The following is a 56680-nucleotide window of genomic DNA, read 5'->3' as shown; positions in this document are numbered from 1 at the left end:
GAAGGCCTCCGCGGTGTTCACCGCGTCCTGACCGATCATCGCGTCGACGACGAAGAGGATCTCGTCGGGGCTGACGGCGTCGCGGATGTCCGCGGCCTGCTGCATCAGCTCCTGGTCGATGCCGAGGCGTCCCGCGGTGTCGACGATGACGATGTCGTGGACCTTGGCCTTGGCGAACTCGATGGAGTCCTTGGCGACCTGGACCGGGTCGCCGACGCCGTTGCCCGGCTCGGGGGCGTACACCGCGACGCCGGCGCGCTCGGCGACGACGCTCAGCTGGTTGACGGCGTTGGGGCGCTGGAGGTCACAGGCGACGAGCAGCGGGGAGTGGCCCTGGCCCTTGAGCCAGAGGCCGAGCTTTCCGGCCAGCGTCGTCTTACCGGCACCCTGGAGACCGGCGAGCATGATGACGGTGGGGGCGGTCTTGGCGAACCGCAGCCGCCGGGTCTCGCCGCCGAGGATGGCGACGAGCTCCTCGTTGACGATCTTGACGACCTGCTGGGCGGGGTTCAGCGCCTGGGAGACTTCGACGCCGCGCGCCCGCTCCTTGATGTTGGCGATGAAGGCCCGGACCACGGGCAGGGCGACGTCGGCTTCCAGCAGGGCGATACGGATCTCGCGTGCCGTGGCGTCGATGTCGGCCTCGGACAAGCGGCCCTTGCCCCTGAGGTTCTTGAAAGTCGCGCTAAGGCGGTCGGAGAGAGTATCGAACACGGCGCTCGTCGGTCCTCAGGGTCGGGGGCGGGGCAGGTCAGTCGCCCTCCAGGGTATCCGTCCCCCGGAGAACACCAAGCCCTCGCCCGGATCCGGTGCCGGGCGAGGGCTGGACAAATGCGTCGTACGTGTCAGCCGAGGGCCTTCTCGACCTCCCGGGCGACCTCGGAGGCCCGGGCCGGGGTGAGGGGTTCGCCGTCGGTCCCGGTGACGTAGAAGGCGTCCACGGCGTTGGCGCCGAGAGTGGAGACATGGGCGCTCCGCACCCGTACGGCACTGCCTTCCAGGGCGTTGCCGATGCGGTGCAGCAGGCCCGGGGCGTCCTGTGCGCGGACCTCGATGACGGTGGCGCGCCGGGAGCCCGCGGCGGCCACGGTGACCCGGGGCGGCGGGGCTTTGACGCCTCGCCTGCGCGGATAGGCGGCTTCGCGCTCGGCGAGGCGGGCCCGGATGTCCAGGGAGCCGTCCAGGGCGCGTACGAGGTCGGCGCGGAGGCGGGCGGCCTGCGGGAGCGATCCGTACTCGGCGGCGACCCGCCAGCTGAGCAGCAGCAGGTCCGCCCGCTCCCCCACCTCGTTGGGCAGCTCCACCGCGCGCAGATCGGCGGCGCGCACGGTGAGGCGGTGCAGGGCGAGGACTCCGGCGGCGGCGGGCAGGACGCCGGGGCGGTCGGGCAGGGCGATGAGGAGTTCGACGCCGACGGGTTCCACTTCGCCGTTCCCGGCGGGCTCCTCGGGTTGGGTGTGCAGGGCGAGGACGGGTTCGCCGGTGCGCAGGGCCTCGATGGCGAGACGTTCGTGCTCGGCGCTGGGGGCCTCGTCGTCGGGTTCGTCGGGGAACTCCCCGGCGAGCACGGCTCCGACCCGTTTGACCAGGTCGGCGACGAGGGAGGCGCGCCAGGCGGACCAGGCGGCGGGGCCGGTGGCGAGCGCGTCGGCCTCCGTGAGGGCGTGCAGCAGCTCCAGGGTGGAGGCGCTGGAGACGGCTCCGGCGACGGCCTGGACGGTGGCGGGGTCGTCGAGGTCGCGCCGGGTGGCGGTGTCGACGAGCAGCAGGTGGTGGCGTACGAGGGTGGCGATGACGCCCACGTCGTGCTTGTCGAAGCCGATCCGGGTGGCCATGTCCCGGGCGATGACCTCGCCGGCCACGGAGTGGTCGCCGGGCCAGCCCTTGCCGATGTCGTGCAGGAGGGCCGCGACCAGGAGGAGGTCGGGGCGGTGGACGCGGCGGGTGAGGGAGGCGGCGCGGACGGCGGTCTCCACGAGGTGCCGGTCGACGGTCCAGGTGTGGACGGGGTTGCGCTGGGGACGGCAGTGGACGCGTTCCCAGTCGGGCAGCAGCCGGGTGACGATCCCTTCCGCTTCGAGCGCCTCCCAGACGCCGACGGTGGCCTCGCCCGCGCCGAGCAGGGTGACCAGTTCCTCGCGGGCCTCGGGGGGCCAGGGGACCGGCAGTGGCCGGGCGGTGGCCGCCAGATGGCGTACGAGGTGGCGGGAGAGCGGGAGTCCGGCCTCGGCGGCGGCCGCGGCGGCGCGCAGGGTGAGGGCGGGGTCGCGTTCGGGGCGGGCGGCGCGGGCGAGGACCACTTCGCCGTCCGCTTCCACCACGCCGTCGGCGAGCGGGGTGCGCTCGGGGGTGGGTTTGGCGCCGAGGCCGCCGCTGAGCAGGGCGCGGAGCTTGGGGCGGGCGGAGCGGGCGCGCAGGATCCGGTTGACCTCGCGCCAGGTGACGTCGGTGGCGTACGAGACCGTCCGCGCGGCCTCGTAGACCTGGCGCAGCAGGGTGTCGGCGTCGAGGAGGCCGAGGGCGGCGGCGACCTGGTCCTGTTCCTGGAGGGCGAGGCGGTCGGTGGCGCGCCCGGTGGTGAGGTGGAGGGCGTCGCGGGCGTCGAGGAGGGTGCGGCGGGCCTCGGCGAGTCCTTCACGGGGTGCGTCGGCGACCCAGGAGGCGGCGACCGCGCGCAGGGCGGTGGCGTCGCGGAGGCCGCCGCGGGCCTCCTTGAGGTCGGGTTCCAGGAGGAACTGGAGCTCGCCGGCCCGCTCCGCGCGTTCCTGGCAGAGCTCGTGGAGGGCGGGGAGGCGTTTGGGTGCCTGGTTGCGCCAGTCGGCGAGGATCGCGGTGCGCAGACCGGCGACGAGGCCGAGGTCTCCGGCGACCGGGCGGGCGTCCAGCAGGCCGAGCTGGACCTTGAGGTCCTCGCCCGCCGTCTTCCGGGCTTCGCCGGGGGTGCGGACGGAGTGGTCGAGGGCCAGGCCCAGGTCCCAGACCGGGTACCAGACGGCGTCGGCGAGGGCGGCGACGGCGGCCGGGTCGGCGCTGCCGTCGTGCAGGAGGAGCAGGTCGAGGTCGCTGCGCGGGGAGAGCTCACCGCGGCCGTAGCCGCCGACGGCGACGAGGGCGGCGCCGCGTACTCCGGCCCGGGTCGCGGCGGCGGTGAACAGGCCGGTGAGCCAGTCGTCGGTGAGGCGGGCGAGGGCCGCACGGCGCGGCGGCCCGGACCGCGCCTCCTGCTGGAGGAGGCGCAGCCGGGCCGCCGCGTAGCCGCTGGGTCCCGAGCCTTCGGTTTCGGTGGTCACTTCGGTACTCGTCACCCAGCTGCCTTCCGTTCGTGGGCCGTCGGTCAGAGGGCGTCCGGGCCGCGTTCGCCGGTCCGGACCCGGACGGCGGTGTCGACCGGAACGCTCCAGACCTTGCCGTCCCCGATCTTGCCGGTACGGGCGGCCTTGACGACGACCTCGATGAGCTGTTCGGCGTCCTCGTCCTCGACGAGGACCTCGATGCGGATCTTGGGGACCAGGTCGACGGTGTACTCGGCGCCCCGGTAGACCTCGGTGTGGCCGCGCTGCCGCCCGTAACCGCTGGCCTCGGTGACGGTGAGCCCCTGGACGCCGAAGGCCTGGAGGGCCTCCTTGATCTCGTCCAGCCGGTGGGGCTTCACGACCGCGGTGATGAGCTTCATGCGTCCACCTTCTTTGCCTTCGGTGCTGCCGTCGTGTCGGGGGCGGGAGCGGTGGTGCGGGAGACCGAGCCGCCGCCGGTGCCGCTGAAGTCGTACGCCGTCTCGGCGTGCTCGACCTGGTCGATGCCGGAGATCTCGTCGTCCTCGGAGACCCGCATCCCGATCGTCTTGTGGATCGCCAGGGCGATGACCGCGGAGACGACGAGAGAGTACGCGAGGACCGCGACGACGCCGACGACCTGCTTGCCGAGCTGCTCCACCCCGCCGCCGTAGAAGAGGCCCGCGGCGTCGGACTGGACGCCTCCGGTGGCGAAGAAGCCGACCAGGACGGAGCCGATGATGCCGCCGACGAGGTGGACGCCGACGACGTCCAGGGAGTCGTCGTAGCCGAACTTGTACTTCAGGCCGACCGCCATGGCGCACAGGACACCGGCGATGACGCCGATCGCGATGGCACCGAGCGGGGAGACGGAGCCGCCCGCCGGGGTGATGGCGACGAGGCCGGCGACCGCGCCGGAGGCGGCGCCGAGGGTGGTGAAGGAGCCGTGGCGCAGCTTCTCGTAGACCAGCCAGCCGAGGACCGCGGCGGCGGTGGCGACCTGGGTGTTCAGGAACATGACCGCGCCGACGCCGTCGTCGTTGCCGAGCCAGGATCCGGCGTTGAAGCCGAACCAGCCGAACCACAGGAGGGCCGCGCCGAGCATGACGAGCGGCAGGCTGTGCGGCCGCATCGGGTCCTTCTTGAAGCCGATGCGCTTGCCGATGACCAGGATGACGCCGAGGGCGGCGGCACCGGCGTTGATGTGGACTGCCGTACCACCGGCGAAGTCGATGACGCCCATCTCGAAGAGCCAGCCGCCGGAGCCCCAGACCCAGTGGGCGACAGGGAAGTAGACGACGGTGACCCAGAGGACGATGAACAGCGCCCACGCGGTGAACTTCACGCGGTCGGCGAGCGCACCGCTGATCAGAGCCGGGGTGAGGACGGCGAACATCAGCTGGAAGGCGGCGAAGACGTACACCGGGATGGTGTAGCCGTCCCAGAGTTCGGTGACGCCGATTCCGCTGAGGCCGACGTACTCGGAGCTCCAGCCGATGACCGAGCCGACGTCGGAGCCGAAGGCCAGGCTGAATCCGTAGAGCACCCACAGGACCGTGACGATCCCGAGGCTGATGAAGCTCATCATCAGCATGTTGAGGGTGCTCTTGACGCGGACCATGCCTCCGTAGAAGAAGGCCAGGCCGGGGGTCATGAGCATCACCAGGGCCGTGCAGATGAGCATGAACCCGGTGTTGGCGGCAGACAGCTCAGGGGCGTCTGCGGCAAGCGTCGTGATGCCTGGGGGCATCGGCGTCTCCTCGTCGTCGGTGCGGCCGCGGCGTGCGGGGGAATGCTGCGGGACCACTGGGGAACAGGTGCGGGCCGGTTATGAGCCACGAGGTTGACGGAGGGCCGTTTCACGGGATGCCGCACGATGTTTCGCGAGCGTGACGAAGAGGGATCGCGTGTTACGGCCGAATGAATCCGGGGTGGCGCGTCCGGTGCGCTGCCCAGGGTCTTTCGTTCGGGTCAGGCCGGATCAGGGAGCGGGGTCCGGTGCGGGCAGCTGCAAGGCGGAGGAGGGAGTCACTGCGGAGCATTGGCGACCGACGACAACGCCGCAGATGCGCGTGCCGGGCCGCGCGAGCCCGGCCTGACCCGAACGACAGGCCCCAGCATGCAGCGCACGCCGCATACGGTGCGGTTGAAACGCCCGGGGGGCCGCTCCTGGGCCCGGAAAGCACGAAACCGGCCACGGCGACCCTCCGTGTGACCAGGCGATGGGGGAGCCGAGTCGGGGTGTACGGAAGGGGCGCCGCGGCCGGGGCCTCGGGTGCCGGTCAGACCGCTTCGGCGGTCTCCGGCAGCTGCTCGTGGAGCAGCTCGGTCAGCCGGGCGACATCGGCGACATCGCCGAAGTCCCTGGCGGCGGTGTCGACGGTCTTGCGCAGACGGGTGTTGACGCGCTCGGAGCGGACCTTCCTGGCGATCTTCAGGGCCTGGCCGGCGAGCACGGTGGACTGCTCCGGTTCGCGCTGGAGGAGATGGACGGTGGCCATGCCGATGAGGTTGAGCGCGTAGGAGCGCTGGTGCTCGTCGTCCTCGCCGAACAGTTCGACGGCCTTCTCCATGACGGGCTCGGCGAGCGAGGCGTAGGTGGGGCTGCGGCCGGCGACGTAGGCCAGGTCACGGTAGGAGTGGGCGTTCTCGCCGTTCAGCTCGGCCTCGGAGAAGAAGCGGATCCAGTCGGGTTCGGGCTCGCCGTCGAGGCCGGCGTCCAGGAAGGTGTCCTCGGCCATCCGGACGGCCCGTTTGCACTTGCTGGGCTGGCCCATGTTGGCGTAGGCGCGGGCCTCCATCGCATACAGCATGGCCTGGGTCCGGGAGGTGGCGCAGTCGCGGCTGCCGTACTGCGCGAGGTGGATCAGCTCCAGGGCGTCGTCGGGGCGGCCCAGGTGGATCATCTGGCGGCTCATGCTGGAGAGGATGTAGCTGCCGAGCGGTTTGTCGCCGGCCTCCTTGGCGGCGTGCAGGGCGAGCACGAAGTACTTCTGGGCGGTGGGCTGGAGGCCGACGTCGTAGCTCATCCAGCCCGCCAGCTCGGCCAGTTCGGCGGCGCAGCGGAAGAGCCGCTGGGCGGTGGGGCCGGGCTGGGGCTCCTGGAGGAGGTCGGTGACCTCGTGCAGCTGTCCGACGACGGCCTTGCGTCGCAGTCCGCCGCCGCACTGGGCGTCCCACTGCCGGAACATCGCGGTGGTCGACTCCAGCAGGTCCAGCTCGGGCCGGGAGAGTCTGGAGGGGCGGTGGTCGGCGGCCGGGGCCTCCGGTTCACCGGTCCCCTGCACGGGAACGGGCACCAGCCAGCGCTGCATCGGCTCGATGAGCGCGGGCCCCGCGGCCAGCGCCAGCGAGCTGCCGAGGAAGCCGCGCCGGGCGAGCATCAGGTCGCTGCGGGAGAACTCGCTGAGCAGGGCGACCGTCTGCGGGCCGGCCCACGGCAGATCGACGCCGGCCACCGAGGGTGACTGGTGGGCGGTGCGCAGCCCGAGCTGCTCGACGGCGACGACGGCGCCGAAGCGCTCCGAGAACAGCTCGGAGAGGATGCGCGGGATCGGCTCCCGAGGCTGCTCGCCGTCGAGCCAGCGCCGCACCCGGGAGGTGTCGGTGCTGATGTGATGGGCGCCCATCTGCCGGGCCCGCCGGTTGACCTGGCGTGCCAGCTCGCCCTTGGACCAGCCACTGCGCACGAACCACGAGCCCAACTGCTCGTTGGGACGCTTGCCCGCATCCGTGTCGCCTGCGCCGCTGCCACTCACTGGAACGCCCCCATCCCGCTGAAACCTCATCGCGCGAACCATTATCAGAATGCCGTGCATCGGTGCTGTCCGTACGGGAGTTGGATGCCCTCGAACAGGAAATCGGGTTGCCTGGGGCATACCCGCGGGTGCACATACTCCCAGAGTTCGTGTACCGACGGTAATCCTACGATCACCCCTCTCGCGAGGGGGATTGAAGAAACGCCACCATTCGCCACCCCTTCGAATGAACCCGACTGCCGCTGCGCGCGCTTGACTTGAGGAATCAGAACCGAGGGCGAGCGCACGGAAGCACTCGGGGGCGCGTACACCGTGTCGCACTCCGTTTCGCACCACCGCGCACGCCACTCGATCGAGTTGCAGCGACGGAGGGTTACCCGAGCGACGCGGGTCGTAACCACCGGCGAGCCGTACCCGTTGGAGGGGGCATGGGCTTCACGATCGGCGGCATCCGGGAGATGCGATCCGGTGCGCGGCGACGCCACCGCGGCACCGAGGGCACGGCGGTGGCCGAGTACACAGGACTGTGGGGCTGGGCGGTGGCGCCCGGAGCACGGGCCGAGGCCGGCTCCTGCTCGTGCGGCGACCCGGTGTGCCCCTCCCCCGGCGCCCATCCGCTGGGCTTCGCCGGGGAGGTCCCCGCGGGCACCGGCCTGGACCGCGCGGCGGAGACCTGGGCCCGGACGCCCGGGGCCGCGATGCTGCTGCCGGTGGGCCGCTCCTTCGATGTCCTGGACGTCGCGGAGCAGGCTGGACGGCGGGCGCTGGTGCGGATGGAGCGGATGGGGCTGCCGCTGGGCCCGGTCACGGTGACCCCGACCGGACGGGCGCAGTTCTTCGTCGCCCCCGGGGCCGCAGCCGAGCTGCCCGAGCTGCTCTACCGGATGGGCTGGGACGACGCGGGCCTGGATCTGCGCGCCCTGGGGCCGGGGACGCACATCACCGCCCCGCCGTCCGACCTCGGCGGCCTCGGCCCGGTCCGCTGGCTGCGGCCCCCGGTCCTGGACACGGCGGCCGCTCCCCCGCAGGCGCGGCTGCTGCTGGGGACCCTGGCGTACGTCTGCCACCGCTCGTAGCCCGGCCTGAGCGGATACAGAAACGGCAACGGAAAACGGCGGACGGGCGGCGGCTCCCGCGAGGAGCCCGCCGCCCGTCCGCCGTACCGGATACGGAGCGGTTCAGTCGCCGATCAGGGCGTCCACGAAGGCGCCCGGCTCGAACGGAGCGAGGTCGTCCGGACCCTCACCGAGGCCGATCAGCTTCACGGGTACGCCCAGCTCGCGCTGGACCGCGATGACGATGCCGCCCTTGGCGGTGCCGTCGAGCTTGGTGAGGACGATGCCGGTGATGTCCACGACCTCGGCGAACACGCGGGCCTGGACGAGTCCGTTCTGCCCGGTGGTGGCGTCGAGGACGAGGAGCACCTCGTCGAGCGGGCCGTGCTTCTCCACGACGCGCTTGACCTTGCCCAGCTCGTCCATGAGGCCGGTCTTGGTGTGCAGTCGGCCGGCGGTGTCGATGAGGACGACATCCGCGCCCTCGGCGATGCCTTCCTTGACCGCGTCGTAGGCGATCGACGCCGGGTCGCCGCCCTCGGGGCCCCGGACCGTACGTGCTCCGACGCGCTCGCCCCAGGTCTGGAGCTGGTCGGCTGCGGCGGCGCGGAAGGTGTCGGCCGCGCCGAGCACCACGCTGCGGCCGTCGGCGACGAGCACCCGGGCCAGCTTGCCGGTGGTGGTGGTCTTGCCGGTGCCGTTGACGCCGACGACCATGACGACACCGGGGGTCTCCGCGCCGCCCTCGGTCTTGACCTCGCGGTCGAAGTCCGGGCCGAGCAGAGTGATCAGCTCCTCGCGGAGCAGGGTGCGCAGTTCTTCCGGGGTGCGGGTGCCGAGCACACGGACGCGCTCGCGGAGCCGCTCGACCAGTTCCTGGGTGGGGGCGACGCCGACGTCGGCGGTGAGGAGGGTGTCCTCGATCTCCTCCCAGGTGTCCTCGTCGAGGTTGTCCCGGGAGAGCAGGGTGAGGAGTCCCTTGCCGAGCGAGTTCTGCGATCGGGCGAGCCGGGCCCGCAGGCGGACGAGCCGGCCGGCGGTGGGCTCGGGGACCTCCAGCGCGGGAGCCTCGGGGGCCTCGACGACCGGAGCTTCCTCCTCCACGGGCGCGGTGGCGTCCGGGAGGCCGACTTCGTCGATGGTGCGCCGCGCTTCGTCGCGCGGCGTCTCGGCCTCCTCGCCGACCTGAGGTTCGGCGGGAGGAGTGATGGTCGGCGTGGACGGCGGCGGGGGCGGCAGCTGCTTCTTCTTGCGGCTGCCGACCACGAGCCCGCCGACCAGGCCGACAGCGACCAGGGCGATGACTACAGCGAGGATGACGATTTCGACGAGTTCCATAACCCGTCCAGTATCGGCCACGGCCGTCGCGCAGGCGCTGCCCCGGCAGTCCCCCGGCGATCCGACGAGCCCTCTATGCACCTTTTGGCCCCAATGCAGATGTGAGCCCTCTCCACTTCTGACGTTCCGTCAGGTACGGTGCGGCCGCCTGTCCGCCAGAACAGCCGCCCCGCCCGCCCATCCGCCCGCTCCGGCGAAGGGACACCCCTGATGGCCTTCACAGTGGTCCGGTTCAATCTCGTCGAACCCGACGCCACCCCCGTATCGCTCTCGGCCCGCTACCGTGCGGCGCTGGAGATGGCGGCGTACGCGGATGAGCACGGCGTCGACACGGTGCAGACCGAGGAGCACCACGGGGTGGCGAACTCCTGGCTGCCCTCCCCGTTCACCTTCGCCGGAGCGGTCTTCGGCGCCACCCGCCGGATCGCGGTGACCGTCTCGGCGATCATCGGGCCGCTGCACGATCCGCTGCGGCTCGCGGAGGACATCGCCGTGCTGGACCTGCTGAGCGCGGGCCGGCTGGTGACGGTGGCGGGGATCGGATACCGCCCGGAGGAGTACGAACGGGCCGGGGTGGAGTGGGGCCGGCGCGGCAGGCTCCAGGACGAGCTGCTGGAGACGCTGCTGGCGGCGTGGACCGGGGAGCCGTTCCCGTACCGGGGCCGTACGGTACGGGTCACCCCGCGCCCGTACACGCGACCGCACCCGATGCTGCTGGTCGGCGGCAGCTCGCGGGCGGCGGCGCGGCGGGCGGCCCGGCTGGGGCTGCCGCTGTTCCCGAGCGCGCATCTGCCGGAGCTGGACGCGTACTACCGGGAGCAGTGCGCCGAGCACGGGACGGAGGGCTTCTGCATGATGCCCGCGGAACGCACCCCGCTGCTGCATGTCTCCGAGGACCCGGAGCGGACGTGGGCGCTGTACGGCGAGCACCTGCTGCACGAGGCGCGGACGTACGCCTCCTGGCAGTCCAAGGACATCCGCTCGGCGGTGCGCTCGGCGGCGACGACGGTGGCGGAGCTGCGCGAGGAGGGGGTGTACCGGATCGTCACGCCGGACGAGCTGGCGGGACTGGAGGCGGAGAGCCTGGTGCTGCATCCGCTGTGCGGCGGGATGCCGGTGGACGAGGGGTGGCGGAGCCTGCGGCTGTTCTGCGGGGCTCTGCCACGGGAAAGGCCGGCGGCCCCGGCTCAGGGGTGAGGCGGGGCCGCCGGTGAAGAAGGAGAGGGGCAGCGGGGATGAGCCCGTCTCCTCCAGTACGGGGGGAGGGTCAGCCCATCTCCTCCAGCGTTTTGCCCTTGGTCTCCTTCACGAACTTGAGCACGAAGGGGATCGAGAGCACGGCGAAGCAGGCATAGATGATGTACGTCCCCGAGAGGTTCCAGTCGGCCAGGCTCGGGAAGCTGGCGGTGATCGCCCAGTTGGCGATCCACTGCGCGAAGACGGCGACGCCGAGGGCTGCGGCGCGCAGGCGGTTCGGGAACATCTCGCCCAGGAAGACCCAGACGACGACACCCCACGACAGGGCGAAGAAGAGCACGAAGACATGGGCGGCGACCAGCGCCGTGGCGCCCTGGGCGGTGGGGAGCTTGCCGTCGACCAGGTCGGCGGAGAAGGCCCAGGCCTCGACGGCGAGCGCGACCGCCATGCCGACGGAGCCGACGAGGGCGAGCGGCCTGCGGCCCACCCGGTCCACCAGCACCATCGCGATCACCGTGCCGATGATGTTGATGATCGAGGTGGTGAACGAGTAGAAGAACGAGTCGGTCGGGTCGATGCCGACGGACTGCCACAGCGTCGCCGAGTAGTAGAACGCCACGTTGATGCCGACGAGCTGCTGGAACATCGAGAGGCCGATGCCGACCCAGACGATCGGCAGGAAGAAGAAGCGGTTGCCGAGCAGGTCCTTGAAGGAGGACTTGTGCTCGCGGTGCATGGCCGTCTCGATCTCGGTCACGCGCGCGTCGAGATCGATCTTGTCGCCCTCGACCTCTTCGAGGATCTTGCGGGCCTCGGCCTTCTTGCCGACGGAGATGAGGAAGCGCGGGGACTCGGGGATGGCGAAGGAGAGGAGCCCGTACAGGACGGCCGGGACGACCATCACGCCGAGCATCCACTGCCAGGCCTCCAGGCCCAGGATCTCGCCGCGCTGGTCGCCGTCGGCGATCTGGAGGACGGCGTAGTTGACGAGCTGGGAGACGGCGATGCCGATGACGATCGCGGCCTGCTGGAAGGAGCCGAGCCGGCCGCGGTAGGCGGGCGGGGAGACCTCGGCGATGTAGGCCGGGCCGATCACGGAGGCCATGCCGATGGCGAAGCCGCCGATGATGCGCCACATCGCCAGGTCCCAGAGCGCGAACGGCAGCGCGGAGCCGATCGCGCTGGCGGTGAAGAGCACCGAGGCGATCTGCATGCAGCGGATGCGGCCGATCCGGTCCGCGATCCGGCCCGCGGTGGCGGCGCCGATCGCACAGCCGATCAGCGCGATGGCGATGACCTGGGCGAGCGTTCCGGAACCGATGTCGTACCGGTCGCGGATCGCCTCGACGGCGCCGTTGATGACGGAGCTGTCGTAGCCGAAGAGGAAGCCGCCCATCGCCGCGGCCGCGGTGATGAAGATGACGTGGCCGAGGTGCTCCGGGTGGGCCGCCCTCGCCCCGGACTCGGGTCCGTTCGCTGTGCTGCTGGTCACGTGAACTCCTGATGCCTGGCCGGGGGTCAGACGTGGGGTGTGAGCCTTCCCAGTGGCGCACACCATCCCGTTCGCCACCACTTGAAGACCAAATCAACTTCGCAGAGGGTATGCGTTCAAGAAACAAAGTCAAACAGCGGGTCTGGTGCCGTGTACCCCGAGGTGCGCAAAAGGTGCGTTGAACCTCTGATGATTCGGTAAAGAGTCAGCGCAGTCGCTGGCTGATGACCTTCGAGACCCCGTCGCCCTGCATGGACACGCCGTACAGCGCGTCGGCGACCTCCATCGTCCGCTTCTGGTGGGTGATCACGATCAGCTGCGAGCTCTCCTGGAGCTCCTCCATGATCCGGATCAGCCGCTGGAGGTTCGTGTCGTCGAGCGCGGCCTCGACCTCGTCCATCACGTAGAACGGACTGGGCCGGGCCTTGAAGATCGACACCAGCAGCGCCACCGCCGTCAGGGACCGCTCGCCGCCCGACAGCAGGGAGAGCCGCTTCACCTTCTTGCCCGGCGGGCGCGCCTCGACGTCCACGCCGGTGGTGAGCATGTTGTCCGGGTCGGTGAGGATGAGCCGGCCCTCGCCGCCGGGGAAGAGCCGCGAGAAGACGCCCTCGAACTGCCGGGCGGTGTCGTGGTAGGCCTCGGTGAAGACCTGCTCGACCCGCTCGTCGACCTCCTTGATCACCTGGAGCAGATCGGCCCGGGTCTTCTTCAGGTCTTCAAGCTGCTCGGACAGGAACTTGTGCCGTTCCTCCAGCGCCGAGAACTCCTCCAGGGCGAGCGGATTCACCTTCCCGAGTTGCTGGTACGCCCGTTCGGCCGACCGCAGCCGCTTCTCCTGCTCGGGCCGCCGGTACGGCTTCGGCTGGTTGCGCGGGTGCTCCGGGTCCTCCGGCAGCTCCTCGCCCTCGGCGGCGGGCGACGGCGGTACGAGCTGGTCGGGCCCGTACTCGGAGACCAGCCCCGCGGGCTCCACGCCCAGCTCCTCCAGGGCCTTCGTCTCCAACTGCTCGATCCGCAGCCGCTTCTCCGCGCCCAGCACCTCGCCCCGGTGGACCGAGTCGGTGAGCTTGTCCAGCTCGCCCTTCAGCTCCCGGCCCCGGTCGCGCTCGACGGCCAGCTCGCGCTCCCGCTCGCCCTTCGCCGCCTCGGCCGACGTCCTCTCCTCGTCGGCCCGTACGAGGGACACCTCGACGTGCGCCAGCAGCTGACGGGCGCCCGAGGCGACGGCGGAGGCGACCTCCGACTCGTACCGCATCCGGGCCCGGTGCTGTTCGGCGCGGGCGCGGGCCTCCCGTTCGGCCCGGGCGGCCCGGTCCAGCGAATCGGCGCGCCCGGCCAGCGCCTTGACCCGCTCCTCGTGCGTACGGGCCTGGAGCCGGGCCTCCATCTCGGTCTGGCGGGCGTTGGCCCCGTCGGCGGCGAGCCGGTCGCGTACGGAGGTGTCGGGCTCCTCCTCGGCCGGTGTCTCCTCGGCGACCAGCAGCCGTTCGGCCAGCTCCTCGGCCTCCTCGGTGGCCCGCTCCAGGGCTTCCTGGGCGCGGGCGGCGGAGGCGGTCATGCGCTCGGCCTCGCCCGCCGCGCTCCGGGCCGTCCCGGCGAGCCTCCCTAGCTGCTGGGCGAAGCCGGACTTCTCCCGCTCGGCCGCCCGGCGGCGCTCCCCCAGCTCCTCGACGAGCGCGGCCTGCTCCGTGCGCCGATCCGCCGCCAGGCGCTGGGCCTCGGCGAGCTCCTCGCACCGGACGGCCAGTTCGGCCAGCTCGGCGGCGGCCTCGTCGACGGAGGCCTGCACCTCCAGCAGGCTGGGCGCCCCGGCCGACCCGCCGTGCGCGAAGTGGGCGGAGAGCACGTCCCCCTCCCCGGTCACCGCAGTCAGCCCGGGGTGCGCGGCGACCAGCTCCTCGGCGTCCTCCAGCGTCGCGACGACCACCATGTCCGCGACGAGCCGCCGGACGGCCCCGACCAGCGCGGCGGGCCCGCGCACGAGGTCGGCGACGGCGGGCGCGGTGGTGGCCGTGACCGTCCCGGGGCGGGCGGCGCGGCGGGGGGCGGTGTCGGGGCCCGCGGGCACGGAGGCGGGTTCGCCGGGAGCTCCGCCCTGGCCGGGCAGCACGGCCGGCGCGGATTGCGGGGCCTCGCCCCCTGCGGGCACGTGCTCGCCGGACTGCTCCGGTACGTGGTGGGGCCGGGTCTCCGGAGCGCCGTCGGTCGCCCCGCCCAGCAGCATCGCCGCGCGTCCCGCGTCCCGTTCGCGCAGGAGCCGGATCGCGTCGGCCGCCGTGGCCGGGTCCGTGACGGCCACCGCGTCCGCCGCCGTGCCGAGGGCGGCCGCGACCGGGATCTCGTATCCGGGCTCGACGGTCAGCAGTTCGGCGGCGGGGCCGAGGAGTCCGGTCAGCCGGTCGCGGGCGCCGAGCAGCGCCCCCGTGCCGTCCTTGCGGCGGAGCCCCAGGGCCAGCGCCTCGTGCCGGGCCGCGACCGCCGCCCGCCTGCGCTCGGCGGCGGTGGCCTCGTCACGGGCCGTGCTGTGGGCGGCCTGGGCCTCGGCCAGGGCCCGCTTGGCCTGCTCATGGCGGGCGGTCAGCTCCTCGTCGACGCCGTCCAGCCCTTCGACCTCGGCCTTGAGCTGCTCGTACTCCTCCTGCGCGGTGACCGCGCGCTCCTGGGCCTCGTCGCGGGAGGCCGCCAGCCGGTCGATCTCGGCCTGGGCCGAACCGGCCCGGCTGCGTGCCGCGTTGACCTGGCCGTTCAGCCGGGCGAGTCCTTCGCGCCGATCGGCGATGGCGCGGGCCGCGTCCTTGAGTCGGCGCTCCTCGGCGGCCAGCTCGCGTTCCAGGTCGGCGCGGTGGGCGACGGTGTCCTCCAGCGCGTGTTCGGCCGCCTCCAGGGCGGCCGTCAGCTCCGCCTCCTGCTCGCGGATCCGGGCCGCCTCGCGCTCCAGGTCCTCGGGGTCGCGGCCGCGGCGCTCCTCGGCGGGCGCCTGGGAGGCGCTGCGGACCCGGGCGTCGGCCAGCGAGATCGTGCCGCGGACCCGCTCGGCGAGCTGCGACAGCTCGTACCAGGTCTGCTGGGCGCGCTGGAGCCGGGGCGCGAGCCGGCGTACCTCTCCCTCCAGCTCGGCCTCGCGGGCGAGCGCCGTCCTCAGCTCGGCCTCGGCCGCGTCCTTGCGCTTCTTCAGCTCCGCCTCGTCGGCGATCTCGTCGCGCAGCGCGTCCCGCAGGGTCACCAGGTCGTCGGCGAGGAGCCGGAGCCGGGCGTCGCGCAGATCGGCCTGGATGACGGCGGCCCGGCGGGCGACGGCGGCCTGCCGGCCGAGCGGCTTGAGCTGACGGCGCAGTTCGTCGGTGAGGTCCTGGACCCGGGCCAGGTTGGCGCCCATCGCGTCCAGCTTCCGCAGCGCCTTCTCCTTCCGCTTGCGGTGCTTGAGCACGCCCGCGGCCTCCTCGATGAAGGCCCGGCGGCCCATCGGGTCGGCGTGCAGGACGGAGTCCAACTGGCCCTGCCCGACGATGACGTGCATCTCCCGCCCGATACCGGAGTCGGAGAGGAGTTCCTGGATGTCGAGCAGCCGGCAGGTGTCGCCGTTGATCTGGTATTCGCTGCCGCCATTGCGGAACATGATCCGAGTGATCGTCACTTCGGCGTACTCGATGGGCAATGCGCCGTCGGAATTGTCGATCGTCAGCGAGACTTCCGCGCGGCCGAGCGGCGGCCGTCCGGTCGTCCCGGCGAAGATCACGTCTTCCATCTTGCCGCCGCGCAGGGATTTGGCCCCCTGTTCCCCCATGACCCAGGAGAGCGCGTCCACCACATTGGATTTGCCGGATCCATTGGGTCCGACGACGCAGGTGATCCCCGGTTCGAACCGCAGGGTGGTGGCGGACGCGAACGATTTGAAACCACGCAGGGTCAGGGCCTTGAGGTGCACGCCGCCGGACTCTACCTTTCGCTCTCGGTTTCGCTGATGAAGGTGCAGGGCACATCAGACGTTAAGCGAAGGGGGGCAGGGGCGGGGGTGGCCGTCGGGCAAAGAAAAAGGGACGCCGAAGCGTCCCTGTGAATCTTGTGGGCGTCGCTGTGCTGCCGGCGTCGCCGTTCATCCAGCTGTGGCCCGCGCGGTGCATCGTCGTACTACCGGACATTGGCATCCCCGGCGGTGCGGGGACCCGGTGTTCGGGGACGGCGATCCGTGACGCAGGACGGATCAATGAGATTCCGAGGCTACTGAGCGTGCCCGGCCCGACCGGCCCGAAGGGGCCGTCACGGTCAGGTCAGTGCAGGCTCGCCCTGGGGTACGTCGATGTCGATGCTGTCGAGCAGCGACTCCTGGTGCTGGGCGGCGGCGTTGAGCGCGTCGTTCTCGTCCTGGATCCGGGTGAGCTCGGATTCCAGGTCCTGGACGCGCTGCTGGAGCCGTCGCATCTCGGCGAGGAGTCGCGGGTCGGAACCGCCGACGTAACCGAGAAGCGCCTTTGCCATGATGGATGGTCCTCCACAATGAGTGACCGACCGATGCGGTGTGGGTCGTCAGGGGATCGCACCCGCGGTGCTCGGCAGGGCTCTGTCACCACTGCGGTTCTGCTGCTAATCAGCTCTACCGAACAGCTAAGGTGCGCGGGGTTTTCAGCGTCTCACCAAAAAGTTTGACGGTCAACACGATCACACCCTGTGTACCCGGGTGTCCCGGGGGCGCGCGGCTGGACGATCATGCGGCGCGACTCTCCTGCGGGACCCCGAGGGGTGCGCGGATCTTCGTCAATGCCGCAGCCTTGCACGACATTCCGCATCTGGCAACCATCGGTCGCCGCCGGGTCCCGCCGCAGGTCATTTCGGGTGCGAGGGCCGAGCGGGGGCCGGGCGGGCGTTCCGGTGACCGTTCGGCACACGGCGTTCACGGAGCGGATCGGAAGGGGCCGCTCCGGGCGGGATCAGCGGATGGCGAATCCCTCGTATCCACCGCGCGGCGTGTCCCAGATCTCAGTGACCCCGTCCACGCGCCCGGGTGTGTCGTCGGACCGCAGCCACTCCAGGAGACGGTGGCAATTCTCACGCCGCCCTTCGGCCACGATCTGCACTCTGCCGTCGTCGAGATTGAGGGCGAACCCGATGAGCCCGCCGATCTCCAAAGCGTTTGCCCTGGTGAACCAGCGGAAGCCTACTTGCTGTACTCGGCCGCGTACCCAGACGACGAGGCGTGCTTCTTCGTTCATGCCCGAACGCTAACCGGCCAATTGCTCAAGAAGCACGCCGCCCCCTTTCGCCCATGGGCTACAGTCCCGTCGCAACAGCCTCACTCGATCGGGTGAGTATCGGACGGTCGTCGACGGAAAGTCGATCAAGCACCATTCGCTCCCCGCCCGATCGCATTTCGATCATCGGGGCCGTTCAGCATCAGCAAACGGGGCAATCGCGTGACGTCGCAGGCGGCGTCCGGAGAATCAGGAAGGCACAGCGCATGGGACGCCACCGACGATCCGCCGCAGGCCCCGCCGCTGAGCAGCCCGCGGCCAAGACCGCTTCCCGGGGCCGGGGCACGCGCCGGAAGAAGTCCGCCGTGCCGATCCGGACCGGCCTCCTCGGCGTCTCGGCGGCCGTGGCCGTCGGAGCGGTGGCCGTCGCCTCGGGTCTGATCCCCGGCGGCGACACGTACACCACCGGCTCCCCCACCGCCGCCGACCAGGTGCGCACCGGCGGAGCCCCGGACCTGCTGACGCAGGGCGGCAGTTCCACCGCGCCGGCCGACCGGTCCTCCTCCCCCACCAGCCGGGGCAGCGAGCGCCCGGAGGCGCCGAGCACGTCGCCGTCGAAGACGCCGTCCGGGACCCCGTCGAAGAAGCCCTCGCCCTCGGAGACCTCGAAGGCGCCGTCGAAGTCGGCCGCGCCCTCCACGTCGAAGAAGCCGGACGCCGCCCCGTCGAAAAAGTCGAAGGCCCCCACCTCGGCCCCGGAGAAGAGCTCCGCCCCGGCGAGCAAGGCCCCGGCACCGCCGAAGACCTCCACCGCCCCGCCGCCCAGCAAGAAGCCGAGCCCCTCCCCGACCGACGCCTCCGCACGCAGCGAGGTACTGGCCCTGGTGAACCAGGAGCGCGCGAAGGTCGGCTGCTCCCCGCTGTCCACCAGCGCCCCGCTGACCTCCCTCGCCCAGAACTTCAGCGAGGACATGGCGGCCCGCGGCTTCTTCGACCACACGGACCCGGACGGCGACACCCCCTGGGACCGGGCCGCGCAGGCGGGCGTCCAGGGACTGGCGGCGGAGAACATCGCCCGCGGCCAGGCGGACGCCCAGGCCGTGATGGAGGGCTGGATGAACAGCGAAGGCCACCGGGCGAACATTCTCAACTGCGACTACAAGACCATCGGTATCGGTGTCCACGAGGGCCCCGGCGGCCCGTGGTGGGTCCAGAACTTCGGCTTCTGACCCCGGAATGCACGCTCGCCCCCACGTTCCACGCGCTGCGCGGAGCGTGGGGGCGACTCCGTCTGAAACCACTCAGCAGCTGACCAGACCCAGGAACTTGTTGAACGGGGCGCCCGGACTGACCGCCTGGAGCACTTCCTGACCCGGCTGCAGGTCGTAACACTGGACCTGTGGCCCAGACCCGCTCACCCACTGGAAGGTCGGCTTCACTCGCTGTGTGCTCTCGCAGTTGTTGGTGATGTAGACCAACATATTGCCGAACACCTCGGGTACGACCGACGTTTCGACGCAGCTCGGCACAGCGCCCGTCGCGGCGGACGCCGTGGCGGGGGACATCGCCGCCAGCGTCATGCCGCTCACGGCGACCGCCGTGGCCACAGCGGCCTTTCGCTTGATCCTCGCCAACACCATTTAATGCCTCCTTATCGGGAGACACCAGCCAACAAAACAGTCCCCTGCCGAGGAAGGCCACATCGAAAACTTCTACCCCCGCGGCGGGCCGGGCTGTCTTACTCCGGTACAGCGCTCCCTCGGAGTGAGCACTGTGCGGGAGTAAGCTTCTGGTATGGCCAGCGACACGAATACGGATACGGATACGGACAGCCTCGCGTTCGACGTCTTCTCCCGCGCGTGCCCCTCGCGCTCGACGCTGGAGCACGTCACCGGGCGCTGGGGCGGTCTGACGCTCGGCGCGCTGTACGAGGAGAGCCTCCGGTTCAACGAGCTGCGCCGCCGGGTCGACGGGGTCAGCGAGAAGATGCTCTCCCAGACCCTGCACGCCCTGGAGCGGGACGGGCTCGTCCTGCGGGAGGCCCAGCCGGTGAACCCGCCCCGGGTGGACTACGAGCTCACCCCGTTCGGCCGTGAGGTCGCCGAGAAGCTCCTCGGGCTCATCCACTGCGTCGAGGGGCGGATGGACGAGGTCCTGGCCGCCCGGGCGCGTTACGACGAGGCGCGCGGCGGCCGCTGACAGCGCGGGCAGTAGTAGCTGGAGCGGTTCATCCAGGCGCGGCGGCGCATCGGGGTGGAGCACCGGTTGCAGGGCTCGCCCTCCCTGCCGTACGCGTCGAGCGACCGGTCGAAGTAGCCGGACTCGCCGTTCACGTTGACGTACAGGCTGTCGAAGCTGGTACCGCCCTGGGCGAGGGCCGCGTTCATGACGTCGCGGGCGTGGCCGAGCAGTTCGGCGGACTTGGGGCGGGTCAGGGTCGCGGTCGGCCGGTCGTAGTGCAGTCTGGACCGCCAGAGCGCCTCGTCGGCGTAGATGTTGCCGACGCCGCTGATCAGCGACTGGTCGAGCAGGGCGCGTTTGACGGTGGTACGGCGCAGCCGCAGCGCGGTGTGGAACGCGGCGTCGTCGAAGAGCGGGTCGAGCGGGTCCCGGGCGATGTGCGCGATGGTGTCGGGCAGTCCGTCGGGGGTGTTGCCGTGCAGCGAGAGTCCGCCGAAGGTGCGCTGGTCGACGAAGCGCAGTTCGGTTCCGAGCGCGTCGTCGAACCGCATCCGGATGCGCAGGTGCTTCTCGTCGGGCGCGTCCGCGGGCTGCACCAGCAGCTGTCCGCTCATGCCGAGGTGGCCGAGCAGCGAGGCGGAGGCCTCCTCGATCGGCACCCAGAGGTACTTGCCGCGCCGCATCGCCGGACCGAAGCGGGCACCTCGGAGCCGGGCGGCGAAGTCGACGCCACCCGCGAGGTGCCGTCGGACCGAGCGCGGGTGCAGGACCTCGACCTCGGTGACGGTGCGCCCGCTGACCCAGCGCTCAAGGCCCCTGCGGACGACTTCGACCTCGGGCAGCTCGGGCACGGTGCACCACTCCAGACACATCGACGGTAGTACGGGGAACGGGGCGGGCGAAAACGCACGGAGGGGCCGACCGCCCCTGGACAGGGAAAACCCCCCGGTGCGGATGGCACCGAGGGGTTCCCGTTCTGCTTCAGGCCGGAGCGGCGTCCGTGTTCGGCGACGGGTCGGCAGGGGTGTCGGCGGCCCCTCCGTCGGCTGCGGACTTCTCCGCGGCCTGCCGTGCCTCTGCGGCGGCGCTGATCTCGCGCCAGGCGGACTCGGCCGCCTGCTGCTCCGCTTCCTTCTTGCTACGGCCGGTGCCGGTGCCGTACGAGACACCACCGACGCGAGCGGCAGCAGTGAAGGTCTTCTCGTGATCCGGGCCGGTCTCCGTGACGAGGTACTCGGGGACTCCGAGGCTCTCGCTCGCGGTGAGCTCCTGGAGGCTGGTCTTCCAGTCCAGGCCGGCACCGAGGTTCGAGGACCTGTCGATCAGCGGGTCGAAGAGCCGGTGGACCAGCTCCGAGGCCGCGCTGAGGCCCTGGTCGAGATAGACCGCGCCGATCACTGCTTCCAGTGTGTCGGCGAGGATGGAAGCCTTGTCCCGGCCCCCCGTGCCCTCTTCACCGCGGCCGAGCCGGATGAAGGAGCCGAGTTCGAGGCCGCGGCCCACTTCCGCCAGCGCACGCGAATTGACCACCGCGGCCCGCAACTTGGCCAGCTGGCCTTCGGGCAGGTCGGGGTGGGTGCGGTACAGCGTGTCCGTGACCACCAGGCCGAGCACCGAATCCCCGAGGAATTCGAGCCGCTCGTTGGTGGGCAGGCCGCCGTTCTCGTACGCGTAGGAACGGTGGGTCAGCGCACGCACCAGAAGGGCGGACTCGAGGTGATACCCGAGCCGCCCTTCCAGAAGCGTGTGGGACGAGGCTGTGTTGACGTTGTCTGCCTGCTTCTTGGCGTTGGACAACTCAGACATCGGGCCTCTCACCAGCCGCTCAGACCTCGAGGACCTGGCGCTTGTTGTAGGTGCCGCAGCTCGGGCACGCAATGTGCTGGAGCTTGGGCTCCTGGCAACGCTCGCACGAAACCAGGGTGGGGACCGCAGCCTTCCACTGCGACCGGCGGTGGCGCGTGTTGCTGCGCGACATCTTCCGCTTCGGAACAGCCACGGCTACTTCTCCTGCTTCTCGTCGACGCCCGGTTCGGCGCCGCCCATGTTGTCCTTCTCGCCGTCCTGAACGGTCTCGGCGAGTCCTTGCAGTGCCGCCCAACGGATGTCGACGGCGTCGTGGTGGTGACCCGGATTCTCGTCCAGCCTGATTCCGCATTCGGAACACAGACCGGCGCAGTCCTCCGAGCACACCGGCTGCATGGGCAGTGCGAGCACTACCGCGTCACGCAGCATGGGTTCGAGGTCGAACAAGCCGTCCTCGAGAAAGAACCTGTCCTCGTCGTCCTCGGCGTCGTCGGCCGGTTCCGCCGCACTGCTGCGGCCCCGGTCATCGGCGTCAGGGTACGAGAACATTTCCTGGAAGTCCGCGTCGACCTCTACGGTCAGCGGCTCCAGACACCTTACGCACTCCCCCTCGGCGGTCGCACGGGCGGTGCCTGTGACAAGCACCCCTTCCATGACCGATTCGAGGCGGAGGTCCAGCTCAACGGGTGCGCCTTCCGGCACGCCGATGACGCCGTCGATGCCCAGGACCGGTGAACCGGGTGCTTCCACCGAGCGGGACAGCCGCTTCATGGCACCGGGACGCCGGCCCAGCTCGTGCGTATCGAACACGAGAGGGTTGCGGTGGTCGAGGTGGCCGTTCAGGGCTCTTCCTGCTTTCAGAATCATGGGTGTCGTACTGCGAAGGAGGGGCCGTCTACGGTCCGGAGTCGAATGGTCCCGATTCGTAGACGAAACGGGCAGCCGGAATCGCGGACCTATGTGCGACCGAGGATTCAGGATACTGGACGGACCGCTCAGCACCCAATCGGGGCAGCAGCCCCGCCGGGGTCAGCGACCCTGTTCGTACCGGCGCAGCTGTTCCAGGTCGATCATGCTGGTGTCGAAGAGGCTGGTCTCGTCCAGCGCGCCACCGCCCTGCTGGCCGGGCGCCTGGCCCTGTTCCTGCCCGTGCTGCTGGTTCTGCTGCTGCCAGCCGTAGTCGGGCTGGCCGGTGGGCTGCGGAGGGTAGCCGTTCGGGTCGTAGCCGCCCTGCTGCTGGTACGCCGCGTACGGGTCGGGCTGCTGCTGGTAGCCGTACGCGTCCTGCATGCCCTGCTGGACCGGCTGCTCCTGGTACCCGTAGGCCGCCTGCGCGTAGCTCGGCTCGCCCGGCGGCTGCGCCGGGTAGGCGGGTTGCTGGGGCGCCTGCTGCGGTTCGGGAGTGGCCAGCTCGGCGAGACCGGCCAGATAGTCGGCGTCGCTGGTGTGGCCCTGGCCGCCCGCGGCGTCCTGGGCGGCGATGTGCGCGCCGAGGTCGTCGGTGGCGACCCGGCCGTGCAGCTTCTGCCGGCCGCGGCCGACCGCCTCCAGCGTCTTGGCGAGGACGGCCTCGAAGGCGCCGAACTTGGCGTCCACGTACGCGTCGGCCCGCTGCTTCAGCGTCTCCGGGTCGGCGCTGCGCTCGGGGGCCTCGGTGAAGTCGGGGTCCTCGTAGCCCTGCTCGTCCAGGCCCTGGCCGCGGCCGAGGAGCTTCTCGCGGCCCCGGTCAACGGAGCCGATGGTCTTGGTGAGGACGACCTCGAAGTTGGCGAGCTTGCTGTCGACGTAGTCGTCGGCCTCGGCCCGGACCTCCTCGGCCTCGCGGCGGGCCTCGGACAGGATCCGGTCGGCCTCGCTCTGCGACTGACGGGCGATCTCGGTCTCGGAGATCAGCGAGGCGCGCTGGGCGTGGGCCGACTCGATGATCCGCTCGGCCTCCTGGCGGGCCTGCTCGGCGAACTGCTCCTGGCCGCCGATCAGCTCCTGGGCCTGGGCGAGGGAGCCGGGCAGGGCCTGGCGCACCTCTTCGAGCATGGCGAGCAGCTCGGCGCGGTTGACCACGCACGAGGCCGACATGGGCATGGATCGGGCGCTCCCGACCGCTTCGACGATCTCGTCGAGCTTCTTCTGCACGTCCACCGTGTGCTCGCCACTCTCTGCTGCTCTGTTGAAGCTGCTGCTCCGTTGGAGACGGACGGGACGACTGTAAGGCCAGTCGGCCGCCGCCCGACACCTGGTGACGGCCCGTCAGTGCCTCAGCGTTCGCCGAGCCGCTTCACGAGCGCCTCGTGGACGGTGGGCGGCAGCAGGTGGGAGACGTCGCCGCCCCAGGTCGCCACCTCCTTGACCAGCGAGGACGACAGGAAGCTGTACGTCGGGTTGGTCGGCACGAAGAGCGTCTCGACGCCGGAGAGGCCGTTGTTCATCTGGGCCATCTGCAGCTCGTAGTCGAAGTCGCTGACGGCCCGCAGGCCCTTCACGATCGCCGGGATCTCCCGCTGCTTGCAGAAGTCGACCAGCAGGCCGTGGAAGGACTCCACCTCGACGTTGCCGAAGTCGGCGGTGACCTCGCGGATCAGCTCGATCCGCTCGTCGACGGTGAACAGCCCCTTCTTGGACTGGTTGATCATCACCGCCACGTGCACCACGTCGTACAGCTTCGAGGCTCGTCCGATGATGTCGAGATGTCCGTTGGTGATGGGGTCGAACGACCCCGGACAGACGGCGCGGCGCACTGTGATTCCCTCGCTCTCCGGTCCGGTCATCGTGCGTCTTCGCACGTAGCGGCGGCGCGACCGTACCAAAGCGTTCCCTCGCCGTAGCGACGGGACCGCAGTGGCTCGAATCCGGCGGGCCAGCCGAATTCTCCGCCCCGGGTGCTGCGTTCCACGGTGACGAGCGCATCCTCGCCGATCCACCCCTGAGCACGGAGTGTGAGCAGGATCTCGCGAAGATCGTCGTCGGTGACGGCGTACGGCGGGTCCAGGAAGACGATGTCGTACGGGTCGGCGGGCGCCGGTCCTGTCACGATCTGTTCGGCTTTGCCGGTACGGACTTCGGCGCCCGGGAGGCCGAGGGTGCGGACGTTGTCGCGGACGGTACGGACGGCCTTCGGGTCGGCCTCCACGAGCAGGGCGTGGACCGCGCCTCGGGAGAGCGCTTCGAGGCCGACGGCGCCGGATCCGGCGTAGAGATCGGCGACCCGGGTCCCCTCCAGAGTGCCGAGGAGCGCCTGCCAGGTGGAGAAGAGGCCCTCGCGCGCACGGTCGGAGGTGGGGCGGGTGCCGGTGCCGGGCGGGACGGCCAGGCGGCGTCCGCCGGCCGAGCCGGCGATCACGCGGGTCATGGGTGTGGGGTCCTCGGGGTCGGGGGCGTGCCGGGGGCCCGCGGTGAGGGCGGGCCGTGCGTCCACGATATGGCGTACGGCCCGCACCAGCAGGACGGGCCCGGGGCTCGCGCACCGGGCAGGACGCCCCCGGGGGCTCACCCCTTGTCGAGATACTCCTCGCGGTCCTTGTCCAGGAGGGCGGCCAGCACCGTGCGCAGCTCCGGCAGGTGCTCCAGCTCCGGGTCGGCGGCGACGATCGCGACGGCCTCCTCGCGAGCGGCGGCGATGACCTCCTCGTCGTCGATGACGGTGAGCATCCGCAGCGAGGAGCGCACCCCGGACTGGGCCTGGCCCAGCACGTCGCCCTCGCGGCGCTGCTCCAGGTCGATCCGGGAGAGCTCGAAGCCGTCGAGGGTGGCGGCGACGGCCGAGAGGCGGGCGCGGGCGGGGCTCGCCTCGTGGGCCTCGCTGACCAGCAGGCAGAGCCCGGCGGCGGAGCCCCGGCCGACGCGGCCGCGCAGCTGGTGGAGCTGGGAGACGCCGAAGCGGTCGGCGTCCATGATCACCATGGCGGTGGCGTTGGGGACGTTGACGCCGACCTCGATGACGGTGGTGGCGACCAGGACGTCGACGTCCCCGGCGGCGAACCGGCGCATGACGTCGTCCTTCTCGTCGGGGTGCATCCGGCCGTGCAGCACCTCGACGGTCAGCCCGGCCAGCGCGCCCTTGCGCAGTTCGTCGGCGATCTCCAGGACGGCGAGCGGCGGGCGCTTCTCCGGGTCCTCCTCGGCGGGCTTCTTCTTCGCCTTGCCCTTCTTCCCCTCGGCCTCCTCCGCGTCGTCGCCGATGCGGGGGCAGACCACGTACGCCTGGTGGCCGTTCCCGACCTCCTCGCGGACGCGTTCCCAGGCGCGGGCGAGGAAGTGGGGCTTGTCCTTGGCGGGGACGACATGGCTGGCGATCGGGGAGCGGCCGGCCGGGAGCTGGTCCAGGACGGAGGTCTCCAGGTCGCCGAAGACCGTCATCGCGACCGTACGGGGAATGGGGGTGGCGGTCATGACGAGGAGGTGGGGCGGCTGCTTCCCCTTGGAGCGGAGGGCGTCGCGCTGTTCCACGCCGAAGCGGTGCTGTTCGTCCACGACGACCAGGCCGAGGTCGTGGAACTGGACCTTGTCCTCGATGAGGGCGTGGGTGCCGATGACGATCCCGGCCTCGCCGGTGACCAGGTCGAGCAGGGCCTGACGGCGGGCGGCCGTGCCCATGGAGCCGGTGAGGAGGACGACCTTGGTGCCCCGGTCCGAGCCGCCCAGCATGCCGCCCTCGGCCAGCTCGCCCATCATCTCGGTGATCGAGCGGTGGTGCTGCTGGGCGAGGACCTCGGTGGGGGCGAGCATCGCGGCCTGGCCGCCCGCGTCGACGACGGCGAGCATGGCGCGCAGGGCCACCATGGTCTTGCCCGATCCCACCTCGCCCTGGAGGAGTCGGTGCATCGGGTGCTCGGTGGCCAGGTCGTCGAAGATCTGCTTGCTGACCTTCTCCTGGCCCTCGGTGAGGGTGAAGGGCAGCTTGGCGTCGAACGCGTCCAGCAGGCCGTCCGCGACGGGGCGGCGGGCGGCGGCGGGCAGCTGGGTGTCGGCGTACCGGCGGCGGGCCAGGGCGACCTGGAGGACGAACGCCTCGTCCCATTTGAGGCGGGCCTTGGCGTCCTCGATGTCCGCCTTGGTCTGCGGGCGGTGCACCTTGAGCAGGGCCTCGGGCAGCGGGGTGAAGCCGCGCCCCTCGCGCAGGGAGGCGGGCAGCGGGTCCACCGCGTCCCGGGCGCTGGGCAGGACGGCGTCCACGGCCTTGGCGATCCGCCAGGAGTCGAGCTGCTTGCACGCGGGGTAGATCGGCAGCAGCCGTCCGGCAAAGGCGTCCACGGCCTCGGTGGCCTCGTCGGCGTCGGAGGCGTCGAGCAGTTGGTACGTGGGGTGGGCGAGCTGCATCTTGCGGTTGAAGACGGAGACCTTGCCCGCGAACATCGCCTGGCGGCCCGGCAGCAGCTCCTTGTGCGGCTTGTGGACGCCGTGGCCGAAGAAGACCAGCTGGAGGCGGCCGCTGCCGTCGGTGAGGGTGACCTCCAGGCGTTTGCCCCGGCCGTTGTTGAACATCAGGATCCGGGCGTCGGCGACCTGGGCGACGACCGTGACGTGCTCGTCCAGCGGGAGGTCGGCCAGCGCGGTCAGCTTGCCGCGCTCCTCGTACCGCCGCGGGTAGTGGTGCAGCAGATCACCGACCGTGTGCAGGTCGAGGTGTTCGGCCATCACCTTCGCGGTGGCTCCGCCGAGCAGCTTCTTCAGAGGTTCATCGAACGAGGACACGCGATCCATTGCACACCACGGCACTGACAGCTGTCCGCCGGGCGCGGCGGCGGGGCCGCTACTCGACGCCGATGAGCAGCGGTGCGCGCTGGTGGCCGCCCCGGTAGACCACCGTGTCCACGGCGAGATGGCCCTCGCGTACGTGCTCCTCCAGCGCGTCCGCGAGCGTGTCCGGGACGTCCTCGCCGAGGACGAGGGTGACCAGTTCGCCGCCCGCCGCCAGCATCCGGTCGAGCACGGTTCGGGCGGTGCCCGGGACGTCGGCGCCGATCACGGCCACGTCCCCGTCGATCAGGCCGAGGATGTCCCCGGCCTGGCAGATGCCCGCCATGGTCCACGACTGGCGCTCGGCGACGGCCAGTTCGGCGTAGCGGGTGGCCCCGGCGGCGGCGGTCATGGCGACCACGTCCTCGTCGAAGCCGCGGTCGGGTTCGTGGACGGCGAGCGCGGCGATGCCCTGGACGGCGGCGCGGGTGGGGATGAGGGCGACCCGGACCCCCTCGGTCCTGGCCTGTTCGGCGGCGGCGGCCGCGGTGTGGCGCAGGGCCGCGTCGTTGGGCAGCAGGACCACCTCGCGGGCGTGGGCGCGGCGGATGGCGTCGACCAGTTCGCCGCTGGCGGGGGGTTCGCCGGGGCGGGCGATCACGGTCGTGGCGCCGGCTTCGGTGCAGAGCCCGGCCAGGCCGTCGCCCGGGACCACGACGACGACGGCGCGCTGGGCGGGTTCGGCCTGGACGCGGACGTCGTGGCCGCTCTCGGTGGCGAAGTGGGTGATCCGGATCCGGTACGGCCGCCCGGCCTCGACGCCCGCTTCGACGGCCGCCCCGGCGTCGTCGACATGGACGTGGACGTGCCAGAGCCCGTCACCGCCGACGACGACCAGGGAGTCGCCGAGCGCGTCGAGCCGGGTGCGCAGCCGGGCCACCTGCTCGTCGCGGGCCTCCAGGAGGTAGATCACCTCGAACGCGGGCCCGGCACCGCCGTCCTCGGGGCAGTCGAGCGGCCCCTCCACCGGAGCGCTCGCGGGAAGGCCCCCCTCCGTGACGCCCTCCACCGGAGTGCCGCCCACCGGCAGCCCCACCACGGACCCCCCGTCCACGGTCACGGGCGCCTTCGCGGCGTTCCCGGAGGCGGTACGCGGTCCCCGTACGGGAGCCTGCCCGGTCACCGTCTCCACCAGCGCGCCCAGCACCGCCACCAGACCCCGGCCCCCGGCGTCGACCACGCCCGCCCGGCCGAGGACGGCGAGCTGCTCGGGGGTGCGCGCGAGGGCGGCGCGCGCACCCTCGTACGCGGCGGTGACGACGGTGCGCAGGTCGGGGTCCTCGCCCCGGGCGGCCTGGGCGGCCTCGGCGGCGACGGTGAGCACGGTGCCCTCGACGGGGTGGGCGACGGCCTGCCGGGCCGCGTCGGCGGCGCTCGTGAGGGCGAGGCGCAGGTGGGCCGCGTCGCCGCCGTCGGCCAGCACCCCGGCCATGCCGCGCAGCAGCTGGGCCAGGATCGTGCCGGAGTTCCCGCGGGCGCCGATCAGGGCGCCGTGCGCCATGGCGCGTACGGCGTCGGCGGTGGCGGGTGCGGTGGTGCCGGTCTCGTGGGCGGCGAAGACCGCTTCGACGGCGGCGGCCGCGGACTCGAGCGTCAGATAGAGGTTGGTGCCGGTGTCCCCGTCGGCGATGGGATAGACGTTGATCGCGTCGATCTCCGCGCGCTCCCGGCCCAGTGCCTCCAGGGCCAGCGAGCACCACGTGCGTACCGCGACGGCGTCCAGGTCGTCGGGGAGCTGCGGCACCGATGGTCCTCCTTGAAGCGGCCGTGGCAACGGGCTGCACCGCAGGTTAGCCCGCTCGCGGGGGTCCCGGCAGGGACAGGGGGCGGGAGGGCGGGCGGCCGAGCCGTGGTAGTTTCGTATCTCCGAAGCAGGCGTTGTATGCTGCTCCGGTTGCCCGATGAGAGTCGGGACATTCCCCCGGTACCGCCACTTCAGTCCAACTGATTCCGGCGTGCCGGAATTCACTGTAAGTGCATCTGAAGTCTTTGGAGTGACCCGTGGCTGCCAACTGCGACGTTTGCGGCAAGGGGCCGAGCTTCGGCAACAGCGTTTCGTTCTCGCACCGCCGTACGTCTCGTCGCTGGAATCCCAACATCCAGCGCGTGCGTGCCGTGGTCGGTCGGACGCCGAAGCGGCTCAACGTCTGCACCTCGTGCATCAAGGCCGGCAAGGTCGCGCGCTGACGTCCCCGTCGTAGCGCAGCCTTCCGGTTGCCCAAAAAGCCGGTCCACCTCGGTGGACCGGCTTTTTGCTGTACTCAGACAGCTGTCCGGGTCAGCCAGCCGTGGTCGACCGGGCCGATGCCGCCGCCGAGCGGGAAGCCGGCCTCGATCGCGCCGGTGACGTACGTCTTCGCGCTCTGGACGGCCGTGGGCACGTCCATCCCGAGCGCGAGCCCGGAGGCGATGGCGGAGGCCAGCGTGCAGCCCGTGCCGTGAGTGTGGCGGTTGTCGTGCCGGGGGGCGCGCAGCCAGTGTTCCGCGCTCCCGTCGGTGAGCAGGTCCACCGCCTCCCCCGGCAGATGGCCGCCCTTGATCACGACCCAGCGCGATCCGAAGCCGAGAATCTGCTCGGCGGCCCGGCGCATGCCGCTCTCATCGGTGACCTGGACACCGGTGAGCTGGGCGACCTCGTCGAGGTTCGGGGTGGCGACGGTGGCGGCGGGGAGCAGCTTGGTGCGTACGGAGTCGAGGGCCTCGGCGGCGAGCAGCGCGTCCCCGTGCTTGGAGACGCCGACCGGGTCGACGACGACGGGGGCGTCGGTTCCGGCGAGAAGTTCGGCGACGGTCTCCACGAGGGCGGCGGAGGCGAGCATGCCGGTCTTCACGGCCTGGACGCCGATGTCGTCGACGACGCTGCGGTACTGGGCGCGCACGGCGTCCACCGGAAGCTCCCACGCGCCCTGGACGCCGAGGGAGTTCTGTGCGGTGACGGCGGTGAGCACGCTCATGCCGTGCACGCCGAGGGCGAGCATCGTCTTCAGGTCGGCCTGGATCCCCGCACCGCCGCCGGAGTCGGATCCGGCGACGGTGAGCACGCGGGGCGGTACAGCGGTACGTATGGGCATACGCAGCAATCTAATGCTCAGCGGGGCGGGTGGGCGTCCTCGATGGAGCCGAAGTGGTCCCAGCCGCCCTTGCTGGTCCAGGGGGCGCCGTCCACGGTGACCTGGGGCAGGGCGGAGGGGTTGAGGACCTCGCCGATCACCTTCCAGCGGGCGGGGAGCTTCACGTCGGGCGGGAAGGTCGCCACGATCGCGTGGTCCTCTCCCCCGGTCAGCACCCACTGGAGCGGGTCGACGCCGACGGCCTGGCCGATGTCGGACATCTGCGAGGGGATGTCGATGAGCCCGGAGCGCAGGTCGATCCGGCACTTGCTGGCCTCCGCGATGTGCCCGAGGTCGGCGACGAGGCCGTCGCTGACGTCGGTCATGGCGGTGGCGCCGAGTCCGGCGGCAGCGGGGCCCGCGTGGTACGGCGGTTCGGGGCGGCGGTGGGCCTCGACGAAGGCGCGGGGCGAGCGGAAGCCGCGGGAGAGCACCGCGTAACCGGCCGCCGACCAGCCGAGCCAGCCGGTGACCGCGACGACGTCGCCGGGGCGGGCACCGCCCCGGGTGACCGGTTCGTGGTTGCGCAGGTCGCCGAGCGCGGTGATGGAGACGGTGATCGTGTCGCCGCCCACCACATCGCCGCCGACCACGGCCGCGCCCGCCACCTGGCATTCGTCGCGCAGGCCGTCCATCAGCTCGGCGGCCCAGGTGACGGGGAGGTCGGCGGGGACGACGAGGCCGAGGAGCAGCGCGGTGGGCACGGCACCCATCGCCGCGATGTCGGCGAGGTTCTGGGCGGCTGCCTTGCGGCCGACGTCGTACGCCGTCGACCAGTCACGGCGGAAGTGCCGCCCTTCCAGCAGGATGTCCGTACTGGCCACGACCCTGCGGTCGGGGGCGGCCACGACCGCGGCGTCGTCGCCGGGCCCCAGCCGTACCGCCGGAGTGGTGGTGAGCCGGGACGTGAGCTCTCTGATGAGCCCGAACTCCCCCAACTCGCCCACGGTTCCCTTCACCGAGTCTCACCTCTCCTTTATCGCCCCGGACACCCGTCCGGGCCCCCGGTCGCGAGCCGTCTGTGCTGTCGGTACCGTCAAGAGATACGTCAACTTCTGTGCCCTGTACGCCACGCTGTGGGCGGCATCCGGCCCGTAGGTCTCCCCGCGGCCCGCGGCAACGCGATAACGTGGCGTCCCTTTCCCCCACATGATCCTCGTGGCCGCCCTGGAGGTTCCGTGGTACAGGCGTACATCCTCATCCAGACCGAGGTGGGCAAGGCGTCGATCGTCGCCGAGACCATCTCCAAGATTCCGGGAGTCATCCAGGCAGAGGACGTCACCGGTCCGTACGACGTGATCGTGCGGGCCCAGGCAGACACGGTCGATGAACTCGGCCGCATGGTGGTCGCCAAGGTGCAGCAGGTGGACGGCATCACACGGACCCTGACCTGCCCGGTCGTCCACCTCTGACCCCCGTCTAGGCTGGGCCGGTGACGTCATCCGCCCGCCGTTCCCCCCGCTCGATATTCCTCGGTCCGTCCGCTGCCGTGCTCGTGCTGGCCGCGGCGGGCTGTTCCCTCAGCGACGCCCAGCCGTCGGTCCCGGTTCCCACACCGTCCGCGGAGGCCGCCGCGTACTGCGAGGCCCTGCACGAGGAACTGCCGGAGACGATCCTCGAACTGGAACGCAGTGACCCCTCCCCCGATTCGGAGCTGACCGCCGGCTGGGGGGACGGGGCGATCGTACTGCGCTGCGGGGTCCCCCGGCCCGCGAAGATGGACGACCCCCAGTCGGAGGGCGTCGAGGCGGACGGGGTGCAGTGGATGCTGGAGCAGCCCGAGGGATCCGGTCCGCGGTTCACCACCACGTACCGCAAGGCGTACGTCGAGGTCACGCTGGATTCGACGTACGCCCACGACATCACGCCGCTGGCCTCGTTCGCCGGTCCGGTCGCGAAGACGGTGCCGAACCGGCTCTGAGTCTCCCCGCCGCTCGCCTCAGCGCAGTCCGGTGGAGCGGGTCAACGCGGCCTGGATCAGCCGGTCGACCAGTTCCGGGTAGCTCACGCCGCTCTCCTGCCACATGCGCGGGTACATGGAGATCGGGGTGAAGCCCGGCAGGGTGTTGATCTCGTTGATGACGAAGGTGCCGTCATCGGTGAGGAAGAAGTCGGCGCGCACCAGGCCCTCGCAGGAGACCGCGTCGAAGGCGGCGACGGCGAGCCGCTGCACCTCGGCGGTCTGCTCCTCGGTGAGCGGCGCCGGCACCAGACCGGTGGCCGAGTCGATGTACTTGGCCTCGAAGTCGTAGAAGTCGTGCGCGGTGACCGGCGGGATCTCGGCGGGCACGCTGGCACGCGGTCCGTCCTCGAACTCCAGCACCCCGCACTCGATCTCCCGGCCGCGCAGCAGCGACTCGACGAGGAACTTCGGGTCGTGGCGGCGGGCCTCCTCGATCGCCTCGTCGAGGCCTTCGAGGCCGTCGACCTTGGTGATGCCCATCGAGGAGCCGCCGCGTGCGGGCTTGATGAACAGCGGCCAGCCGTGCTCGCCGGCGAAGTCCACGATCCGCTTGCGGGCGGCGGCGGGGTCGTTGTCCCACTCGCGGGGCCGGACGACCTCGTAGGGCCCGACGGGCAGCCCGTAGGAGATGAAGACGCGCTTCATGTACTCCTTGTCCTGGCCGACGGCGGAGGCGAGGACACCCGCGCCGACGTAGGGCACTCCGGAGAGTTCGAGAAGGCCCTGGAGGGTGCCGTCCTCGCCGTACGGGCCGTGCAGCACGGGGAAGACGACGTCGACCTCGCCCAGCGCCTTGGGCACCGCGCCGGGCTCGGTGTAGACGACCTCGCGGCTGCCCGGGTCGACGGAGAGCACGACGCTGCCCTCGGCGGACTCGGTGAGCAGGTCCACGTCGGGGACCTTGCGGTCAGTGATGGCCATGCGTTCGGGCTCGTCGGCGGTGAGCGCCCAGCGGCCGTCCGCCGTGATACCGATCGGCAGGACGTCGTACTTCGTCCGGTCGATGGCCTTCATGACTGCGCCGGCCGTGACGACCGAGATGCCGTGTTCGGAGCTGCGGCCGCCGAACACGACAGCCACACGCGGCTTGCGGCGCTGCTGCTCAGGGCTCTCGCGGCGCTCAGGGCTCTGGGGGAGGTTCTCGCTGCTCATATCGCGATGAGCGTACCTGCTGGTAAGAGCGGCGTCAGCGTCGCTCGGCCTTGGCGCTCCGCGACATCAGCTCCTTGACGGCGACGACCGGGGACTTGCCCTCGTGGACGATCGAGACGACGGTCTCGGTGATGGGCATGTCGACCCCGTGCCTGCGGGCCAGGTCGAGGACCGATTCGCAGGACTTGACGCCCTCGGCGGTCTGCTTGGTGACGGCGATCGTCTCCTGGAGCGTCATGCCGCGGCCGAGGTTGGTGCCGAAGGTGTGGTTCCGCGAGAGCGGCGAGGAGCAGGTGGCCACCAGGTCGCCGAGTCCGGCGAGGCCGGAGAACGTCAACGGGTCCGCGCCCATGGCCAGGCCCAGTCGGGTGGTCTCGGCGAGGCCCCGGGTGATGAGGGAGCCCTTGGTGTTGTCGCCGAGTCCCATGCCGTCCGCGATGCCGACGGCGAGGCCGATGACGTTCTTCACGGCGCCGCCGAGCTCGCAGCCGACCACGTCGGTGTTGGTGTACGGGCGGAAGTACGCGGTGTGGCAGGCGGCCTGGAGGCGCTGTGCGACGGACTCGTCGGAGCAGGCGACGACGGCCGCGGCGGGGCGGCGCTCCGCGATCTCCTTGGCCAGGTTGGGGCCCGAGACGACGGCGATGCGGTCGGCGGAGACCTTGGTGACGTCGGCGATCACCTCGCTCATCAGCTCGGCGGTGCCCAGCTCGACGCCCTTCATCAGGGAGACCAGGACGGTGTCCGGCCCCAGATGCGGGGCCCAGTCGGCGAGGTTGGCGCGCAGTGTCTGGGAGGGCACGACGAGGAAGGCGAACTCCGCTTCGCGCAGGGCCTCGGCGGCGTCGGTGGTGGCGCGGATGGTGTCGGGCAGCGCGATGCCCGGGAGGTAGTCCGGGTTGGTGTGCGTGGTGTTGATGGCCTCGGCGACCTCGGCGCGGCGGCCCCAGAGGGTAACGTCGCAGCCCGCGTCGGCGAGGATCACGGCGAAGGCCGTACCCCATGAGCCGGTTCCGAAGACGGCTGCTTTTACGGGGTGCGTCACGTGGGTCCCTTTCCCTGGGCCCTGCGCCGTTGTTCAGCACGGGCTTTGCGGTGATCGTAGAGCTCGGCGGGCGCCTTCTCGCCGCGCAGGTCCTCCAGCTGGCGGGTGACCGCCGCCATGATGACCTCGGTCGCCTCGCGCAGCACCTCGGGCGTCGGCTCCAGGCCGTGGAAGCGGCTGAGGTCGACGGGCGGCCCGGCCTGCACCTGGAGCGTCTTGCGGGGGAAGAGCCGGAACTTGCGCTGCTTGGCGTACGGCGGCATCGCGAGGTTGGCGCCCCACTGGGCGACGGGGATGACGGGCGCCTTGGTCATCAGGGCGACCCGGGCGGCCCCGGTCTTCCCGGCCATCGGCCACATGTCGGGGTCCCGGGTGAGGGTGCCCTCGGGGTAGAAGGCGACGCACTCGCCGCGCTCGATGGCCTCCACGGCGGCCCGGAAGGCGTCCAGGGCGTTGGTGGTCTCGCGGTAGACGGGGATCTGGCCGGTGCCGCGCAGCATCATCCCGACGAACGGGGTACGGAAGAGGCCGGCCTTCGCCAGGAGCCGGGGCACCCGCCCGGTGTTGTACTGGAAGTGGCCGTAGGAGAGCGGGTCCAGATAGGAGTTGTGATTGACGGCGGTAATGAATCCGCCGTCGGCCGGAATGTTCTCCATCCCCCGCCAGTCGCGCTTGAACAGAACCACCAGTGGCGGCTTGGCGATGACCGCCGCCAGGCGGTACCAGAAGCCGATTCTGCGGCGGGACACTTGGATACCTTCCTTAAGGATTTCAACCTGCTGCCTGGCTACTGACGGTCAAGTCTCGCCCCAGACCCCTGCTCTGTCGAGAACACCGTACGCCTCACGTCCGGCGGCGGGCCTCCGGGTTGTCGTACCGGCAGGCGAGAATAAGTCCTGACGCGTACGGAGGGGGAGATCGCCACGAACACCGATCCGGCCGGGCCCTGGTCCCTGGTCGTTCCGCTGAAGCCGCTCGCCCGGGCCAAGAGCCGCCTGGGGCGGGCGGCGGGCGAGGATGCGCGGCCCCTGCTGGCCCTGGCGTTCGCCCAGGACACGGTGGCCGCGGCGCTGGCCTGTTCCCGGGTGCGGGATGTGGTGGTCGTCACGGACGACGCCGTGGCCGCGGCCGCCCTTTCGGCACTCGGGGCGCGGATCGTGCCGGACGCCCCGGGGGCCGGGCTCAACGCGGCGCTGGCACACGGCGCGCGCTCGCTGCGGGCCCTGCGGCCCGCCGCCGCGGTGGCCGCGCTCAACGCGGACCTGCCGGCGCTGCGCACCGGTGAATTGGCGCGGGTGCTCGATTTTGCCTCCGCTTTTCCCAGCGCTTTTCTCCGGGACGCGGCGGGAATCGGGACGACATTTCTGGCCGCTGCGAGCGGTGCGGAATTCCGTCCGGCTTTCGGCGGTCCGTCCGGGTCCCGGCATCTGGCGTCGGGCGCCGTGGAAATAGCGCTGTCCGGCGTCGACTCGGTGCGCCGGGACGTGGACACGGGCGAGGACCTGCGGGTCGCCCTGGCCCTGGGAGTGGGGCCGCACACGGCGCGGCTCGCGGCCGTGCCCGCCTTCGCCCGTGACCGATAGGCTGCCGCCCATGCAGGCGACCTCGTACACGTACGACCCCGAGACCCGTGGCGGCAGTGTGCTGCTGGACGACGGCACCCCGGTGGAGTTCGACGCCGCGGCCTTCGACGCGGGCGGTCTGCTGCTGCTGCGGCCCGGGCAGCGGGTGCGCATCGAGGGCGAGGGCGAGGGTGCGGCCCTGCGGATCACGCTGGTGACGCTGCAGACGTTCTAGAAACGGTCGGACGGGCCCTGCGCCGAACCGGGCCCGGACAGCCCGCGGGCCGGGCTCCCCCGGTAGGGGAGCCCGGCCCGGCGCGTTGTGAAGAGCGGGCGGGTGCCCGGAGCTCACTTCTTGCGTGCGGTGGCCTTCTTGGCCGTGGTCTTGCGCGCCGTGGTCTTCTTCGCGGGCGCCTTCTTCGCCGTGGCCTTCTTGGCGGGCGCGGTCTTCTTGGCGGTGGCCGTGGCCTTCTTGGCCGGGGTGGCCTTCTTCGCGGCCGCGGACGTCTTCTTCGCCGTCGCGGTCGTCTTCTTGGCCGTGGTCTTCTTCGCGGCGGTGGTCTTCGCCGCCGTCGTCTTCTTGGCCGTGGTCTTCTTCGCGGTGGCCTTCTTGGCGGCCGACTTCTTGGCTGCGGCGGCCTTCACCGTCGTACGGGCGGCGGAGGATCCGCCCGAGAGGCTGCCCTTGGGGGCCTTCTTGACGGCCACGTCGTTCTTGGGGAGCTTCTTCGAGCCGCTCACCAGGTCCTTGAAGCCCTGGCCCGCACGGAAGCGGGGCACCGAGGTCTTCTTGACCCGGACGCGCTCACCCGTCTGCGGGTTGCGGGCGTACCGGGCGGGGCGGTCGACCTTCTCGAACGAGCCGAAGCCGGTGACCGAGACACGGTCCCCGGCGACAACGGCACGGACGATCGCGTCGAGTACCGCGTCGACGGCGTCCGCGGCCTGCTGACGGCCGCCGACCTTGTCGGCAATCGCTTCTACGAGCTGCGCCTTGTTCACGTCTTCCCCTTCGGAGACATTGCCAGAACGAAAGTGTTCAAGCTTTTTCGCACGTTAGGCAGATATATACCGCAAATCAAACACGAAACGGGCTAATCACCCTAGTGCCGCAACGAAGTCGACCGATGCGCAGTTCCACGTGTCAGTCACCTTCGGGGAATCGGCCCTCATCGAGGTCCTTCATCAACCGGTCCAGACGCCTTGCCGCGTCCGGGAGATCGTGCTTCGCCGCGGCCGTGACGACCAGCAGCTTCCGGGTCAGCGCCATCCGTACGCCCTCCGGGACTTGCAGTGCACGCACCTTCGCGTGCGCTTCCTTCAGTTGGTCGGCGACTTGGCCATAGAGCTTGAGTTGGCTGTCGCGTTCCATGCACCGATTGTGCCATCTGGGGCGAGTTGTCGCCCGACGGGGTCTCAACAAGCGACTGCGCCCCCTGCCGGGAGGCAGGGGGCGCAGTCCTGGAAAAGCGCTGCTCAGGCGGCAATGGTACGCGGCTTGAAGGCGGGCCTGGACGCCTCGTACGCGGCGATGTCCGCTTCGTTCTGAAGGGTGAGGCTGATGTCGTCGAGGCCGTTGAGCAGCCGCCAGCGGGCGTTCTCGTCCAGCTCGAAGTCGGCGGTGACGCCCTCGGCGCGGACCTGCCGCGCCTCCAGGTCGACGGTCACCTCGGCGGTCGGGTCGGCCTCCGTCAGCTCCCAGAGGGCGTCGACGACCTTCTGCTCCAGAACCACCGTGAGCAGGCCGTTCTTCAGCGAGTTGCCCCGGAAGATGTCGGCGAAGCGAGAGGAGACGACCGCCTTGAAACCGTAGTTCTGCAGAGCCCAGACCGCGTGCTCGCGGGAGGAGCCCGTACCGAAGTCGGGACCGGCGACCAGGACCGAGGCCCCCTGGCGTTCGGGGCGGTTGAGGACGAAGTTCTCGTCCTTGCGCCAGGCTTCGAAGAGGCCGTCCTCGAACCCGTCGCGGGTGACCTTCTTCAGCCAGTGGGCGGGGATGATCTGGTCGGTGTCGACGTTGCTGCGGCGCAGCGGGACGACCCGGCCGGTGTGCGTGGTGAAGGCTTCCATGGCTATCGGACTCCGGCGGGGGTACGGGCGTCGGACAGGTCGGCGGGCGAGGCCAGATGGCCCAGCACCGCGGTGGCGGCGGCGACCTGGGGCGAGACCAGGTGGGTGCGGCCGCCCTTGCCCTGCCTGCCCTCGAAGTTGCGGTTCGAGGTGGAGGCGGAGCGCTCGCCGGGGGCCAGCTGGTCGGGGTTCATGCCGAGGCACATCGAGCAGCCCGCGTGCCGCCATTCGGCGCCGGCCTCGGTGAAGACCTTGTCCAGGCCCTCGGAGACGGCCTGGAGGGCGACCCGTACGGAGCCGGGGACGACCAGCATGCGTACGCCGTCGGCGACTTTGCGGCCGTCCAGGACCGAGGCCGCGTTGCGCAGGTCCTCGATGCGGCCGTTGGTGCACGAACCTACGAAGACGGTGTCGACGCTGATCTCGCGCAGCGGCTGTCCGGCGGTCAACCCCATGTACTCCAGGGCCTTTTCGGCGGCGTGGCGCTCCGAGGCGTCCTCGTACGAGGCCGGGTCGGGGACGCTGGCCGACAGGGGCGCGCCCTGGCCGGGGTTGGTGCCCCAGGTGACGAACGGGGCCAGTTCGGCGGCGTCGATGACGACCTCGGCGTCGAACACGGCGTCGTCGTCGGAGCGCAGGGTGTTCCAGTACGCGACGGCGGCGTCCCAGTCCTCGCCCTGCGGGGCGTGGTCGCGGCCCTTGAGGTAGTCGTACGTGGTGGCGTCGGGGGCGATCATGCCGGCGCGGGCGCCCGCCTCGATCGACATGTTGCAGATGGTCATCCGGGCCTCCATCGAGAGCTTCTCGATGGCGGAGCCGCGGTATTCGAGGATGTAGCCCTGGCCGCCGCCGGTGCCGATCCGGGCGATGATCGCCAGGATCAGGTCCTTCGCGGTGACCTCGTCGGGCAGTTCGCCCTCGACCGTGATGGCCATGGTCTTCGGGCGGGCCAGCGGCAGCGTCTGGGTGGCCAGGACGTGCTCGACCTGGCTGGTGCCGATGCCGAACGCCAGCGCCCCGAACGCGCCGTGCGTGGAGGTGTGGGAGTCGCCGCAGACCACGGTGGTGCCGGGCTGGGTCAGCCCCAGCTGCGGGCCGACCACGTGCACGACGCCCTGCTCGACGTCGCCCAGCGGGTGCAGCCGGACGCCGAACTCCGCGCAGTTCTTGCGCAGCGTCTCCAGCTGGGCGCGGGAGACGGGGTCCGCGATCGGCTTGTCGATGTCGAGGGTCGGGGTGTTGTGGTCCTCGGTGGCGATGGTGAGGTCGAGGCGCCGTACCGGGCGTCCGGCCTGCCGCAGTCCGTCGAAGGCCTGCGGGCTGGTCACCTCGTGCAGCAGGTGCAGATCGATGAAGAGAAGGTCGGGCTCGCCCGCAGCGCGCGATTGGGGGCTCCCCTGGTCGAGCGGAGCCGAGAGCTTGGGGATGACGTGGTCGTCCCAGACCTTCTCCGCGAGTGTCCTACCCATCGCTTTCCCTCCGGCCGGCGTCTTCGCCGGCCCAACTAGAGATCGGTGCGCCTCCGTCCGGACCCCCGTGCGGGGCGGTGGCTACGAGCCGTTGTGCGGCCGCTTCTACAGGTTCGCAACTTCCGCCGAAAATTGAACTTGCGTTTCACAGAGTGAGACGGGAGTATCGTCGTATGGACAACTCTAGCGGCGTCGGCGTTCTCGACAAGGCAGCTCTGGTATTGAGCGCCCTGGAGTCCGGTCCGGCCACCCTCGCCGGGCTGGTCGCGGCGACCGGGCTCGCACGGCCCACGGCCCATCGACTGGCCGTGGCACTGGAACACCACCGGATGGTGGCGAGGGACATGCAGGGCCGGTTCATTCTCGGCCCCCGGCTGTCGGAACTGGCAGCCGCGGCGGGCGAGGACCGCCTGCTAGCCACGGCCGGACCGGTGCTCACCCACCTGCGCGACATCACCGGCGAGAGCGCGCAGCTCTACCGCCGGCAGGGCGACATGCGTATCTGCGTGGCGGCGGCGGAACGGCTGTCCGGGCTCCGGGACACGGTGCCGGTCGGCTCCACGCTCACGATGAAGGCGGGCTCCTCCGCCCAGATCCTGATGGCCTGGGAGGAGCCGGAGCGCCTGCACCGGGGCCTCCAGGGCGCCCGCTTCACGGCGACGGCGCTCTCCGGCGTACGGCGGCGGGGCTGGGCCCAGTCGATCGGCGAGCGGGAGCCGGGCGTGGCCTCGGTCTCCGCTCCGGTGCGCGGCCCGTCGAACCGAGTGGTCGCCGCGGTCTCGATCTCCGGACCCATCGAGCGGCTGACCCGTCACCCGGGCCGGATGCACGCCCAGGCGGTCATCGACTCGGCGGCGCGGCTGACCGAGGCCCTGCGCCGCTCGGGCTGACGGCTCGCCCCAACCTCTTTGTCCCTCCGTTCCGGAAGGCCGCCCCAGCGCCGTGGCGGCCCTTTTTCTTCTCTGCCCCGCTCGAACTGCCGTGGGGCGTAGGGGTGTTGCCTGCGCAGAGGCAACGAAGAAGGCCCTTCACCGAGGTGAAGGGCCTTTCCGCACTGCTCTGTTGTACCCCCGACCGGATTCGAACCGGCGCTACTGCCGTGAGAGGGCAGCGTGCTAGGCCGCTACACAACGGGGGCGTGGTTACTGCTGACTTGCGCTGGGCTACCAGGACTCGAACCTAGAATGACGGTACCAGAAACCGTAGTGTTGCCAATTACACCATAGCCCATGGTGAGACAAGTACCCCCGACCGGATTCGAACCGGCGCTACTGCCGTGAGAGGGCAGCGTGCTAGGCCGCTACACAACGGGGGCCCTAGCGATCCTGCATCGAGAGCGATGGGTGCGACCCATGATGTTCTCGCGGGAAGGATCTGTACCCCCGACCGGATTCGAACCGGCGCTACTGCCGTGAGAGGGCAGCGTGCTAGGCCGCTACACAACGGGGGCTTGTCCTGCTGGATACTACTGGTCTTGCTGTACTGCGCTGGGCTACCAGGACTCGAACCTAGAATGACGGTACCAGAAACCGTAGTGTTGCCAATTACACCATAGCCCACTGAAATGCAACCCCTGGTGGGGGCTTCACTTCTTTTTGCGCTTCCCGGCCGGATCTTTCGGCCCGCTCGGGCGGCGCAGAAAGAACATTACCCGAAGGTGTCCGGCGCTCCAAAACGGGTATCGCCTGCCAGCAGCCCCGGCAGCTGGTCGAGCCCGGTGATCCGCACGAGATCGGAGCGTCCGCCCCTGCCCCGGCGGTCGAGCCAGATGCCGGTGAGTCCGGCGGCGACGGCGCCGCTCGCGTCGATGTCCGGTTCGTCGCCCACGTACGCCACTTCGTGCGGCTCCAGCGCGAGCGCCTCGCAGGCCGCGTGGAAGGCGCCGGCCTCCGGCTTGGAGATACCGAGCTCCACGGCGCAGACCATCGCCTCGAAGCGGTCCCGGACGCCGAGCGCGGTGAGTTTGCGGTGCTGGTGGCCGGTGCTGGAGTTGGAGAGGATCGCGTGCCGGTAGTCGGTCGCCAAGCGGTCCAGGGCCGGCAGTACGTCCGGGAAGAGCGTCCAGGCGGCCTCGTAGTGGGTGACGTGGCCGGCGAACCAGTCATCGGCCTCGGCGTCGTCAAGGGCCCGCGAGAGGAACTCCCGCACCCGGTCCCGGCGCTGCCCGAGGAAGTCCGTCTCCCCGGCGGCGACGCGCGCCCAGTGCCGGTCGGTGATCGCCTTCCAGTCGTCGAGTGCCTCCTCGACCGATGCGTACGCCTCGGGCAGTCCCACGCCCTCCAGGTGGAGCCGCATACCGGTGCGGTCGGCGCCCGCGTAGTCGAAGATCGTGTCGTCGATGTCCCAGAGCACGGCGCGGATCGGCATGGATCTCACGGTAGCCGTCGGCGGGCCGTGGCGGAGGGAAAAACGAGGAGGGCCGCAGCCGGTCGGCTGCGGCCCTCCTCGGAGGTGTCCGGTCCGCTTACGCGGCCAGCTTCGCCAGCGCGGCGTCCACGCGGGCCAGGCTCTTCTCGCGGCCCAGGATCTCCAGGGACTCGAAGAGCGGCAGGCCGACGGTACGGCCGGTGACGGCGACGCGGACGGGGGCCTGGGCCTTGCCGAGCTTGAGGCCGTGGGCCTCACCGGCGGTCAGGACGGCGTTCTTCAGCGACTCGGGGTCACTCCAGTCGGCCGCCTCCAGGTTGGCGCGGGCGGTGGTGAGCAGGGCCACCGGGTCGCCCTTCATGGCCTTGGTCCAGGAGGCCTCGTCCTCCACCGGCTCGTCGAGGAACAGGAAGTCGACGTTGTCGGTGATGTCGGAGAGCACCGTGACCCGGGTCTGGGCGTACGGGGCGATCCGGGTCCACTTCTCCGCGTCGAAGGCCTCGGGGGCCCAGGGCGCGAAGGGGGCCTTCAGCCAGGGGCCGCAGGCCTCGGTGAAGGTCTTCACGTCGAGCATGCGGATGTGCTCGGCGTTGATGTGCTCGGCCTTCTTGAGGTCGAAGCGGGCCGGGTTGGCGTTGACGTCCTCGATGTCGAACGCGGCGATCAGCTCGTCCACCGAGAAGATGTCGCGGTCCTCGGCGATCGACCAGCCGAGCAGCGAGAGGTAGTTCAGCAGGCCCTCGGGGAGGAAGCCGCGCTCCCGGTAGAGGTTGAGGGAGGCCTGCGGGTCGCGCTTGGAGAGCTTCTTGTTGCCCTCGCCCATGACGTACGGCAGGTGGCCGAAGGCGGGGGTGTCCTTGGCGATGCCCAGCTCGATGAGCGCCCGGTACAGGGCGATCTGGCGCGGGGTGGAGGAGAGCAGGTCCTCGCCGCGCAGGACGTGGGTGATCTCCATCAGGGCGTCGTCGACCGGGTTGACCAGGGTGTAGAGCGGGGCCCCGTTGGCGCGGACGATGCCGTAGTCCGGGACGTTCTCCGGCTGGACGGTGATGTCGCCGCGGACCAGGTCGGTGAAGGTGATGGCCTCGTCGGGCATCCGGAAACGGACGATCGAGGTGCGGCCCTCGGCCTCGTACGCCGCCTTCTGCTCGGCGGTGAGGTCGCGGCAGTGGCCGTCGTAGCCGGAGGGCTTGCCTGCGGCGCGGGCTGCGTCGCGGCGGGTGTCCAGCTCCTCGGTGGTGCAGTAGCAGGGGTAGGCGTACCCGGCGGCGAGGAGCTTCTCGGCGACGTCCTTGTACAGGTCCATCCGCTGCGACTGGCGGTAGGGGGCGTGCGGGCCGCCGATCTCGGGGCCCTCGTCCCAGTCCAGGCCGAGCCAGCGCATCGAGTCGAGCAGCTGCTCGTAGGACTCCTCGGAGTCGCGCGCCGCGTCGGTGTCCTCGATCCGGAAGACCAGGGTGCCCTGGTGGTGCCGGGCGAAGGCCCAGTTGAAGAGCGCCGTCCGGACCAGGCCCACGTGCGGGTTGCCGGTCGGGGAGGGACAGAAACGGACGCGTACGGGTGCGTTAGCCACGCTTGATCACCTTGTTGGTGAGAGTGCCGATGCCTTCGATGGTGACGGCGACCTCGTCGCCGACGTGCAGGGGTCCGACCCCTGCGGGGGTGCCCGTGAGGATGACGTCGCCCGGGAGGAGGGTCATGGCCTCCGTGATGTGGACGACCAGGTCCTCGATGGAGCGGACCATGTCGCTGGTGCGGCCGAGCTGCCGCTGCTCGCCGTTGACCGTCGCCTGGATGGTGAGGTCGTGGGGGTCCACGTCGGTCTCCACCCAGGGGCCCAGCGGGCAGGAGGTGTCGAAGCCCTTGGCACGGGCCCACTGCTTCTCGCGCTTCTGCACATCGCGGGCGGTGACGTCGTTGGCGCAGGTGTAGCCGAGGACGACGTCCTTGACACGCTCGCGGGGGACCTCGCGGCACATGCGGCCGATGACCACGGCCAGCTCGGCCTCGTGGTGCAGCTCTTCGGAGAAGGAGGGGTACTCGATCGCGTCGCCGGAGCCGATCACCGAGGTGGTGGGCTTGAAGAAGGTGATCGGCGCTTCGGGGACCTCGTGGCCGAGTTCGGCGGCGTGCTCCGCGTAGTTGCGGCCGATGGCCACGACCTTGTTGGGGAGCACGGGGGGCAGCAGCCGGACCTTGTTCAGCGGGACCTTGGTGCCCGAGAGCTCGAAGTCGGCGTACGGAATGCCCTTGATGATGTCGAGGACGAGGTCACCGGATTCCACGGTGCCCTGCCCCTCGACGGCGCCGAAGGCGACATTGCCGTCGATGGAGAACCTGGCGATGCGCACGGGATGCTGTCGCCCCTCACTTGCTGGCTGGCTGAAGACTGACGCTCCAGGCTAGCGCCTCGCCCGGCGCGGATCGCCCCAAAAGGAGCGTCGTCCAGTGCGTGCGATCGCAAGGCGGCCGAAGGCCCTTGTAGCGGAGCTACCAGGGCGTTTGGCCAACGCCGCGAGCGTGCGTGCTGGGCGGCGCGACGGGGCGATCCGGGCCGGGCGAGGCGCTGGCGCCGTGAGGGGGCACAGCCTCGCGCATTCCCCGGGGACCTACTGGGCGACCGCGACCGGGGCTTCCATGAGGATGGTGCGGCGCGGGTTGGCCGTGACGTTCGGCAGGTCGGCGGCGTGCTCCGGCAGGAACGGCGTCTGCAGCGCTTCGGCGTCCTTGAGGTGCGCCAGCGTGGTGCGCCGGGGGTTGGCAATGTTGCGGAACATCGTCGTCGTCTTCATCTGCCGTCAGGACCCTGTCGGTGAGGGCGTCGCTCGTTGCGGCGCCGGCTTGTCGGATTCGCCATCCCTGTAAAGCGTCAGGCTAAACATCCGATTCCCCGCCGGAGCCGGGATGAGGCGACGATCATCATGTGAGTTTGCTCACGAACTAATCGACAATTGACGCATTTCGGGCGGCGCATCGCGATCCGGGAAACGGACATTGCATCACTGAATCCACCATTCCGCCCCTGATCATCTCGACTGGGACACCCCCCACCCCTAGGTAAGTCCTCCGTAAAAGTCCGCTTTACCCACGATCACTCTCCACTGCTTGTTACTCGTTCATCACAACGTGTCACGCAGGTCACAGCCCGGTACATGGGCCTTGTTGGAGATCCTGCACTGTGCTGGAATTCCACGCACCGCCGCGGGTTTCAGGCCGGCGCGCAGGGGCGCAACGCAGCGCCGAGTGGCGGCGGGAGGGGGAGTACGCCGGTCACTCACACGACCACCATGGGGCGCGTCCAGCGCCCCACGACGCCGACACCGTTCTGTCCGCACACGCGGGCGGGACGCCTGGTCCAGAGGTTGCGACGCTAGTGCAGGGACGTTTCAAGAGGGATGGCAGCGCTCCGGCGGAACAGGAGCCGCGCGGCGGGACCGACCGCGGTTCCTCGCCCCAGCACGCCCAGAACCCCGGGCCGGCCGCTGCCGGCGACAACAGCGACCGTGCGCAGCGCCCGGGCTCCACGACGAGCGGTGCGGAGCCGGACACGGCCGCACAGCCGCGGGGCCCGGTCGACACGGGCTCGCGAATAGCGCTCCGTAACTGGCGCATCAGTACGCGACTGGTTTCGCTCCTCGCCCTCCCGGTGGTCGCCGCGACCAGCCTCGGCGGTCTGCGGATCCAGGAGTCGATGACCGACATGCAGCAGCTGGAGCACATGCAGCTGCTGACGAAGATGACCAAGCAGGCGACCTCGCTCGCCCAGGCTCTTCAGGTGGAGCGCGACCAGTCGGCCGGTCCGCTGTCGAACAAGTCCAAGCCCACCGACTACAAGGTCACCGGGCCCCGGGACAAGACCGACCGCGCCAAGGACGCCTTCCTCGACGAGACCGACACGATCGGTGACTCCGAGGGCGACGAGTCGCTGGAGAGCATCCACGCGAGCATCTCGTCGATCGCCTCCCAGCTCGGCACCATCCGTACGATCCGCAAGACGGCGTACGAGGAGGGCTCGCCGAGTCTCAACACGATCGACCAGTACAGCCAGCTGATCACCTCGCTGCTGAGCCTCTCGCAGGACATGGCGCAGGCGACCAGCAACCCGGACATGATCAAGCGGACCCGGGCCCTGGCGGCGTTCTCCTCCGCCAAGGAGTACGCCTCCGTCCAGCGCGCGATCATCGCCGCGGCGCTTCCCGGCGGTTCGGTCAAGGAACCGCACCTGAACCAGAACGACCGGCAGTTCGGCTCCAACGCGCTCGCCAAGGAGTCCCGCGCCCTCAGGTCGTTCAAGCAGATCTACGCGACGACCGGGCAGAGCGCCGAAGAGCTCATGGCGCCCCTGGACAACGGCAACCCGGAGATCAACGCCGGGAACATGTACGCCAAGCGGATCCTGGACACCACGAACGGGATCGAGGGCAAGCAGGTCCGGTCGTACCTGGACTGGTACGACCAGAGCACCATCAAGATCAAGGCCATGGAGACGATCGAGGCCACCCTCCTCAGCGACATGGAGGCCAAGGCCCGCGAGCTGCGCCAGGCCTCCCAGCGCGACGCGATCGTCAACGGTGCGGTCATCTTCATCGTGCTCGGCGTCTCGCTCGTCGGCGCCTTCGTGGTGGCCCGCTCCATGATCCGGTCCCTGCGCCGCCTCCAGGACACCGCCACCCGCGTCGCCCAGGACCGGCTGCCCGAGCTCGTCAAGCAGCTCTCCGAGACCGACCCGCAGGACGTCGACACCTCCGTCGAGTCGGTCGGCGTGCACTCCCGGGACGAGATCGGCCAGGTGGCCGCGGCCTTCGACGACGTGCACCGCGAGGCCGTCCGCCTCGCCGCCGAGCAGGCCCTCCTCCGGGGCAACGTCAACGCGATGTTCACCAACCTCTCGCGCCGCTCCCAGGGCCTCATCCAGCGCCAGCTCTCGCTCATCTCCGAGCTGGAGTCGCGCGAGGCCGACCCGGACCAGCTGTCCTCGCTCTTCAAGCTCGACCACCTCGCGACCCGTATGCGCCGGAACGGTGAGAACCTCCTCGTCCTCGCGGGCGAGGAGCCGGGCCGCCGGTGGACCCGCCCCGTCCCGCTGGTCGACGTGCTCCGCGCCGCCGCGTCCGAGGTGGAGCAGTACGAGCGCATCGAGCTGTCCGCGGTGCCCGCCACCGAGGTCGCCGGCCGCGTCGTCAACGACCTCGTGCACCTGCTCGCCGAGCTGCTGGAGAACGCCACGTCGTTCTCCTCGCCGCAGACGAAGGTCAAGGTCACCGGTCACGCGCTGCCCGACGGCCGCGTCCTGGTCGAGATCCACGACACCGGCATCGGCCTCTCCCCCGAGGACCTCGCGGCGATCAACGAGCGGCTCGCGCAGCCGCCGACGGTGGACGTCTCCGTCTCCCGCCGCATGGGTCTGTTCGTGGTCGGCCGGCTGTCGCTGCGTCACGGCATCCGGATCCAGCTGCGCCCCTCCGACTCCGGCGGTACGACCGCGCTGGTCATGCTGCCCGTCGACGTCGCGCACGGCGGCAAGCAGCCGCCGTCCAAGCAGGGCCCCGGTCAGCAGTCCGGCGCCCAGGGCGGTCTGCTCGCGGGCAACGGCAACGGCAACGGTGCGGGCAACGCCCAGCGCGCCGGTCTCGGCAGCGGTCCGGGCGGTGCGGGCGCCAAGAGCCTCGGCGGCGCTCAGCGCGGCCAGGTCGGCGCCGGCGCGGGTCCCCGGGCGGCGCTGCCGGCCCGGGACGGCTCGGCGGGCCGGCCGCAGGGCCCGCAGGGCGGCGGCCGACCGGACAACGGCGGCCCCGGCCAGGACTTCCCGGGCCAGGGCCCGGCTCCGCAGCGCCAGGGCGGCGGCCTCTCCGGAGCCTTCGGCAACAGCGCCCGGCTCGGCGCCCGCGGCGCCCAGGAAGGCCCGCAGGGCGATGCGCCCGGCCGCGGTGACGCCGCGCAGCCCAACCTGTTCGGGCACGGCGCTCCGGCGCCCTCCGGGCAGAACGGCCGCCCGGGCCAGTTCGCACCGCAGAACCAGCAGGCCCCGTCCGGCTGGCAGAACCAGCAGGGCCAGAACGGCCGCCAGGACCAGCCCGGCCAGGCGCAGCAGTCCCAGGGCCGCCAGGATCAGGGCGGTTTCCAGCAGCCCGGCGGCCCCGGCCGTCAGCTGCCGCCGCCCGGTGGGCCGCGTGCCGAGCTGCCCGGGGGCAACCCGCAGCCGCAGCGTCCCGCCACCACCAGCTGGGGCGCCGACGCGCCGCGCGGTCACGAGGAGCACGACGCGACCGGGCAGTTCGCCCGTCCGGCGGGCCCCGGCCAGGACCCGTCGTTCAACGCCCCGCCGAACCAGCGGCCCTCGGACGACCGCCAGGGTCCCGGCGCCACCTCCGAGTTCGCCCGGCCCGACTTCCCGGGCCAGGAGGCTCCGCAGGACCGCTCGTACCCGCAGCAGGCTCCGCAGGGCCAGGACCCGGCGAGCACCGCGCAGTTCGCCCGGCCGGACTTCGGTGTCCCGCACCAGCCCCAGCAGGGCCAGGGTCACCAGCTGCCCGCGTCGCGTGGCAACGACTTCGGCGCACCGCGTCCGTCCGCCTCCCCGGCGGGCGAGGCGCCGTACCGTCCGGCGCTCCCCCAGCAGCCGCAGCAGCCGGAGGCCCTGCCGCCGGCCGGGCCCGGGGACGGCCGTACGCCGCTGTACGACACGCTGGAGACGAACTGGTTCCACGGTCCGGGCCAGGGCGGTCAGCAGCCGGCCGCCGAACCGCAGGCGCCGGCCGCTCCGGAGTCCACCGGTGTGCCGGTTCCGCCGCTGCCGCAGCGCGGTGCGGACGAGGCCCCGGTCACCAGTTCGTGGCGGGCCTCGCCCAACGACGAACTCGTACGCCAGGCCGAACGGGTCAAGAAGCCCGCCGCCGGCGGGGTCACCACTTCCGGGCTGCCTCGCCGTGTTCCCCGCGCCAATTTGGTTCCGGGGACCGCACAGCAGCAGAATCACCAGTCCGGACCTCAGGTTTCGCGCGCGCCCGATGACGTGCGCGGTCGTCTGACCAATCTCCGCCGGGGCATCCAGCAGGGTCGGCAGGCCAACAACAACGGCTCGCAGACCGGCAGTTTCCATCTCGGCCCCACTCACCAGCAGGAGCGTTAGTTGAGCCCCATGAGTCAGGCCGCGCAGAATCTGAACTGGCTGATCACCAACTTCGTGGACAACACCCCAGGGGTGTCCCACACGGTGGTGGTCTCCGCGGATGGCCTGCTGCTGGCGATGTCCGAAGGATTTCCGCGCGACCGCGCCGACCAGCTCGCCGCTGTCGCGTCGGGTCTCACCTCGCTGACCGCGGGTGCGTCCCGGATCTTCGAGGGCGGCGCCGTCAGTCAGACGGTTGTGGAGATGGAGCGGGGATTCCTCTTCCTCATGTCCATCTCCGACGGCTCGTCGCTGGCCGTTCTGGCCCACCCGGACGCCGACATCGGTCTGGTCGGGTACGAAATGGCCCTCCTGGTCGACCGTGCCGGCACCGTCCTCACGCCCGATCTCCGCGCCGAGCTCCAAGGCAGTCTGCTCCACTAGACGGCCATCCAGCGGATTCACGACACGATCCCCCCAGGTAATGCCCACAACCCTCACCCGACAGGCCGCTTTAGTCCCCTCACCGGCCCCTTGCAGACGGCAAGCCGAGAACCTGCTGTCACGCCCGGAGGATTCATGACCCCGCCACCCGCCTCACCCGATCCGTACGGCGCACTGCACCACGCGTCGTACGACGGGGAAGGCGACCAGCCGCTGGTTCGCCCCTACGCCATGACCGGCGGCCGGACCCGGCCGCGCTATCAGCTCGCGATAGAGGCACTGGTCAGCACGACGGCAGACCCCGCGCTTCTGGGGACCCTGCTCCCCGAGCACCAGCGGATCTGCCACCTCTGCCGTGAGGTCAAGTCGGTGGCGGAGGTGTCGGCACTGCTGTCGATGCCGCTCGGCGTCGCGCGGATCCTGGTGGCGGACCTGGCGGAAGCCGGCATGGTGGCCATCCACCAGCCGGGCAACGGAGAGGCCGGCGGCGCGCCGGATGTGACACTGCTCGAAAGGGTGCTCAGTGGACTTCGCAAGCTCTAGCGGCGGTACGGGCCGCGCCACCACCTCGGCGAAGATCGTGGTGGCGGGCGGCTTCGGCGTGGGCAAGACCACGTTCGTCGGGGCCGTGTCGGAGATCAACCCGCTGCGCACCGAGGCCGTCATGACGTCGGCGTCCGCGGGCATCGACGATCTGACCCACACCGGGGACAAGACGACGACGACCGTCGCCATGGACTTCGGCCGCATCACGCTCGACCAGGACCTGATCCTGTACCTGTTCGGTACGCCCGGGCAGGACCGGTTCTGGTTCATGTGGGACGACCTGGTCCGCGGCGCCATCGGCGCCGTCGTCCTCGTCGACACCCGCCGTCTCGCCGACTGCTTCCCCGCCGTCGACTACTTCGAGAACAGCGGCCTCCCCTTCGTCATCGCCCTCAACGGCTTCGACGGACACCAGCCCTACACCCCCGACGAGGTCCGCGAAGCGCTCCAGATCGGGCCCGACGCACCCATCATCACCACGGACGCCCGGCACCGCGCGGACGCCAAGAGCGGCCTGATCACGCTGGTCGAGCACGCCCTGATGGCACGCCTGAAGTAGCACTCCCACCAGGCACAAGTCGATATCGGTATACGGAAGTTGCAGTAGTCACGCGGGGGCGGCCTGTGTCGTTTGACACGATCCGCCCCCGCGTTCATAACGTTTCGACAGAGAATTGACTCCGCACCGCCACCCGATGCATCCATTCGGTGCCACTGCGCTCACATGAGCCCCGCCTTTTGACGGGGCTCGCTCTTTATGTCCGATTTATCTGAGGTCTGGGCCACTCGGAATCGGTGATTCCGAGTGTTTGGAACGGGACCGGTCCCCGTGCTGCAATGCGACGAACTCCCCAGTAGTACGGCCCTGAACGAAATAATCCGGCACAACGTAGGTGCCGACGCCGAGAGGTTGTTGGTCGAGTGAGGCGAAGCAACGAGGGCTCCGCGGCGCAGCCCGAGCGGGGCAACTTCACCCCGCCGCCGCGCGCTGCGGCGTCCCCTGCGGATGTGTCCGGCACGGAGTCCGCGGCTGCGGGCAACGCCAGTCGGCTGTCCCCGCGCAACTGGCGGGTGGCCACCCGGCTGAACGCGATCCTCCTGATCCCGGTGCTGGTCGGCCTGGTCATGGGCGGCTTCCAGGTGAAGGGCTCCATCGACACGTGGGGCGAGGCCCAGGAGGCCGAGAAGATCGCCGTCGTCGTGCGCGCCGCGTCCGACTACGGGCAGGCGCTGCTGAACGAGCGGGACCTCACCGCCCAGCCGCTGCTCTCGGGCGACCGTGACGCCGATGTGGTCGAGCAGACCCGGGCCACCACGGACGAGGCCGCGCGGAAGTTCGACGCCGCTGTGAAGGACATGCCGTCCAAGCCCGGTCTGGAGCGCCGCCTGAAGCTCTTCAAGGGCGAGGAGCCCAAGCTTCCCGAGCTGCGCAAGGCCGCCTATTCGCAGGCCCTGGACCCGGTGAAGACCGAAGAGGGTTACGTACAGGTCCAGCACTCGCTGATGGAGTTCTCCAACGAGCTCGGCCTCGGTACCGGCAACATCACCAGCTACGGCCGTACGGTCTACGCGATCGAGCTGTCCAAGGCTGCAGAATCGCTTCAGCGCTCCATCGGCATGCACCTCCTGGTGCGCCCGAGCAAGAAGCCCGCCACCTACGACGCCCAGGTCAAGGCCTTCGGCTCGTACAACTACCTGGAGCAGATCGCTCTCGGCGAGTTCAACTCCGGTGGTACCGAGGCCGACGTCGACCGCCTCAAGCAGGTCATGGCCGGCAAGGCCGCGGAGGGCTCCAGGCAGCTGAAGGCCGCCAAGGAGCAGGCCGAGGCCGCGGGCAAGCCCTTCGTGGCGCCGCCGAGCATCGACGGCTCGGTCTTCGACGGCATGGCCCAGGAGATCGGCAAGGGCCAGGACCCCGCGGAGCTGGCGAAGAAGGGCATCACGCCCGAGACCTGGATGGCCGCGGCGACCGCGAAGTTCGAGGGGTACGCCACCGTCGAGGACGAGCTGGTCAGCAAGGCGGTGAACGAGGCCGCGAACATCTCCTCCGACGCCAAGACCGACGCCATCGTCAACGGCCTCATCGTCGTCATCGCGCTGCTTGCCGCGTTCATCCTGGCCGGGCTCATGGCCCGCCAGATGAGCCGCTCGATGCGCCAGCTGCGCACTGCCGCCTTCGGCATCGCCGAGCAGCGTCTGCCCTCCCTCGTCGACCAGCTCTCGCGCACCGACCCGGGCCGGGTCGACACCCGGGTGCAGCCGATCCCGATCACCACGCAGGACGAGATCGGCGAGGTCGCCCGCGCCTTCGACCAGGTCCACCGCGAGGCCGTCCGGCTCGCCGCCGAGCAGGCCATGCTGCGGGGCAACGTCAACGCGATCTTCACGAACCTCTCGCGCCGCAACCAGTCGCTCATCGAGGGCCAGCTGACCCTCATCACCGACCTGGAGAACAACGAGGCCGACCCGGACCAGCTGGAGAGCCTCTTCAAGCTGGACCACCTGGCGACCCGTATGCGCCGCAACGGCGAGAACCTCCTCGTCCTCGCGGGCGAGGAGCCCGGCCGCCGCTGGGACCAGCCGGTGCCGCTGGTGGACGTCCTGCGGGCCGCCTCCTCCGAGGTGGAGTCCTACGAGCGCATCGAGCTCTCCGGCGTCCCCGAGGCCGAGATCCACGGGCGGGCCGTGACCGACCTCGTGCACCTGCTCGCCGAGCTGCTGGAGAACGCCACCACGTTCTCCTCGCCGCAGACCAAGGTCAAGGTCACCGCGACCCGGCTGCCCGACGGCCGTGTCATGGTCGAGATCCACGACAAGGGCATCGGCCTCACCGCCGAGGACTTCGCCGACATCAACCACAAGCTGGCCAACCCGCCGACCGTGGACGCCGCGGTGTCCCAGCGCATGGGCCTGTTCGTGGTCGGCCGGCTGGCCGACCGGCACGGGATCCGGGTGCAGCTGCGCCCCTCGGGCGAGCAGGCCGGGACCACCTCGCTGGTCATGCTGCCGGACGTCATCACCCACGGTGGCGGTGGCGATCCGCAGGGCGGCCAGGACGACTTCACCGTCTCCTCGATCATCCCCGAGCAGCAGTCGGCCTTCGATCCGGCTCCGCACCAGGCCCCGATGCGCACGGCGGCGGAGCTGGGCTTCGACGACTCGCGCTACGAGACCCAGGCGGACCCGAGTCAGCTGGACCCCGTCAACCGTTCGCTGATGCGCGAGGAGCGCAGGGCGGCCCTGGAGGCCCAGACGGGCGCCGGCGGCCCCTTCGCGGACAACGCCCGGGAACAGCAGGGCTACGCGCCGGAGTCGTTCGCGGGCGACCCGTACGGCGACCAGCAGCAGTCTCAGCAGCAGGGCTACGCCGACGAGTCGTACGGCCAGGACCAGTACGGGCAGCAGCAGTACCAGGGCTCGTACGAGCAGCAGCAGTACGGCGCCGGGGACGGCTACCCGCAGCAGGACCAGCAGGCTCAGCAGCAGCCGCAGGACGGCTACGCGGAATCGGCATATGCCGTCCCGGACGGCCGGCAGGGGCAGTACGCCGATGCGTACCCGGCCCCGGCGGACCCGTCCCACCAGGATGACTGGCCTGTTCAGAACGGTTTCCAGAACAGTTATGAGCCGATCGCCCAGGCCGAACCGGAATCTGTTCCGAGCACGCCCGCGGAGCCTTCGGAGCGCGTAGGCTTCGACCGTCCGGGACCCACCCCGAACGTCGGCCACGAGCTGACCGAAGCCGGTCTGCCGCGCCGCGGCGGTCAGCAGCACTGGCAGCCCGGCCCCGGCGGCCGCGGCAACGACCAGCCCGCTCCGGCCCAGCGGCCCCGCCCGCAGCAGGAACAGCGGCAGGACCCGCAGACGGACGGGGACGGCTCCGACGACTGGCGCTCGACGAACGACGAGCGCTGGGAGCGGGCCGAGAAGCTCCGTGAGCCGAAGGCGGGCGGAATCACCCCCTCCGGTCTCCCCCGGCGCGTACCCAAGGCCAACCTGGTCGAGGGCACGGCGGAGCAGACCCAGCAGGGCGGCCCACAGGTCTCCCGCGCCCCCGAGGACGTCCGCGGCAGGTTGAGCAACCTGCGGCGGGGGATCCAGCGGGGACGCAGCGCGGGGTCGGACACCAGTACCACCTACAACCAGGAGCGTTAGTGTGAGCCCGATGAGCCAGGCGGCGCAGAATCTCAACTGGTTGATCACCAATTTCGTGGACAACACCCCCGGGGTGTCGCACACGGTGGTGGTCTCCGCCGACGGACTCCTGCTGGCGATGTCCGAAGGTTTCCCGCGCGACCGCGCCGACCAGCTGGCGGCTGTCGCCTCCGGTCTGACGTCGCTGACCGCGGGCGCCTCGCGGATCTTCGAGGGCGGCGCCGTGAATCAGACCGTTGTGGAGATGGAGCGGGGATTCCTCTTCATCATGTCCATCTCCGACGGATCTTCGCTCGCCGTTCTGGCCCACCCGGACGCCGATATCGGTCTGGTTGGGTACGAAATGGCCCTTCTGGTGGACCGCGCGGGCAGTGTCCTGACTCCGGACCTCCGCGCCGAACTTCAGGGAAGTCTTCTTAACTAGTAGACAGACAGTGCGTTTCTCGCCACCGCACCATAAAGTGCGGTGGCGCGGCCCCACTGGGATCGGCGACCGGCAGTCGGAGGAGGAAACGTGGCAACACCCACAGGCGGGCACCCATACAACGGTGACCAGAGGGTTCCGGGTGAGCACGGTGACAACCGTTTCGGCTTCCCTGCCGCATCCGGTGGTCAGGGACCCGGGCAGTATCAGCCATATCAGCAGCAGGAGCACCAGCAGCAGGGTGCGCCCGGCGGCCCGGGGTCCGAGTGGCCCCAGCAGCAGCCGGGTGCGGGATGGCCGCAGCAACCGCAGCAGCGGCACGACACGTCCCAGCAGCCGCGCATTCAGCCGGTGCAGCAGCGGCGGGCTCCCGAGCCCGCCAAGCCCGCCGCGCACAACCCGCTGGTCCGTCCGTACGCCATGACCGGCGGCCGGACCCGACCGCGGTACCAGCTCGCCATCGAGGCACTGGTCAGCACGACGGCCGATCCGGCCCGGCTGCAAGGGCAGTTGCCCGAGCACCAGCGGATCTGCCGGCTCTGCATCGAGATCAAGTCGGTCGCCGAGGTCTCGGCCCTTCTCTCGATCCCCCTCGGCGTTGCCCGGATCCTCGTCGCCGACCTGGCCGAGGCCGGACTCGTCGCTATCCATCAGCCCGGCGGCGACGAGGCCGCCGGCGGCCAGCCAGATGTGACACTGCTCGAAAGGGTGCTCAGTGGACTTCGCAAGCTCTAGCGGCGGAGCGGCCCGCTCCACTACCTCGGCGAAGATCGTGGTGGCAGGGGGCTTCGGCGTGGGTAAGACCACGTTTGTCGGTGCCGTCTCGGAGATCAACCCGCTGCGCACCGAAGCCGTGATGACGTCCGCCTCGGCGGGCATCGACGATCTGACCCACACCGGGGACAAGACCACCACGACGGTGGCCATGGACTTCGGACGTATCACCCTGGACCAGGACCTGATCCTGTACCTGTTCGGTACGCCCGGGCAGGACCGGTTCTGGTTCATGTGGGACGACCTGGTCCGCGGCGCCATCGGCGCCGTCGTCCTCGTCGACACCCGCCGTCTCGCCGACTGCTTCCCCGCCGTCGACTACTTCGAGAACAGCGGCCTCCCCTTCGTCATCGCCCTCAACGGCTTCGACGGACACCAGCCCTACACCCCCGACGAGGTCCGCGAGGCGCTCCAGATCGGGCCGGACACCCCGATCCTGACGACGGACGCCCGCCACCGCGCGGACGCCAAGAGCGCGCTCATCACGCTGGTCGAGCACGCCCTGATGGCGCGCCTGCGCTAGGACACCCGCCGGTCCGGTACGCGAAAGGGCCCCGCACTCCTGAGGAGTGCGGGGCCCTTCTCGTAACGACTGAGTGGTCAGCCCTGCCAGCTGTGCGGGGCGCGGAAGCCCGGCGTGCGCTCCAGGCGGCGCCAGCCGGCGGTGTCACGGCCCCGGTGGGCGGGGGCGGCCGGCCGGGCGGCGGCACGGGCCATCAGGACGGCGGTGATGGCCGCCAGCTCCTCGGGGGCCGCGTGGCCCTTCTCGACGCGCAGGACGGACTCGGCGGGGTTGAGGCTCATGGTGGGTGTCTCCGTCTTCTCGGCAGCTGTCGTGGACCGTGCGGCGGATCGCGCCGCTGCGGGGCGACTACTGCGGGGGGTTGCCGTGCTTGCGGGACGGCAGGTCGGCGTGCTTGTTGCGGAGCATGGCGAGCGAGGCGATGAGCACCTCGCGGGTCTCGGCGGGGTCGATCACGTCGTCGACCAGACCGCGCTCGGCCGCGTAGTAGGGGTGCATCAGCTCGGCCTTGTACTCCTTGACCATGCGGGCGCGCATGGCCTCGGGGTCCTCGGCGTCCGCGATCTGGCGGCGGAAGATCACGTTGGCCGCGCCCTCGGCACCCATCACCGCGATCTCGTTGGTGGGCCAGGCGTAGGTGAGGTCGGCCCCGATGGACTGGGAGTCCATGACGATGTACGCGCCTCCGTAGGCCTTCCGCAGGATCAGCGAGATCCGCGGCACGGTGGCGTTGCAGTAGGCGTACAGGAGCTTGGCGCCGTGGCGGATGATCCCACCGTGCTCCTGGTCGACGCCCGGCAGGAAGCCGGGAACGTCCAGAAGGGTGATGATCGGGATGTTGAAGGCGTCGCACATCTGGACGAAGCGCGCGGCCTTCTCGGACGCCTCGATGTCCAGGACCCCGGCCAGCGACTGCGGCTGGTTGGCGACGATACCGACGACCTGGC

General features: G+C 70.8%; 53 protein-coding genes and 5 tRNA genes (1 of these 58 cut by a window edge). 18 read left to right on the top strand and 40 right to left on the bottom strand.

Annotation, left to right across the window (positions count from 1 at the left end):
- From ffh to nsdA, 5 genes are all read right to left on the bottom strand, one after another.
- A protein-coding gene (ffh, locus tag IE140_RS31685; protein ID WP_032770120.1) for a signal recognition particle protein crosses the window boundary here: on the bottom strand, positions 1-714 show its beginning. 840 nt of this gene lie to the left of the window's left edge; the window shows 714 of its 1554 coding nt (coding positions 1-714); its start codon is at positions 712-714; its stop codon lies beyond the left edge, outside the window.
- A gap of 131 nt (positions 715-845) precedes the next feature.
- Positions 846-3305 (bottom strand): [protein-PII] uridylyltransferase, encoded by a 2460-nt coding sequence (locus IE140_RS31680; protein WP_189460916.1) that lies wholly within the window; start codon positions 3303-3305, stop codon positions 846-848.
- 29 nt (positions 3306-3334) lie between these two features.
- Entirely contained in the window at positions 3335-3673 is a 339-nt protein-coding gene (locus tag IE140_RS31675) for a P-II family nitrogen regulator (RefSeq protein ID WP_006127894.1), read from the bottom strand.
- Entirely contained in the window at positions 3670-5022 is a 1353-nt protein-coding gene (locus IE140_RS31670; RefSeq protein ID WP_093442724.1) for an ammonium transporter, read from the bottom strand. The genes IE140_RS31675 and IE140_RS31670 overlap by 4 nt, the downstream gene beginning before the upstream one ends.
- Before the next feature lie 532 nt (positions 5023-5554).
- Positions 5555-7030, bottom strand: a complete 1476-nt coding sequence (gene nsdA, locus IE140_RS31665; protein ID WP_093442728.1) for a transcriptional repressor NsdA — start codon at positions 7028-7030, stop codon at positions 5555-5557.
- 428 nt (positions 7031-7458) lie between these two features.
- Between nsdA and IE140_RS31660 the strand changes: the two genes are divergently transcribed.
- The gene (locus tag IE140_RS31660; protein WP_093442730.1) at positions 7459-8106 is read left to right on the top strand and encodes a bifunctional DNA primase/polymerase; all 648 of its coding nucleotides are present in this window, start codon (positions 7459-7461) and stop codon (positions 8104-8106) included.
- Between the two features lie 102 nt (positions 8107-8208).
- Here IE140_RS31660 and ftsY read toward each other — a convergent pair whose 3' ends face one another.
- Complete coding sequence (gene ftsY / locus IE140_RS31655) at positions 8209-9423, bottom strand: signal recognition particle-docking protein FtsY (RefSeq protein WP_150197584.1); 1215 nt, start codon at positions 9421-9423, stop codon at positions 8209-8211.
- A 210-nt stretch (positions 9424-9633) separates the two neighbouring features.
- Between ftsY and IE140_RS31650 the strand changes: the two genes are divergently transcribed.
- Positions 9634-10620 carry an LLM class flavin-dependent oxidoreductase gene (locus IE140_RS31650; RefSeq protein ID WP_093442732.1) on the top strand — a complete coding sequence of 329 codons (987 nt, stop codon included), beginning with the start codon at positions 9634-9636 and terminating at the stop codon, positions 10618-10620.
- A 70-nt stretch (positions 10621-10690) separates the two neighbouring features.
- Here IE140_RS31650 and IE140_RS31645 read toward each other — a convergent pair whose 3' ends face one another.
- The 4 genes from IE140_RS31645 to IE140_RS31630 form a co-directional block, all read right to left on the bottom strand.
- On the bottom strand, positions 10691-12112 hold the full coding sequence (locus tag IE140_RS31645) for a sugar porter family MFS transporter (protein WP_032770127.1): 1422 nt from the start codon (positions 12110-12112) through the stop codon (positions 10691-10693).
- A gap of 205 nt (positions 12113-12317) precedes the next feature.
- A complete protein-coding gene (locus IE140_RS31640; RefSeq protein ID WP_189460913.1) occupies positions 12318-16040 on the bottom strand; it encodes an SMC hinge domain-related protein in 3723 nt (1240 codons plus the stop codon).
- A 338-nt stretch (positions 16041-16378) separates the two neighbouring features.
- Positions 16379-16591: a hypothetical protein gene (locus IE140_RS31635; protein ID WP_006127885.1), complete on the bottom strand. Its 213-nt coding sequence runs from the start codon at positions 16589-16591 to the stop codon at positions 16379-16381.
- A gap of 449 nt (positions 16592-17040) precedes the next feature.
- Positions 17041-17322: an acylphosphatase gene (locus IE140_RS31630; RefSeq protein WP_006127884.1), complete on the bottom strand. Its 282-nt coding sequence runs from the start codon at positions 17320-17322 to the stop codon at positions 17041-17043.
- Positions 17323-17567: 245 nt separating this feature from the next.
- Here IE140_RS31630 and IE140_RS31625 point away from each other — a divergent pair, with 245 nt between their 5' ends.
- Positions 17568-18530 (top strand): CAP domain-containing protein, encoded by a 963-nt coding sequence (locus IE140_RS31625; RefSeq protein ID WP_150197689.1) that lies wholly within the window; start codon positions 17568-17570, stop codon positions 18528-18530.
- 72 nt (positions 18531-18602) lie between these two features.
- Here IE140_RS31625 and IE140_RS31620 read toward each other — a convergent pair whose 3' ends face one another.
- Entirely contained in the window at positions 18603-18941 is a 339-nt protein-coding gene (locus IE140_RS31620; RefSeq protein ID WP_150197690.1) for an alpha-amylase inhibitor, read from the bottom strand.
- A 154-nt stretch (positions 18942-19095) separates the two neighbouring features.
- Between IE140_RS31620 and IE140_RS31615 the strand changes: the two genes are divergently transcribed.
- The gene (locus IE140_RS31615; RefSeq protein ID WP_093440987.1) at positions 19096-19500 is read left to right on the top strand and encodes a winged helix-turn-helix transcriptional regulator; all 405 of its coding nucleotides are present in this window, start codon (positions 19096-19098) and stop codon (positions 19498-19500) included.
- Here the strand turns inward: IE140_RS31615 and mutM are convergent.
- The 9 genes from mutM to fakA all read right to left on the bottom strand — a co-directional run bounded on the left by mutM (position 19473) and on the right by fakA (position 28765).
- Entirely contained in the window at positions 19473-20333 is an 861-nt protein-coding gene (mutM, locus tag IE140_RS31610) for a bifunctional DNA-formamidopyrimidine glycosylase/DNA-(apurinic or apyrimidinic site) lyase (RefSeq protein ID WP_093440989.1), read from the bottom strand. The genes IE140_RS31615 and mutM overlap by 28 nt on opposite strands.
- Before the next feature lie 130 nt (positions 20334-20463).
- Complete coding sequence (gene rnc / locus IE140_RS31605; protein WP_006127880.1) at positions 20464-21288, bottom strand: ribonuclease III; 825 nt, start codon at positions 21286-21288, stop codon at positions 20464-20466.
- Positions 21289-21307: 19 nt separating this feature from the next.
- Positions 21308-21481, bottom strand: a complete 174-nt coding sequence (rpmF, locus tag IE140_RS31600; RefSeq protein ID WP_003965982.1) for a 50S ribosomal protein L32 — start codon at positions 21479-21481, stop codon at positions 21308-21310.
- Positions 21482-21483: 2 nt separating this feature from the next.
- Positions 21484-22155 (bottom strand): YceD family protein, encoded by a 672-nt coding sequence (locus IE140_RS31595; RefSeq protein WP_032770133.1) that lies wholly within the window; start codon positions 22153-22155, stop codon positions 21484-21486.
- Positions 22156-22317: 162 nt separating this feature from the next.
- On the bottom strand, positions 22318-23427 hold the full coding sequence (locus IE140_RS31590) for a F0F1 ATP synthase subunit B (RefSeq protein WP_093440991.1): 1110 nt from the start codon (positions 23425-23427) through the stop codon (positions 22318-22320).
- Positions 23428-23543: 116 nt separating this feature from the next.
- Positions 23544-24023: a pantetheine-phosphate adenylyltransferase gene (gene coaD / locus IE140_RS31585; protein ID WP_007448181.1), complete on the bottom strand. Its 480-nt coding sequence runs from the start codon at positions 24021-24023 to the stop codon at positions 23544-23546.
- 26 nt (positions 24024-24049) lie between these two features.
- Positions 24050-24634 carry a 16S rRNA (guanine(966)-N(2))-methyltransferase RsmD gene (gene rsmD, locus IE140_RS31580; protein WP_107413546.1) on the bottom strand — a complete coding sequence of 195 codons (585 nt, stop codon included), beginning with the start codon at positions 24632-24634 and terminating at the stop codon, positions 24050-24052.
- 137 nt (positions 24635-24771) lie between these two features.
- The gene (gene recG / locus IE140_RS31575) at positions 24772-26985 is read right to left on the bottom strand and encodes an ATP-dependent DNA helicase RecG (RefSeq protein WP_189460910.1); all 2214 of its coding nucleotides are present in this window, start codon (positions 26983-26985) and stop codon (positions 24772-24774) included.
- Between the two features lie 49 nt (positions 26986-27034).
- Positions 27035-28765, bottom strand: a complete 1731-nt coding sequence (fakA, locus tag IE140_RS31570; RefSeq protein ID WP_150198512.1) for a DAK2 domain-containing protein — start codon at positions 28763-28765, stop codon at positions 27035-27037.
- A 257-nt stretch (positions 28766-29022) separates the two neighbouring features.
- Between fakA and rpmB the strand changes: the two genes are divergently transcribed.
- Positions 29023-29208, top strand: a complete 186-nt coding sequence (gene rpmB, locus IE140_RS31565; protein WP_006127872.1) for a 50S ribosomal protein L28 — start codon at positions 29023-29025, stop codon at positions 29206-29208.
- A gap of 74 nt (positions 29209-29282) precedes the next feature.
- Here rpmB and thiD read toward each other — a convergent pair whose 3' ends face one another.
- Both thiD and IE140_RS31555 read right to left on the bottom strand, forming a co-directional pair.
- Entirely contained in the window at positions 29283-30092 is an 810-nt protein-coding gene (thiD, locus tag IE140_RS31560; RefSeq protein WP_150196559.1) for a bifunctional hydroxymethylpyrimidine kinase/phosphomethylpyrimidine kinase, read from the bottom strand.
- A 17-nt stretch (positions 30093-30109) separates the two neighbouring features.
- Positions 30110-31090 (bottom strand): thiamine-phosphate kinase, encoded by a 981-nt coding sequence (locus IE140_RS31555; RefSeq protein WP_030580400.1) that lies wholly within the window; start codon positions 31088-31090, stop codon positions 30110-30112.
- Between the two features lie 219 nt (positions 31091-31309).
- On the opposite strand from IE140_RS31555, the gene IE140_RS31550 reads away from it, so the two are divergent.
- A complete protein-coding gene (locus tag IE140_RS31550) occupies positions 31310-31543 on the top strand; it encodes an Lrp/AsnC family transcriptional regulator (RefSeq protein WP_006127869.1) in 234 nt (77 codons plus the stop codon).
- Positions 31544-31563: 20 nt separating this feature from the next.
- The gene (locus IE140_RS31545; RefSeq protein ID WP_078567234.1) at positions 31564-32052 is read left to right on the top strand and encodes a DUF3515 domain-containing protein; all 489 of its coding nucleotides are present in this window, start codon (positions 31564-31566) and stop codon (positions 32050-32052) included.
- A gap of 18 nt (positions 32053-32070) precedes the next feature.
- On the opposite strand, the gene IE140_RS31540 is transcribed toward IE140_RS31545, so the two are convergent.
- Genes IE140_RS31540 through IE140_RS31530 form a run of 3 tightly spaced genes read right to left on the bottom strand, consistent with a single transcriptional unit; the run spans position 32071 to position 35040 of the window.
- Positions 32071-33246, bottom strand: a complete 1176-nt coding sequence (locus tag IE140_RS31540; protein ID WP_032770143.1) for a D-alanine--D-alanine ligase family protein — start codon at positions 33244-33246, stop codon at positions 32071-32073.
- A gap of 34 nt (positions 33247-33280) precedes the next feature.
- Positions 33281-34291 (bottom strand): NAD(P)H-dependent glycerol-3-phosphate dehydrogenase, encoded by a 1011-nt coding sequence (locus IE140_RS31535; RefSeq protein WP_093441008.1) that lies wholly within the window; start codon positions 34289-34291, stop codon positions 33281-33283.
- Positions 34288-35040, bottom strand: a complete 753-nt coding sequence (locus IE140_RS31530) for a lysophospholipid acyltransferase family protein (RefSeq protein WP_150196558.1) — start codon at positions 35038-35040, stop codon at positions 34288-34290. Before IE140_RS31530 ends, IE140_RS31535 begins: the two co-directional genes overlap by 4 nt.
- A 147-nt stretch (positions 35041-35187) precedes the next feature.
- On the opposite strand from IE140_RS31530, the gene cofC reads away from it, so the two are divergent.
- Positions 35188-35874 carry a 2-phospho-L-lactate guanylyltransferase gene (gene cofC, locus IE140_RS31525; RefSeq protein ID WP_189460936.1) on the top strand — a complete coding sequence of 229 codons (687 nt, stop codon included), beginning with the start codon at positions 35188-35190 and terminating at the stop codon, positions 35872-35874.
- 10 nt (positions 35875-35884) lie between these two features.
- The gene (locus IE140_RS31520) at positions 35885-36088 is read left to right on the top strand and encodes a hypothetical protein (RefSeq protein ID WP_010062008.1); all 204 of its coding nucleotides are present in this window, start codon (positions 35885-35887) and stop codon (positions 36086-36088) included.
- A gap of 113 nt (positions 36089-36201) precedes the next feature.
- Here IE140_RS31520 and IE140_RS31515 read toward each other — a convergent pair whose 3' ends face one another.
- From IE140_RS31515 to leuC, 4 genes are all read right to left on the bottom strand, one after another.
- A complete protein-coding gene (locus IE140_RS31515; protein ID WP_006127862.1) occupies positions 36202-36855 on the bottom strand; it encodes an HU family DNA-binding protein in 654 nt (217 codons plus the stop codon).
- 142 nt (positions 36856-36997) lie between these two features.
- A complete protein-coding gene (locus IE140_RS31510) occupies positions 36998-37225 on the bottom strand; it encodes an SCO5555 family protein (RefSeq protein WP_006127861.1) in 228 nt (75 codons plus the stop codon).
- A 104-nt stretch (positions 37226-37329) separates the two neighbouring features.
- Positions 37330-37923, bottom strand: a complete 594-nt coding sequence (gene leuD / locus IE140_RS31505) for a 3-isopropylmalate dehydratase small subunit (protein WP_093441011.1) — start codon at positions 37921-37923, stop codon at positions 37330-37332.
- Positions 37924-37925: 2 nt separating this feature from the next.
- Positions 37926-39392 (bottom strand): 3-isopropylmalate dehydratase large subunit, encoded by a 1467-nt coding sequence (gene leuC / locus IE140_RS31500; protein WP_150196557.1) that lies wholly within the window; start codon positions 39390-39392, stop codon positions 37926-37928.
- A gap of 173 nt (positions 39393-39565) precedes the next feature.
- Between leuC and ndgR the strand changes: the two genes are divergently transcribed.
- Positions 39566-40282: an IclR family transcriptional regulator NdgR gene (gene ndgR, locus IE140_RS31495; protein ID WP_006127859.1), complete on the top strand. Its 717-nt coding sequence runs from the start codon at positions 39566-39568 to the stop codon at positions 40280-40282.
- Positions 40283-40457: 175 nt separating this feature from the next.
- On the opposite strand, the gene IE140_RS31490 is transcribed toward ndgR, so the two are convergent.
- The 9 genes from IE140_RS31490 to IE140_RS31450 form a co-directional block, all read right to left on the bottom strand.
- Positions 40458-40530 (bottom strand) — tRNA-Glu (locus IE140_RS31490).
- Positions 40531-40550: 20 nt separating this feature from the next.
- Positions 40551-40622 (bottom strand) — tRNA-Gln (locus tag IE140_RS31485).
- Between the two features lie 12 nt (positions 40623-40634).
- A tRNA-Glu gene (locus tag IE140_RS31480) sits at positions 40635-40707 on the bottom strand.
- Positions 40708-40769: 62 nt separating this feature from the next.
- A tRNA-Glu gene (locus IE140_RS31475) sits at positions 40770-40842 on the bottom strand.
- A 37-nt stretch (positions 40843-40879) separates the two neighbouring features.
- Positions 40880-40951: transfer RNA gene (locus IE140_RS31470), tRNA-Gln, on the bottom strand.
- Positions 40952-41039: 88 nt separating this feature from the next.
- Positions 41040-41759: an HAD family hydrolase gene (locus tag IE140_RS31465; RefSeq protein ID WP_032770155.1), complete on the bottom strand. Its 720-nt coding sequence runs from the start codon at positions 41757-41759 to the stop codon at positions 41040-41042.
- 97 nt (positions 41760-41856) lie between these two features.
- The gene (gltX, locus tag IE140_RS31460; RefSeq protein WP_050505766.1) at positions 41857-43332 is read right to left on the bottom strand and encodes a glutamate--tRNA ligase; all 1476 of its coding nucleotides are present in this window, start codon (positions 43330-43332) and stop codon (positions 41857-41859) included.
- Positions 43325-44110 (bottom strand): fumarylacetoacetate hydrolase family protein, encoded by a 786-nt coding sequence (locus IE140_RS31455; protein ID WP_150196556.1) that lies wholly within the window; start codon positions 44108-44110, stop codon positions 43325-43327. Before IE140_RS31455 ends, gltX begins: the two co-directional genes overlap by 8 nt.
- Positions 44111-44368: 258 nt before the next feature.
- Positions 44369-44551: a hypothetical protein gene (locus tag IE140_RS31450; protein WP_010072272.1), complete on the bottom strand. Its 183-nt coding sequence runs from the start codon at positions 44549-44551 to the stop codon at positions 44369-44371.
- A 581-nt stretch (positions 44552-45132) separates the two neighbouring features.
- Here IE140_RS31450 and IE140_RS31445 point away from each other — a divergent pair.
- The 8 genes from IE140_RS31445 (at position 45133) to IE140_RS31410 (ending at position 55733) form a co-directional block, all read left to right on the top strand.
- Positions 45133-48888: a sensor histidine kinase gene (locus IE140_RS31445; RefSeq protein WP_150196555.1), complete on the top strand. Its 3756-nt coding sequence runs from the start codon at positions 45133-45135 to the stop codon at positions 48886-48888.
- Positions 48889-48897: 9 nt separating this feature from the next.
- Positions 48898-49311, top strand: coding sequence for a roadblock/LC7 domain-containing protein (locus IE140_RS31440; protein ID WP_006127850.1), 414 nt, complete (start codon positions 48898-48900; stop codon positions 49309-49311).
- A gap of 135 nt (positions 49312-49446) precedes the next feature.
- The gene (locus IE140_RS31435; protein ID WP_032770160.1) at positions 49447-49854 is read left to right on the top strand and encodes a DUF742 domain-containing protein; all 408 of its coding nucleotides are present in this window, start codon (positions 49447-49449) and stop codon (positions 49852-49854) included.
- On the top strand, positions 49835-50416 hold the full coding sequence (locus IE140_RS31430) for a GTP-binding protein (RefSeq protein ID WP_003966011.1): 582 nt from the start codon (positions 49835-49837) through the stop codon (positions 50414-50416). The genes IE140_RS31435 and IE140_RS31430 overlap by 20 nt, the downstream gene beginning before the upstream one ends.
- A 362-nt stretch (positions 50417-50778) precedes the next feature.
- Positions 50779-54012 (top strand): sensor histidine kinase, encoded by a 3234-nt coding sequence (locus IE140_RS31425; protein WP_150198352.1) that lies wholly within the window; start codon positions 50779-50781, stop codon positions 54010-54012.
- A gap of 10 nt (positions 54013-54022) precedes the next feature.
- Positions 54023-54436: a roadblock/LC7 domain-containing protein gene (locus IE140_RS31420; RefSeq protein WP_006127847.1), complete on the top strand. Its 414-nt coding sequence runs from the start codon at positions 54023-54025 to the stop codon at positions 54434-54436.
- 90 nt (positions 54437-54526) lie between these two features.
- The gene (locus tag IE140_RS31415; protein WP_093444657.1) at positions 54527-55171 is read left to right on the top strand and encodes a DUF742 domain-containing protein; all 645 of its coding nucleotides are present in this window, start codon (positions 54527-54529) and stop codon (positions 55169-55171) included.
- Positions 55152-55733 (top strand): GTP-binding protein, encoded by a 582-nt coding sequence (locus IE140_RS31410; protein ID WP_014048542.1) that lies wholly within the window; start codon positions 55152-55154, stop codon positions 55731-55733. Before IE140_RS31415 ends, IE140_RS31410 begins: the two co-directional genes overlap by 20 nt.
- 77 nt (positions 55734-55810) lie before the next feature.
- Here IE140_RS31410 and IE140_RS31405 read toward each other — a convergent pair whose 3' ends face one another.
- Positions 55811-56014, bottom strand: coding sequence for an acyl-CoA carboxylase subunit epsilon (locus tag IE140_RS31405; RefSeq protein WP_150196554.1), 204 nt, complete (start codon positions 56012-56014; stop codon positions 55811-55813).
- 67 nt (positions 56015-56081) lie between these two features.
- A partial coding sequence (locus tag IE140_RS31400; RefSeq protein WP_280118034.1) for a carboxyl transferase domain-containing protein occupies positions 56082-56680 on the bottom strand: 599 nt, incomplete at its 5' end.

This window comes from Streptomyces parvus, from assembly GCF_014648875.1.
GTDB classification, from domain to species: Bacteria; Actinomycetota; Actinomycetes; order Streptomycetales; family Streptomycetaceae; genus Streptomyces; species Streptomyces parvus.
The sequence above is the reverse complement of the archived record's forward strand: the minus strand, read 5'-3'. Positions and strand labels throughout refer to the sequence as shown.

Bases quoted from the DNA above. Each gene is read 5' to 3' on its own strand.
- IE140_RS31540 (WP_032770143.1), bottom strand. From the start codon at position 33,246: ATGAGCAGCGAGAACCTCCCCCAGAGCCCTGAGCGCCGCGAGAGCCCT.
- IE140_RS31615 (WP_093440987.1), top strand. From the start codon at position 19,096: ATGGCCAGCGACACGAATACGGATACGGATACGGACAGCCTCGCGTTC.
- IE140_RS31405 (WP_150196554.1), bottom strand. From the start codon at position 56,014: ATGAGCCTCAACCCCGCCGAGTCCGTCCTGCGCGTCGAGAAGGGCCAC.
- IE140_RS31635 (WP_006127885.1), bottom strand. From the start codon at position 16,591: ATGGCAAAGGCGCTTCTCGGTTACGTCGGCGGTTCCGACCCGCGACTC.
- leuC (WP_150196557.1), bottom strand. From the start codon at position 39,392: ATGGGTAGGACACTCGCGGAGAAGGTCTGGGACGACCACGTCATCCCC.
- IE140_RS31420 (WP_006127847.1), top strand. From the start codon at position 54,023: ATGAGCCAGGCGGCGCAGAATCTCAACTGGTTGATCACCAATTTCGTG.
- IE140_RS31650 (WP_093442732.1), top strand. From the start codon at position 9,634: ATGGCCTTCACAGTGGTCCGGTTCAATCTCGTCGAACCCGACGCCACC.
- leuD (WP_093441011.1), bottom strand. From the start codon at position 37,923: ATGGAAGCCTTCACCACGCACACCGGCCGGGTCGTCCCGCTGCGCCGC.
- thiD (WP_150196559.1), bottom strand. From the start codon at position 30,092: ATGCCCATACGTACCGCTGTACCGCCCCGCGTGCTCACCGTCGCCGGA.
- IE140_RS31630 (WP_006127884.1), bottom strand. From the start codon at position 17,322: ATGAACGAAGAAGCACGCCTCGTCGTCTGGGTACGCGGCCGAGTACAG.
- IE140_RS31440 (WP_006127850.1), top strand. From the start codon at position 48,898: ATGAGTCAGGCCGCGCAGAATCTGAACTGGCTGATCACCAACTTCGTG.
- IE140_RS31450 (WP_010072272.1), bottom strand. From the start codon at position 44,551: ATGAAGACGACGACGATGTTCCGCAACATTGCCAACCCCCGGCGCACC.
- IE140_RS31675 (WP_006127894.1), bottom strand. From the start codon at position 3,673: ATGAAGCTCATCACCGCGGTCGTGAAGCCCCACCGGCTGGACGAGATC.
- IE140_RS31510 (WP_006127861.1), bottom strand. From the start codon at position 37,225: ATGGAACGCGACAGCCAACTCAAGCTCTATGGCCAAGTCGCCGACCAA.
- ftsY (WP_150197584.1), bottom strand. From the start codon at position 9,423: ATGGAACTCGTCGAAATCGTCATCCTCGCTGTAGTCATCGCCCTGGTC.
- IE140_RS31660 (WP_093442730.1), top strand. From the start codon at position 7,459: ATGGGCTTCACGATCGGCGGCATCCGGGAGATGCGATCCGGTGCGCGG.
- IE140_RS31625 (WP_150197689.1), top strand. From the start codon at position 17,568: ATGGGACGCCACCGACGATCCGCCGCAGGCCCCGCCGCTGAGCAGCCC.
- IE140_RS31670 (WP_093442724.1), bottom strand. From the start codon at position 5,022: ATGCCCCCAGGCATCACGACGCTTGCCGCAGACGCCCCTGAGCTGTCT.
- rsmD (WP_107413546.1), bottom strand. From the start codon at position 24,634: ATGACCCGCGTGATCGCCGGCTCGGCCGGCGGACGCCGCCTGGCCGTC.
- ndgR (WP_006127859.1), top strand. From the start codon at position 39,566: ATGGACAACTCTAGCGGCGTCGGCGTTCTCGACAAGGCAGCTCTGGTA.
- rnc (WP_006127880.1), bottom strand. From the start codon at position 21,288: ATGTCTGAGTTGTCCAACGCCAAGAAGCAGGCAGACAACGTCAACACA.
- IE140_RS31520 (WP_010062008.1), top strand. From the start codon at position 35,885: ATGCAGGCGACCTCGTACACGTACGACCCCGAGACCCGTGGCGGCAGT.
- IE140_RS31435 (WP_032770160.1), top strand. From the start codon at position 49,447: ATGACCCCGCCACCCGCCTCACCCGATCCGTACGGCGCACTGCACCAC.
- IE140_RS31595 (WP_032770133.1), bottom strand. From the start codon at position 22,155: ATGATTCTGAAAGCAGGAAGAGCCCTGAACGGCCACCTCGACCACCGC.
- recG (WP_189460910.1), bottom strand. From the start codon at position 26,985: ATGGATCGCGTGTCCTCGTTCGATGAACCTCTGAAGAAGCTGCTCGGC.
- IE140_RS31465 (WP_032770155.1), bottom strand. From the start codon at position 41,759: ATGCCGATCCGCGCCGTGCTCTGGGACATCGACGACACGATCTTCGAC.
- IE140_RS31620 (WP_150197690.1), bottom strand. From the start codon at position 18,941: ATGGTGTTGGCGAGGATCAAGCGAAAGGCCGCTGTGGCCACGGCGGTC.